Below are 56,368 nucleotides of genomic sequence, written 5' to 3'. Positions count from 1 at the left end.
GTCGAGCCCGGCTACCGCAAACCCGGGAACCACAGGACGGGCCGCAAGTGGGTGGAGCTCATGAGCCGGCTTGAAGGCCCGGTGGTGGATGAAATCAACGTGGTGTTCGCGACGGACTGGAACATGGAGACGGATGAGAACCTTGAACAGGAGCTCAGCCTCTACGAGTGGACCTCCAAGCCCGGCGAAGTAACCTGCCAGGTGGTTCCTTCCGGCCCGGGATTCACCACCGAGAACAACCTGCGCCTCTTCACGTCGCTGCTGTATTCCGCTTCCGAGCGCATCTCCATCACCAGTCCCTACTTCGTCCCGGATGATTCGCTGCTCTACGCAATCACGACGGCGGCACAGCGCGGAGTGCAGGTCGAGCTTTTCGTCTCCGAACGCGGCGACCAGTTCCTGGTAGATCACGCCCAGCGTTCCTATTACGAGGCGCTGATGGAGTCCGGGATTCGGATCTGGCAGTACCCTGCACCGCTGGTACTGCACGCCAAGCACTTCACCGTGGACAACGACGTCGCCGTCCTGGGCTCCTCCAATATGGACATGCGGTCCTTCTCGCTGAACCTGGAAGTCTCGATGATGATGTTCGGCGGTGACATCGTTGAGAATATGCGCCAGGTGGAGGACACCTACCGCAGCCTCTCGAAGGAACTGATCCTCGAGGAGTGGCGCAACCGCCCGGTATGGCAGCGCTACGTGGACAACGTGGCACGCCTCACAGCAACCCTCCAGTAGCGGCACCTATCCGGCGGGAACCTCCGAGCCCAGCGCACCCAGGACGCCCCTGGACTTGGTCCTGACTTCCTCCCATTCCGCTGCCGGGTCGGACCCGGATGTCACGGCGCCGCCGACGCCGAGGCGGACCGAAGTCCCCCCGGCTCCGTCCGGGCGCAGCTCCAGGGTGCGGATCACCACCGAAAGATCCGCGGCTCCGGTCAGCGAGAAGTAGCCAAGCACCCCGGAATAGAAACCGCGGGGCCCGGACTCCAGCCGGTCCAGGATCTCCATGGTGCTGACCTTGGGCGCGCCCGTCATGGAGCCGGCGGGAAACGCGGCGGCCACGGCTTCTGCCCAGCTGGCTCCCGGGGCCAGCCGGGCGTCGATGGTGCTCACCAGCTGGTGGACCGTGGCGTAGCTTTCCACCACGCACAGCCGTGGAACCGCCACGGTTCCGGGAACGGCCAGCCGGGAAAGGTCATTACGCATCAGATCGACGATCATGATGTTCTCCGCACGGTCCTTGGTGCTTTCCAGGAGGTCCCGGCGGAGAGCGTCGTCTTCAGCCGGGGCAGTGCCGCGCGGCCGGGTGCCTTTGATGGGTTCAGCCCGCAGGTTCCCGCCGGCACTGATCCGGAGGAAACGTTCCGGGGAAGTGCCAAGGAGCGCCAGGCCGCCGATGCGCAGCAGCGACGCGAAGGGGGCCGGGCTTCGGCGCCGCATCACGCCGTAGAGTTCCAGCTCCTGCCGGGGTGACAGAGAACCCGGCAGGGTGGCCTCGAGTGCCGTGGTCAGGCAGATTTCGTAGCTGTTGCCGTCCCGGATCTCGTCCTGGGCCAGGAGGACCTTAGCCAGGTATCCGGCACGGCTGTCACGGAAGCTGAACACCGGACTGTCGGTGCGTTCCGTGCGGGACGGGGTTCCGGCCGGGTTCCGCGCACCGTCGACGGCGTCCAGGGCCGTTCGGAGCCAGCGGGCCTCCGGGGTGCCGGGCTCCGGGATGACCGCAGCCTGGTGTTCCGGGCCGGCTGCTGCCGCGGGATCATCGAGGTCCGGATCGTGCAGGAGGAGCACATGGACCTCGGCGCGGGCATGGTCCAGTACTACCGCGCGGGCAGCGAAAATGAGTGCGGCATCAGCATCGGTTCCGGGTTCTTGGCCTGCCCGCCGGGCGGCAGCAGCAGCAGCACCTGTCTCCCGTTTCAACCCGTAGCCCAGCGCTCCCATCCAGCCGAGGGCAAACGGACAGGGATAGGTGGCAGGGACACTCACCGGCGTCCTGCCCCACTCGGAATCAAGCCAGCGGAAGAACGGCCCGGGGATGTTCATGGTCACCGGGCCCCAGGCCACCCGGGTGGTCCCGGATGCATGGACGGCATGGCGGCCCAGGGCGCCGCCGTCGTCCGCCATGATGCTGAACCGGCTGCGTTCCGGCGGGCTGCCACCGGCGCCTGCAGTACCGGCGTCGGAGCTGTCCAGCCACACCGCGTTGGGACTGTTTCCGAACAGAGTGCCGAAAAGCGCCTGCGGATCCGGTGCGCCCGGCAGCGTGTGGACGGAGACTGACGGGCCCGGCCGGGCAGTCAGGCCGAGGCCGGGGGCAGGAAGGGGAAGGGACTGCAGCGCGCGCAGGGCGTACCGGTAGAGGGGGAAATGCGAGGGGCCGCTGGAGAGGATGACTCCCGCGTCTGCGGCAGCCGGGTCTGCGGCAGCCCAGGCGGCCTCCTGCCGGGCCCAGCGGTCCCAATGCGGCGCATACGTCTCACCGTCGCGGGCCAGGGCCCGTTCCTTGCGGAGCTCTTCGGGAGCCTGCACCCACACCACGGCATCGAGGAGTGTGCGTGCGGCTCGGTGCGCCGCGCCGACGCCTTCAAAAATGATGATCTCGGCCGGTTCAGTCCGCCGCGGCCTGCCGTAGCTTCCGACGTCCCAGTCCCAGGCCCGCCAGGTTGCCTCCCGTCCAACGGCAAGCGGGGCCAGGACTTCGCGGCGGTAGTAGTCCATGCCCCGCTGCAGCCCGTCCCAGCCCGGATACACGTCTTCCAAATGGAACACGGCCACGGAGCGGTGAACACGCAGCGCGGCAGCCAGTTCCAGCGCAAGGCTGGTCTTCCCTGCCCCGGAGAAGCCGTCGATGCCGATCAGCAGCGGTCGCCCGGCGGCGGCGGTCATCTGCTGCGGTCCGCCAGGGCCGCGCGAACGTACTCCACCACACCGGGAACGGCAGCCTGGATCAGTTCGTAGGAAGCGTCGAAATCGGTCATGTCCCCGTACCAGGGGTCGGTTATCCCCTGCGCACTCGCCGAAAGATTCGCCGCAGCCGGATCAAAGCTGCGAAGCATGCGGATTCCGTCCTGGTTGCCTGATGGTGCCTCGGCCTGCAGGTGGGCCAGATGCCCGTGGTCGAGGGCCAGGATAAGGTCCCGGGAGCCGTACCACTCCGCCTCGAAGGGCCGGGCCCGGAAACTGTCCAGGGCAGGCTCCGGATATCCGTGTTTCCGCAGTTCGGCGGCAGTTCGGGGGTCCATGGGACGCCCTGCTTCCCATCCCGTCACACCGGCGGAGTCCACCTCGGCCCGAGTTCCAAGGCCGGCTTCGGCCAGGGCGCGTTCAAGGCAGAACTGGGCCATGGGCGAGCGGCAGATATTGCCGGTGCACACCGTGATGATTCGGTACATGCTTCCAGCCTACCCAGCGCCGGATGCCGTCCGTTCCCGGTGCACATCTGTCCTTGGCCCAGGTCTGTCCTCAGCGCAGCCCGTCAGGCCCGGGCCAGCAACTCCCCGTTGGGCATCAGGAACCAGCCGTCCGGAGACTCCGCCCAGCGCTTCCAGCCCCCGGCGATCCTGGCCAGGTCATCCGTGGTGGCAAGGCCGCGTTCCAGGGCCTGTTCGGCGTAGGCGGAATGGAGCACCCGGTCAGCCCAGGCGGCTGCGTGCCAGCGGCGGCGCTCGTCGGTTGCGTACAGCCAGTTCGACGACGACGGCTCCAGCTCGGTGAACCCGGCCTCCAAGGCCCAGGCGACCAGCCGGCGGCCCGCATCCGGCTCCGCCCGGTTTCCGCGGGCAATCAGCTGGTACGTCTCCATCCACTCCTGGAGTTCGGGAACGTCCGGATACCAGCTCATGGCGCGGTAGTCGGCGTCGCGCACTGCCACCAGACCGCCGGGACGGGTGACGCGGCGCATTTCATGCAGGGCCGCCACCGGGTCCGTGAGGTGCTGGAGTACCTGGTGGGCGTGAACCACGTCGAACGTGTCGTCCGGGAAATCGAGGTCGTAGACATTTCCCGGTCGGAACTCCACGTTGTCCGCGCCGCGCTCGGCTGCCAGCGTCCGGGCACGGACCAGCACGTCCTCGGACCGGTCCAGTCCGGTGACCAGGCCGGGTGCCGCGAGTGCTGCGAGGTCCAGGGTGATGCTGCCGGGTCCGCAGCCAACGTCGAGGACCCGCAGCCCGGGCCGCAGGTGCGGGAGCAGGTAGGCAGCCGAATCGGCGGCACTGCGGGCGGCGTGCGCGCTCACTACGCTTCGGTGGTGTCCGTGCGAGTACGTGTCCTGGGGCATAGCAGGACGATACGCGGACCCGGCCCCGAATCCCCGCAGTGCAGGCGCTGAAGGTCATGCTGTGTCATATCGGGCGGAATCGTCTGCCCGGCCCGGCCGATTCAGGCAACCCCTTGTGCGCCCCGCGGCGGCGGTGCCTTCATAGAACAGGGGGGCGCAGGAAAGGAACCCGGATGAAGGCCGTTGTCCTCTACGACTCTGCCTACGGCAACACACGCCGCATAGCCGAAGCGATCGCCGGTTCCCTCCAGGAGGTGGACGGAGAAGCAACGCAGGTCCCTGGCTTCCGTCCGGAAACCCTCAGGGCGGGTGACCTGCTGGTGGTGGGAAGCCCGATCAACGGCTGGCGGCCCACCCCTGTCATCACGGCCGCACTGGAAGCGCTGGAAAGGGACCAGCTCCGGGGAATTCGGGCCGCTGCCTTCGATACCCGGGTCCGCCTGTTCATCCACGGTGACGCTGCGGGGAAACTCACTGAAGGGCTTCGCCGCCGCGGGGCGGAGATAGTGGCTGCGCCGCAGCCCTTCTACGTGAAGGGCATGGAAGGTCCGCTCCTGGCCGGGGAGATCGAGAAGGCCCAGTTCTGGGGGCGTTCGCTGCTCCACGCCGTCGGCCGCTGAGCGGGACAGATCCGTCAACCAAGGGTTGAGTGGATATGACTCAACTTTGTTGACAAAAAACTGCCCGCGAGTAAAGTTGAGTGCAGAACGCTCAATATGCGCTACGGGTGGCGCAACGGGAAGCGTCCGGCTTGATTCCTGCCGGACGCTTCCAGCAGCGGCCATCGATTTCCAAGGAAAGAGGGAGCAAATATGTCACGTGCAGTAGGTATCGACCTCGGAACCACCAACTCCGTTGTCTCCGTCCTTGAAGGCGGCGAGCCCACCGTCATCGCCAACGCCGAAGGCGGCCGGACCACCCCGTCGGTCGTTGCTTTCGCGAAGTCCGGTGAAGTCCTGGTCGGCGAGATCGCCAAGCGGCAGGCCGTCAACAACATTGACCGCACCATTTCCTCGGTGAAGCGCCACATGGGCACTGACTGGAGCGTGGACATCGACGGCAAGAAGTACACGGCCCAGGAAATCTCGGCCCGCATCCTGCAGAAGCTCAAGGCCGACGCCGAGGCGTACCTGGGCGAAAAGGTCACCGACGCCGTCGTGACCGTCCCTGCATACTTCAACGACGCCGAGCGCCAAGCCACCAAGGAAGCCGGCGAGATTGCCGGACTGAACGTCCTGCGCATCGTCAACGAGCCCACCGCGGCAGCACTCGCCTACGGCCTGGACAAGGGCAAGGAAGACGAACTCATCCTGGTCTTCGACCTCGGCGGCGGCACCTTCGACGTCTCCCTGCTGGAAGTCGGCAAGGACGAGGATGAGTTCTCCACCATCCAGGTCCGCGCCACCGCCGGCGACAACCGCCTCGGCGGCGACGACTGGGACCAGCGGATTGTCGATTACCTGCTGAGCCAGGCCAAGGCCAAGGGTGCAGACCTGTCCAAGGACAAGATTGCCCTGCAGCGTCTGAAGGAAGCGGCGGAGCAGGCCAAGAAGGAACTCTCCTCGGCGACCTCCACCAACATCTCCCTGCAGTACCTCTCCGTGACCCCCGAAGGTCCCGTCCACCTGGATGAGCACCTTTCGCGGGCCAAGTTCCAGGACCTGACCAAGGACCTGCTGGACCGCACCAAGAAGCCGTTCCACGACGTCATTTCCGAAGCCGGCATCAAGGTCTCGGACATCGACCACATCATCCTGGTTGGCGGCTCCACCCGTATGCCTGCCGTCTCCGAGCTGGTCAAGGAACTGGCCGGCGGCCAGGAGCCGAACAAGGGCGTGAACCCGGATGAAGTCGTGGCCGTTGGCGCAGCCCTGCAGGCCGGCGTCCTGAAGGGCGAGCGCAAGGACGTGCTGCTGATCGACGTCACCCCGCTTTCCCTGGGCATTGAGACCAAGGGCGGCGTGATGACCAAGCTGATCGAGCGCAACACGGCCATCCCCACCAAGCGCAGCGAAACCTTTACCACGGCTGATGACAACCAGCCCTCGGTGGCTATCCAGGTCTTCCAGGGCGAGCGCGAGTTCACCCGGGACAACAAGCCGCTGGGCACCTTCGAGCTGACCGGCATCGCTCCGGCACCGCGCGGCGTGCCGCAGGTCGAGGTCACCTTCGACATCGACGCCAACGGCATTGTCCACGTCTCCGCAAAGGACAAGGGCACCGGCGCTGAACAGTCCATGACCATCACCGGCGGTTCTTCCCTTTCCAAGGAAGACATCGACCGCATGGTCCGCGAAGCCGAAGAGCACGCTGCCGAGGACAAGAAGCGCCGCGAGGCCGCCGATGTCCGCAACTCCGCCGAGCAGCTGGCCTACTCGGTGGACAAGCTCCTCACCGACAATGACGACAAGCTGCCCGAGGACGTCAAGTCCGAGGTCAAGGGCGACGTCGATGCGCTGAAGAAGGCGCTGGAAGGCACTGACAACGACGACGAGGTGAAGGCCGCGTTCGAGAAGCTGCAGGCCTCGCAGACCAAGCTCGGCGAAGCGATCTACTCCCAGGCCCAGGCAGCCGGCGATTCGGGTGCCGGCGCCGGTGCTGACGGCGGCTCCGCGGCAGGTGAGGGTGCGGGCGGTTCGGCTGCAGGCGATGAGGACATCGTGGATGCCGAAGTCGTCGATGACGAAGAAAAGAAGTAGCCATGGCTGCTGAGGACGCTAACGGAAACCAGACCCCGGGCAATGAGCCTGAGGACAACCTGGACCCCCAGTCACAGCAGGCAGGGTCCTCCGGGGAGGGCGCCCAGCCCGCCCCGGAGGGCGGCGCTGAAGGCGACGCACTGTCCCAGGCCGAGGAAATCCTGAACACGGCCGGAGCCGAGGCGCCCGCCGCCGCGGGATCCCCGGAAGCCGCGGAACTGCGCAACGACCTGCTGCGCCTGCAGGCCGAGTACGTGAACTACCGCCGCCGCGTGGAACGGGACCGGGATGTGGCCCGCGAGATGGCAGTGGTCGGAATGCTCAATTCCATCCTGCCGGTCCTGGATGACATCGAGGCTGCCCGCAAGCACGGCGACCTGGAAGAGGGGCCTTTCGCCTCGATCTCCGTCAAGCTGGAAAACACGCTCAAGGGCTACGGCCTGAGCCGGATCGACGAGACCGGAGTGGAGTTCGACCCGAACATCCACGAAGCACTGATCCAGCAGCAAAGCCCGGACGTCACCTTCGACACCGTCACGCAGATCCTGCGCACCGGCTACAGGGCTAACGAGCGGGTGCTGCGTGCGGCACAGGTGATTGTCTCCGTTCCGGAGCAGTAGCACTCTACGCCAGGGGCCGCCGCGAGGCGGTCCCTGGCGGCTCCGTACCGGAGCAGGCCTAAGCGTTGTTTATGCAAGACACAGGAAGGGGACACCAATTGGCTAGCCAGGATTGGGTCGACAAGGATTTCTACAAGATTCTGGGTGTTCCCAAGGACGCTTCCGACGCCGACATCAAGAAGTCGTACCGGAAGCTCGCCCGCAAGTACCACCCGGACCAGAACCAGAATGATCCGTCCGCGGAGAAGATGTTCAAGGACGTGTCCGAGGCATATTCGGTGCTTTCCGACGCCGAGGAACGCCAGCAGTATGACGCCATCCGCGCCATGGGCGGCGGCGCCCGGTTCTCCGCCGGCGGCGGAGGCGGTCCCGCAGGCGGCGCCGGCGCCGGATTTGAGGACATCTTCGGCGGACTGTTCAACCAGTCCTCCGGGCGTTCACGCCGCACCACGTACAGCACCGGCGGAAGCAACATCCCGCCGGAGTTTGCCGACCTGTTTGGCGGCGGCGGTTTTGGCGGCGGAGGCTTCGGCTCAGCGCCGCCCCAAAAGGGTGCGGACCGCACGGCCAGCACCACCATCTCCTTTGCCGGTTCCATCAACGGAACCGTCATTGGACTGCGGGAACCCAGCGGCGAAGTGGTCGAAGTCCGTGTTCCCGCCGGGGTCAAGGACGGCCAGCGCATCCGGGTGCGGGGCAAGGGGATGCCGGGAGCGGCCGGCAACGGGGACCTCATGGTCACCGTTCACGTCACCCCGCATGACTTCTTTGTGCGGGACGGAAACAACATCCGCATCCACGTTCCCATCACCTTCCCGGAAGCGGCCCTCGGTGCCACCATCGAGGTGCCCACGCTGACCGCGGACAAGGTCAAGCTCAAGGTTCCGGCCGGCACTCCGTCCGGGCGCACGCTGCGGGTCAAGGGCCGCGGCGTCCACACGTCCAAGGGCAACGGCGACCTTCTGGTGACAGTCGACGTCGCGGTTCCCTCGCATCTGAACAAGGACGCCAAAGCGGCGGTGGAAGCTTTCGCGGAGGCGACCAGGGGAGAGGATCCGCGGGCAGGGCTCGCAGCCAAGGCACGCCTTTAGCGCGGCAGCAGCCTATGCGCCGGGCGCGCAGTTACTATAACGGGAACACCCAGGAAACGAAGGAGAGGGCAGTGGGCATCGACGTCAACGCGCCGATCTTCGTGATCTCGGTCGCCGCAGAACTGGCGGACATGCACCCGCAGACGCTCCGCCAGTACGACCGGCTGGGCATTGTCAGCCCCAGCCGTGCACCCGGCCGGTCCCGCCGGTACTCGCAGCGGGACATTGAGATGCTGCGGGAGGTCCAGCGCCTGTCCCAGGAGGGCGTCTCGCTCGAGGGCATCAAACGGATCATGCAGCTGCAGCAGCAGGTGAACGGACTCCGCCAGCGTGTGGACCAGCTCTCGGCAGAGCTGGACCAGGTGCAGCAGCGCAGCTCTGACATGGGACGGGTCTTCGCCGCCGGCTTGGCCGGAGACGTCGTTACGCTTTCCCGCGGCCAGCGCCCGCCCGCCTCCAAAGCGGCCTCGCGCACCGGACTGGCGGCACTGGTTGCCCGCAGCCGCCGGGTCATGGCACTGCCGGCAGGCAAGGGCGCGGCCGTTGAAACCGAGCTCGGCTACACTGCCGACCGCGGGGACTTTTTCCGCGCAAACTAGCCGCGCTCAGCGGAAGCGCCGGCCCTGGTCCCGCCGATTGGCCCACACCGCGGCCGCGCCCAGCAGGACGGTCCATGCAAGGAAGCAGATGACCGATGCCGGTGCCAGCTCCGCTCCGGAGAAAACCGACACGGAGATGTCCCGGGCGGCCCGCGACGGCAGGAACAACGAGAGGCTGTTCAGCCCGGGAGAGAAAATCGCCGGCGGCAGCATCATTCCTCCCGCGAAGGCCAGCGGGAAGAACACCACCTGGGTGAGGGCGATCGCCACCTTTGATGTGCACAGATAGCCGATCAGCAGTCCCAGGAACAGGAACGGCAGGCCGCACAGCAGCCACACCAGCACGGACGCCGGGATCCGCCACCAGGAAAGGGTCCCGTCCGTATACAGCTGCAGCCCGGCGGTGGTGGTGGCACCGACGGCCAGGACCGGGATCAGCGCGAAGAACGCGAACATCATGGCGGTCACGGCGCGAGCCACCGTGGCGGGGAAAGCCCCGGCCGGCAGGGTGCGGACATAGCTGCTCCACGGGTTGGCCCGTTCTTCGGCCACGCCGATTCCGTAGTTGAACAGGAACGCACTCATCACGCCGAAGACCGCCAGCTGCGCGATGGACATCAGCGATGCCTGCGGATCGGACGTCACGGCCGTCTGCGGCAGGACAAAGAAAACCAGCGCGAGGGTGGGGAAAACCGTGGAGGACAGCACCGCCACCGGAATCCGCAGCTGTTCGAGTACCTGCGCCCGGGTGTGGATCCGGATCAGCGCGAACAGCGGCTTAGTGGCGGGGAGTTCAGAGTGCGCGTGAACTGCTGGGGCGGCGCTCATCCGGCTGCCTTCCTGTCCATGGCGGGGCCCTGCGGAGCCCTGCCGTCTCCGGCGGGGGAGTGGGTAAGGGAAATGAATGCTTCTTCCAGGCTCGCGGCGTGGACCTCGAGCCCGCGGAAATCCACCTGATCCCGCACCAGCGTCCGAACCGTTGCATCGGCGTCGTGCGTGAGGATGGTGGTGGCGCCCGATGGCGACAGGTTGACTGAAACGGTATCCGGCAGGGACTCGAAGAACGACGGCGGCAGGGCAGTGTGGAAGGAGACCCGGCTGGCGCTGACCCGGCTTCGGATTTCGTCCACCTGGCCGTCTGCCACTACGGCACCGCTGTTGATGACCACCACCCGGCTGGCCAGGGTCTGGATCTCGTCCAGGTAATGGCTGGTGATCAGCAGTGTTCCCCCTGCGGCACGGTAATCGGCGAGCCGTTCCCAGAGGTTCTCCCTGGCTTCGACGTCCAGGCCGGTGGTGGGCTCGTCCAGGATCACCAGCCGCGGCCGTCCCACCAGGGCAAGGGCCACCAGCAGGCGGCGCTGCTGTCCGCCGGAGAGGCCGCCGCACTGCTTGCCCGCTGCCGGGCCCAGGCCAAACCCGTCCAGCAGCTCGGCGGTGGGTACCGGGTTGGCATAGTGCGAGCCGACGAAGTCCACCGTTTCCCGTACCCGCAGCGTCGCGGGCACCGAGGTGGCCTGCGGCGTGATGCCCAGCTGCTGGCGGGCCCGCGGATTCCGCGGGTTCCGGCCAAAGAGCTCGACGCGGCCGGAATCCGGCTGGCGGAGCCCGCTGAGCAGGTTCAGCAGTGTGGACTTGCCAGCGCCGTTGGGGCCCAGCAGGCCAACCGTCTCACCGGCGGTGACGGTGAAGTCGACACCGTCCAGGGCAGGGACCGGGCCGTAGCTTTTGCGGACGCCGTAGGCACCCGAGAGGACTTCACCGGGTGGGAAGGGGGGAACGGTCATGGCGGGTTACTCCTGGCAGCGGGGAGGCGGGGCGGTCAGGCCAGGCCTGAGAGCAGATCGTGGAGGTTCTTGCGGTAGCGGGCGTAGGCGGCTTTCCCCTCGGGGGTGATGCCCACGTAGGTGGCGGGCGTGCGGCCTTCGATCGTTTTGGTTACTTCCACGTAGCCGGCGGCCTCAAGCTTCCGCAGATGGGTCGAAAGGTTGCCTGCCGTCATCTCCAGCATCTTCTGCAGCTTGGTGAAGGCAATCTGGTTGTTCTCACCAACTTCATTCAGCGTGGTGAGGGCTCGCAGGCGGGACTCGGCGTGGATGACGGGATCGAGCTCAGGCACCGGTCCGGCCGTTCCGCTGCCGGCGCGTGCGCACGTACTCGACGGCGGATCCGGCCAGCAGGCCGGTTGCACCCAGGAACAGGAACACTGCCAGGAAGAATTCCGGACCTGAAACCAGTGCCGCAATGGCCACGAGCAGCAGCCAGATGCCCAGCAGGGACTGGGCCTTGTCATTGAAGATGATTCCGCCGGTGATGTACAGCAGGCCGACAACCAGGACGGCAATGGAGTTGACCAGCAGGCCGCGAAGCCAGAAATCTTCCATCGCCCTGCCGATCACGGCGCTCATGGCTGCCATGACGGTGAAGCCCAGCGTCCAGGCCAGGCCGTACATGCCGCCCTGGAAGGCGGACTGTCCGCGGACGCCGCGGCTGCTGCGGGCAAACAGGACGATGGTAGCGACGGTTGCTGCCGCGAGAGCCGTTCCCAGGATGCCAAGGGCTGCGGAGGGGGCCAGGTCAAGGCGCCCCTGCTGGGTTCCCCAAAGCGACCCGTACCCGACGATCCAGGTGATGCCCCAGATCAGGTAGACCAGCGCGGTGTTGCCGCCCAGGTTTCGGCGGGCGGAACGCTCTGCGTCCTGGACGACCCGAAGTGCTGAGTGCAGGTCCAGTGGCAGCTCTTCCGCCGCCGCGGGGTCCGTGTGTGCGCCGGACAGTTTCGGCGCGGCCGATGGGTACGCACCCGTTTCGTTTTTGCTCATGCAAAGTAGTTTGCACTACAAACCTCTTGCGTGCAAGCGGTGCCCGTGCGGGTCTGTCCTGGGTGCTTGGCTGCCTGCAAACCTGGCTGCCGGGAACGCAGCGGTGCGGCGACGCGGAGTGCTGCGTGGCTGTGCGGGGCGCTGTGAACAGCTAAGCGAGCCTCGAACGGACGATGTCGCTGACGGCCTTGCCGTCGAACCGGCCGGCAACCTTGGCAGTAACGGGCTTCATGACCTGCCCCATCGAGCGCATGTTCAGCTCGGTGCCGCCGGCCCTGAGCTCGGCTATGACGCCGTCCGCAATAGCTGTGACCTCTTCCCTGCTCAGCGCCTCTGGCAGGTAGGCCTCGATCACCTCTGCCTCGGCGACCTCCGCGTCAGCCCGGTCCTGCTGGCCGGCATCAGCGTAGATGCGGGCAGTGTCACGGCGCTTGGCAGCTTCCTTCTGCAGCAGTGGGATGATCTCCTGGTCCGTGAGGTCCACAGGGGTCTTCCCGGATTTCTCGCGGGTGCCGATTTCGCCCAGGACGTTGCGGACCGTCGTCAGTTCCAGCTTCCGGCCGGCCTTCATGTGGGCCGTTACATCGGCCTGGAGCTGTTCCTTCAGGGTCATCGTCTGTTCCTTTGCGTTAGTTCCAGGGCCGGTTACTCAGCGACCGCCCGGAGGAAGATAGCGCCCGGTGCGGCACCACCGGGTGCGGCGGCTAAATGCGGCGGTAGGTCAGGTCGAAAATGAGCCGGCCGGCCTGGTGTGCCTTGTTCTCGAAGCTGGTAAGGATCCTGCCCTCAAATCGCGGTGCCCACCCGCCGTGCGTGTCGACGTCGTCGGACGCCTCCTTGCCTTCCAGTCCCTGGCAGCGGACCTGGGTCAGCGGACTTTCGGCGCCGGAACGCTCTCCGGGATGCAGGCTTTCGAACCGTGCGGAGGCATCCAGGACCTCGCGCATCTGGACAGCGTAGTCGGACCAGTCGGTGGCGAGCCGCCACAGCCCGCCGGGCACCAGTGCCCGGGCGGCGAGTTCGGCGAAGGTGTCCTTGACCATGCGCCGCTTGTGGTGCCGGGTCTTGTGCCAGGGGTCGGGGAAGAAGACCCAGAGCTCGTCAACGGAGCCGGCCGGCAGCATGGTCGTGAGGACCTCGGGTGCGTTGGCCTGCACCACGCGCACGTTTGTCAGGCTCTTCTGCCCGATGCGCTGCAGCGTCTGGGCAAGGCCGGGGAGGTACACCTCGACGGCCAGGAAGTTCTTGTCCGGATTCTGTTCCGCCGCGTGCGTAATGGCTTCGCCGAGGCCGGAGCCGATTTCGACGACGAGGGGAGCCTTGCGCCCAAAGGCCGCATCGGCGTCGAACACGTAATCCGGATCCACCGAAGTATCCGAGTGCACACGCGGAACGTCGATGACGAAGTCGTCCGAGAGGTCGTCCCAGGCCTGCTGACGCCGTCCCTGCAGGCGGGAGCCCCTGCGGACAAAGGACACCGGGGCCCGGAAATGCGCGGCATCGGGGCTCTCGGGCCCGTCGGCTGCGTCGGAAACGGGCAGGGCTGGGTCAGTAGTCATCGGTGCTAATGCTACCCGCGCCAGGAGAGAGCCAGCCTGCACGGTAAGCACCCCTAATTAGGTTACTGGCACCGATCCGGTAAACTGGGGGAAGTTGTTGCGACTGCCGCGCCTAAAAACCGCGTGTGTAAGCAGCGCAACCTGCGTCGATGAACGCTTTCTTTTGTCCCGCCCGTTAGCTACGGGGCGGTGGACACTGTCTGACTTTTCTTCGGCGAACCCACTGCGCCAGATGGCACGGGGGGCCACTTACCGAAAGTTGCCTGTCTCTTTATGACTACTTTTGCTGCCCTTGGCGTACCCAAGGCACTTGTTTCTGTTCTTTCTGCCCAGGGAATCGCTGAGCCGTTCCCCATCCAGGTGCAGACCCTGCCGGACACCCTCAAGGGCCGGGACGTACTGGGCCGCGGACGCACCGGTTCCGGCAAGACCCTTGCCTTCTCGCTTCCCCTCGTCGCCCGCCTGGCCGAGGGCGAAGCCGCCTACCGCCGCCGGCCGAACCGCCCGCTGGCACTGGTGCTGGCGCCGACCCGTGAACTGGCAACCCAGATCAACAATGTCATTGAGCCCCTGGCCGGCGAGCTGGGCCTGAACACCACCGTGATCTACGGCGGCGTTTCCCAGCAGCGCCAGGAAAAGGCGCTGGCCGCCGGCGTCGATATTGTCATTGCCTGCCCCGGCCGCCTCGAGGACCTGATGAAGCAGAAAATCATCAGCCTTGAATCAGTTGAAATCACCGTGCTGGACGAGGCCGACCACATGGCGGACCTTGGCTTCCTTCCGGTAGTGCAGCGCCTGCTGGACCGCACCCCGGAAAAGGGTCAGCGCCTGCTGTTCTCCGCCACTCTGGACAACGGCGTGGACAAGCTGGTCCGCCGCTACCTCTCCAACCCGCTCACGCACTCCGTGGACGAGCCGCAGGCAGCAGTCAGCACCATGGAGCACCACGTGCTGCTGGTCCAGGACCAGACCGCCAAGAAGCTCCTGGTCAAGGAACTTGCCTCCGGGCACGGCCGCCGCATCATGTTTATGCGTACCAAGCACCACGCCCGCAAGATGGCCAAATTCCTGACGGACAGCGGCATCCCCGCGGTTGACCTCCACGGCAACCTCTCGCAGAACGCCCGTGACCGGAACCTCGCCGAGTTCGCCTCCGGCGACGTCCGCGTCCTGGTTGCCACCGACGTCGCCGCCCGCGGCGTCCACGTGAACGACGTCGAGCTGGTTGTCCACATCGATCCGCCCACGGAGCACAAGGCATACCTGCACCGCTCCGGCCGCACCGCGCGTGCGGGCTCAGACGGAACCGTGGTCACGGTGACCCTGCCTGAGCAGAAGGGTGAGGTGTCCAAGCTGATGAAGGCTGCCGGCGTCGACGTCTCGATCGAGAAGGTCTCCCACAACTCCCTATCCATCGCCAAGCTCATCGGTGAGCGCGCAGCCGTGGTGGAGCCGCACGTCCGTGCCGCCCAGCTGGCGGCCAAGTCTCCGCAGCAGGGCGCAGGACGCTCCACCGGTGCGAACGCCCAGCGCAAGCGCGCAGCCCGTTCGGGTTCCGGCGCCGGAACCCGGGCCGGCGGTCGCGGCGGTGCAGGCGGCCGCGGCCGCGTCTCCGCGGAGCGAACTGCTTCCGCAGACGCTCCCCGCGCCCAGCGCAGCCCCGAAGGCCGCCGCGGTTCGGCAGCCGCAGCCACTTCGCAGGGCCGCAACCGACGCCCCGCCACCGGCCAGCGCGCCGGAGACGTGGCAGCAGCCGGCACGCACCGTTCCGGCAGCTCCCGTTCGGCTGCGCCGGCATCCAGCGGCCGCCCGGCCCGCTCCGCCGGCCCTCGGCGGGCCACGGCTCCGGCCTCGAACGAACGCCGCGGACGCTAACTTCAGCGCATAAGCATAGGCCCTGTCCCCGTTTTGGGGCAGGGCCTATGCTTTTGGGCCTTGTCGACCGTGGTCAGGGAATGGGCAGGCTTCCGGGCGGTGGTGCGCCGGGGCCGGCGGGAGTCCAGGAAGTAACCGTCAGGAAGCCGGGTTCCGTAAGGTCGAAGTCCACTGCCAGGCTCTGGCGGAGGGTACCGGAGTAGGGGGCGACCAGCAGCGTGCCCACCCTGCTCATCCCGGCCCCGGCCGTAGCGCGCCAGCCGATGCCCGCTTCGGCGAACTGGCCTGGCTCAATGATGAACGGGTCCTGGTGGCCAGTATCCGTGGTCATCATGGACCCTCCGTGGACAGCCGTGATGTCCATGACCCATCCGTCGGTCCGGTTGAAATCCAGGTCGGGATACGCGTGCACAACACAGCTGCGGCTGCCGGTCACTTCCAGCGTGATGCGGGCACCCCTGCTTCCCAGTGCCGCGTCGAAGCCGTCTATGCCCATCCGGACTTCGTCTCCTGTGCACCACGCGGGGTCGGGCTCTTCAAACGCGTGGCCGAATTCCGGGGCCCCGATCACCACGGGCTCCGGGTCCTGCACGGGTTGCGGCCCCGGCGGCGCGGCGGCCTCCGGCACATACTCCCGCTCCTCGAGCGGGCCGGGAGGCTGCCACGACGGAAGGAAGGCCAACGCTGCCGTGCCTGCCAGCACTGCAGCGGCCAGGGGGACGAAGAACCGGCCTCCGATGCGAAGCGCGGAGCCGGACACGGCGGGCACAGTACTTGGATTCGCGTGGCGGGCTGCGGCCAACGCAGGCAGCCATCCCCACAGGAAACCCCAGTAGATCCCGGCCGTCACGGGTGGAACCAGGGAGCCGACGAGGAATTCGGGCTGCTCCGGCGGCCAGCCGACCAGAAGGCCACGCAGACCCAGGGAGCCTGAACCGGCTGCAGAAGCGAGGATAATGCACAGCCACGAGGCCTGAAGCGGGGAAAGCCACGGCACCGTTCTGCGCCGGGCCAGCCGCCGCAGCAGCATCACGGTCAGTGCGGACACCAGGACGGCCCCCGCGAGGGCAGCCACCCAATGGTCTCCCGGCGGCGGACCGGATAGTCCGGCACCAGGACTGAGCTCGACAGTCCGCGGAAAGACAACCCAGGTGAGTTCCGGTGCCTGTGGGAGGGCGGCCAGAACGGAAGCTAGTGTCCCGGATGCCACCCATAGGGCTCCTGCCAGCGCGGCGGCCAGGAGCCGGGTTTGCCGGGCCCGGTCGTCTTCTGCCTCCGAATGCCGGGAGCCGGGTTCATCCGCGGATGGTTCGCCGGTTTCTCCGCCCCCAAGGTTCGCCATTTGCCGAAGTGTACACCGGCCTATCGAAGGCCCAGCCCGTGCTCGTTCAGGGCCGCCTCAATGAGGTCCAGCGCCTTGGGGCCAACGCCGTGCAGCTGCGCCAGTTCCTCCCGGGGCATGCCGGCCAGCTGCCGCAGCGCCGTGAACCCCGCTGCTCCCAGGCCCCGGGAGGCAGGTGCGCCGATCCTCGGCAGCTCATTCAGCGACGTCGGTGATGTGCTCATGCCTCGATGCTAGGCACCGGGGGGGGCCGGGAGCCCAGACCCACCGGGCTTCACTGCCCGGCTGGGGGACGTTCAGCCCACCGGATAGAAACTGACGACGGCGGCAAAACCGCGGCCGAACACTTGGGGCTGATCCGGGCCGCCGGCTACCGTGTCCAGCAGTCCGAGGTCCTCGGTGGCTTCTCCGCCGTCCAGTGCTGCTTTCGCCGACCCCTGCAGCAGGACCAGGAACTGGTCCGGTCCAAGGGACGGAGAATTCTTTTTGGACAGTTCCACCACCATCACGGCGGCGCCGTAGCTGTCCCTCCTCGCGAGGGTGTTCAGCACCGTGACCTCACCCGTGGGCAAGGACGCCTGCACGGGAACGTCGCCGGGGTAGCGCAGGGGCCGTAGCCGCTCCATGGCGTGCTCAGTGCCGTCGACGTCCAGGACCAGCAGCTCGCCCTCCACCGGAACCGTGATCCGGTCAACGCCCGGGAACACGGTGAACGGCCCGGACTTCTCGACGGTTGCAGCGGACAGGCGCCACCCGGGGCTGCCTGACGGATCTGCCGGGCCGGAGGCCAGGTCCTTGGCGCGGCCGGAATTCGACCCCCAGGAGCGGGAAGGAAGGGATGCGAACCGCACCAGGGAACCAGTCATGCCTACTCGATGAGCGCCTGGCGGCGTCGGGCTTCAAGAATGTGCCGCCGTGCGGCGTTGGTGATCTGGAAACGGCGGCCCGTGGTCTCGGCCGGGACAATCCGAATGAAGTTGTTCTTTTCGCCGGCCTGCCACGGGAAGAGCTCAAGGTCTGCGGAGTCCAGGACATCTTCGATGGATTCGAGGCGGGATGCCGTTCCCTTGGCAACGACGCTCCATGCGTAGCCGAGGCGGTCGTCGTAGCCGTCAATTTCGAACGCAACGGCGGACCCGTCCAGAGCTGCGGCGAGCTTGGTGCCTTCAGCGGTCCGGAACACCAGGGTTCCATGGTCCACGGCGAAGTTGATGGGGAAGATATCGGGGTGTCCTTCGACCACCACGGCCAGCCGCCCCACGGACGCTTGGCGGATATAGTCCCAGCATTCCCTGGATCCGAGCTCGACGGGTGCACCTGCATCATTGGTTGGCGGCATGTCACCAGTCTAGGCGCAAGCGCAGCACAGCAGGAGCAGGCGCCCGTGACTCCGCGGAGCAAATGGAGAACAATGGGTCCATGAAGGCAATCCTGAACGTCATTTGGCTCCTGTTCGGCGGTATTTGGCTGGCCCTGGGCTATGTTCTGGCCGGAATCGTCTGCTGCCTGCTGATCGTGACCATCCCGTTTGGCATAGCGTCCTTCCGGATCGCCTCCTACGCCCTCTGGCCGTTTGGCCGCACCGTGGTGGACAGCGGCCGGGGAACGGGCGCGCTGGCTACTGTGGGAAACGTCATTTGGGTGGTCTTTGCCGGCATTTGGATCGCCTTCGGTCACGTGGCTACGGCAATCCCCATGTTCCTGAGCATCATCGGCATTCCGCTGGGCATCGCCAACCTGAAGATGATCCCCATTTCACTCGTGCCACTGGGCAAGCGGATTGTGCCAACGTCCGGTTCCGGACTGGTGCCCTACGACCGCAGCGCTTCCTACGGCACGTATCCGGGCCCGTACTACCGCTAGCCTGACGACCCGTCCAGGAACGAAGCGGCCAGAGCTGCCGCGTCCGCGCTGCTGCCCTGGACGAACACCGCTACGGCAATGTCACCCTGGATGGCCGTTACCCAGCCATGGCCGGGCTTTCCTCCTCCGGTTCCGGCGGTTCCCGCTGCCGCCAGGACGGGTTCACCGGATACTGACTGCAGGGCTCCAAACGTTTCTCCGGCGCTGTCCCCGGCCACGTTTGCGCGCAGCGTCCTGCGCAGCGATGCGGCTTCTTCCGGGCTGAGGGCAGGCGGCCCGTCACCGCTGGCCGACGGCGACGGGCCGCCTCCGCCTCCGCCGCGTGCCTCAGTGTTGAGGACCAGGACCGGTGAAACCCGTTCGCCCCTGGCAACGGTTGCCGCAGCAACTGCTGCGGCGAGTGGTGATGCCAGCACCTGGTCTCCGGCGCCTGCGGCTTCGGCCTGCTGAGTTCCATCGGAGCCTTCCGTCACTGCTCCATAGAAGGCCTCTGTTCCAAGTCCGGAGGCGACGCCCAGGCCCAGGGCTTCCGCGGCAGCACCGAGCGCCGCATCATCGGCGGCATCCGAGCCTCCGGCACGCAGCCGGGCCAGGGCATCGGCGGGCTCGAAGCCGGTGTCAAGCGAAAACTCGGCCCGGAGAGCCGTCTGCGTCCCGTCCGTCCCGGGACCGCCGCCGGCGGCCAGGAGATTGCCGGTAGAAGGCTGGAGTGCCACGAGCGAGGCGCCGGGGGAATCAGCCAGCACGGCGTCAGCGCGGGACTGGATCCCCAGGTCGAGGGTGGTCTCCAGTGCTTCGCCGGGTTCCGAGGGAGCTTCAAAGAGCGGAGCTGACGCGGTGTTGTCCGCGTTCAGGATGCGAACAGTTACGGCGTCTGAACCACGCAGCAGGGAATCGTATTCGCGCTGGAGCCCCGAGATTCCGGCCAGGTCCCCGGGCGCAAGCGGGCCGTCAGCGGCCATCTCCTCGGTTGCCGGTCCCACACTTCCCAGCAGTTCAGCCGCGAAACCGGGACTTGGGGCAAGCACCTGCCTCTCCGGCAGGGCCGCAGCGCCCGGAATGGTGGCGATGTCGGTTTCGAACGCCGGTGATACCTTGTCCTGCCGCACGGTGACGGCCTCGATGAACGCGTCCGGGGCGGCTGCCTGCACCTTCTCGGCAAGCGCGTCCGCGTCCAGCCCCAGATAGAGCGAAAGGTAAAAGACGGAGGATGCGTACTCGTGTGCGCCCAGCACTGACTTATCCAGGCCCACGCGCCACACGGGCCAGTGCCGCATCAGCACGGAGCCGCCGGCTCCAAGTATGTCCGCGCGCGGCGGCGGGCTGGCCTTGCGGACCAGCCGCTGTCCGGGGAGCAGATCCGGATGCACGGTGGTGGACCGGAAACGGGTCTGCCACCTGCTGCCCGGGCCGCGTTCCAGCGTCACCGTGGTCTCGTAGCTGAAATCATCCGGCGATGCGTTGACGTCCCAGACATACTTCAGCGTGGCTACGGCCTCGTTGGAGGAGACCTCGTCGATCCCGGCGACCGTTACGGAAGGGGTGATGTTCATGCCGGAGACTTCGTACTCAAGCATCCCGTTCACCGCCTCGACGGTGGACCCTGCAAACTCGTTTCCGGTGACGTCCAGACGGGACAGGCCCTCCGCCAGCGCGGCGGCGGACTGCTCCGGACCCGGGCGTTCTTCAGGAGAACATCCGGCCAGTGCGGGGCCCAGGAGTGAGAAAGCTGCAACGGCAGCCAGCAGGCGGTTCTTCCCCATTCCGGAAGATTAACTGCCCGCCTCCAAAAACGGCACAGGATTAAGCGAAAACCGGTGTCCGCGCGGCCTATTGGCTGTTTCCGGCCAGTCCGTCCAGGAACGCCTTCATGACAGGTCCGCCGGAAGTAGACCCAAGCTCGCCTTCCTCGATAAACAGGGCCACGGCAAGGTCGCCCTGGAGCGCCACCACCCAGGCGTGGGTCCGCGGCGGAACATCGGAACCGAACTCGGCCGTTCCGGTCTTGGCGAGCACCGGTTCTCCCGGCACGGACCCCAGGAGCTGCACACCGCCGTCGGTCACCACCGCCCGCATCATCTCCCGCAGTGCCGCAGCTTCCGCTTCCGTCAGCGGAGTTCCGGCCGGGGCGGACGGTGAGGCCGGCGCGGACTGCTCTGTTTCGGTGCCCGGGTCCTCCACCAGGACGGGGGAGATCCGGCTGCCCTTGCCGATGGAGGCTGCGGCTGTGGCCAGCGTGAACGGGGATACCAGTACCTGTCCCTGGCCAATCATCGAGGCGGCGTGCGCCGTGCCTTCCGCGCTGTCAGGAACTGACCCGTTGTAGGTCCCCGTGCCGATGGAAGATTCGACGCCGATGCCCAGGCTGCGGGCAGCCTCCGAGAGGGACGCCTGCGAAACGTCGCCGCGGGCGTTGATGAACGCCGTATTGCAGGATTGTGCAAAGGCCTGAGTCAGGGGGATTTCGCCCAGGAACTGGGCAGGATAGGTGCTGGCGTTGTTGAACTTGCGACCGTCCACGTTCAACTCGGCCGGGCAGTCCACCGTGGTTTGGGCCGTGGCCCCGGTGCGGAGCATGGCCAGGGTAGTAACCAGCTTGAACGTGGATCCCGGGGCGTACTGTCCCAGGAGGGCAGTCTGCTGCCCCTGGCTGCCGGGGCCGTTGGCCACGGCGAGGACGTTACCGGTGGAGGGCTGGACGGCAACCAGTGCGGAGGCGGACGGTTCGTCTTCCAGCACGGATTCCGCCAGGGTCTGAACTTTCGGATCCAGCGTCGTGCGAAGCTCGCCGCTGCTTCCCGCGTCCTTGAAGAGGGGAGCGGAGCGTACGTCGTCGGCAGTCGCGGTTGCGACGGTCACCGAATCCGTGCCGCGCAGCAGCTCGTCGTATTCACGCTGGAGCCCTGACAGGCCGGTGATGTCTCCGGCGGTGAGTGCGCCGTCGGAGTTTTCGATGAGCTCCGCGGTGGCCTCCCCGGCCGAACCCAGCAGGGCACGGGCGAAGGTGCGGGTGGGGGCGAGGGACAGGGTGGAGCTCAGGGCAGCGGCACCCGGTATTGCCGCGACTTCGGCCTGGAAGACGGCAGGAGGGCTCACCGAGTCCTGGCGGAGCGTAATCGCTTCCACGAAGGCCTGCGGGCCGGCGGCGAGGACCTGCTCGGTGAACGGTGCCGGGTCCATTTCCAGGAACGTAGCCAGTGCGGCGGCGGAAGATTCGAGTTCCGCCTCCGAGATCCGGGTCTTGTCGATCCCGACCCGCCACACGGGCCGCTCGGTGACCAGCACCTCGCCGCCTGCGCCGAGGATGTTTCCGCGCGGAGCCGGGGACACCTCCAGCACCAGGTGGTCTTCCGGTGCCAGGTCGGGATGGACTGCGGTGGATGTGAGCCGGACCTGCCACTCGTCGTCGTTCCCGCGCTGCAGTGCGACGGTGGTGTCATAGCGGTAGTCATTGTCCGAGGCATTGACGTCCCAGACATAGGACAGGGTGGCAACCACGGCACCGTCATCGGTTTCCTCTACCGAGGACACACTGACCGAAGGCTTCAGCGGGGCCATTCCGGAGGTCCAGTCCGCGAGCCGGGTGTTGGCTTCCTCGGCCGTGGATTCGGCAAAGACGCTGTCCGAGACGTCCAGTTCAGCCAGGCCTTCAGCGAGGATATTCGCTGCTTCCTCCGGGGAGGGGCCTTCCTCCGGTGAGCAGGCCGTAAGGGCAAGCCCCAGAACGGCGGCGGACAGGACGGGCGCAAGCCAGCGGTTTTTCCCCATCCGCATAGAGTACCGGCGCCGCCAAAAAAGCGGACACAGGCGCTGGGCGCCCGTGTCCGCTTTTTGGTGCGCGGACCGCTAGCCGGCGGAGGCGCCGGCAGCCGCGGCACCAACAGATCCGCTGCGGGCCTCGCGGACCAGTTCGGCGCAGCGCTCGCCAATCATCATGGTGGTGATGTTCGGGTTTACCGTGGTCAGCTCCGGCATGACCGAGGCGTCCGCGACGCGCAGGCCGGTGACGCCCTTGACCCGCAGCTGCGGGTCAAGCGGCGACGATGCGTCGTCGGGCGCTCCCATCCGGACGGTGCCGGCCGGGTGGTAGACGGTGTTGTGGGTCTTCTTGATGTACTCGGTGATTTCCTCGTCCGTCTGCACGTCCGGTCCGGGGTAGAGTTCCCGGCCGGCCCACTCCGCCATGGCCGGGGAGGCCACGATCTCCCGGGCCTTCTTGATCCCGTAGACCATCACCCGCATGTCATGCGGATCGGTGAAGTACCGCGGATCCACCATGGGCTTGTCACGGAAGTCCCGGCTGCGCAGGCGCACCGTGCCGCGGGAGCGGGCGTGGGTGACGTTCGGGGTCAGGCAGAAACCGTTCTCCGTGGTGGGGTAGCCCTGGCGCAGCGTGTGCATGTCGAAGGGTACCGAACCGTAGTGGAACATCAGGTCCGGACGGTCCAGGCCTTCCTCGGTGGGCGTGAAGATGCCGATTTCCCACCACTGTGTTGAGGACTCGGGCATGGGCTGCCTGGCTTCCCACTGGATGACGCCCTCAGGGTGGTCCTGCAGGTTTTCGCCGACACCGGCGGAGTCCACGCGCACATCGATGCCATGCTCGGCCAGGTGCGCAGCTGGGCCGATGCCGGAAAGCATGAGCAGCTTGGGGGAATCGATGGCGCCGGCGGAGAGGATGACCTCCGTGCGGGCGTTGAGGGCGTGGGTGCGGGCAAACTGCCCGTCCACCACGTCGACGCCGGTGCAGCGGTTGTTTTCGTCGAACTTCAGCTCGCGGGCGCGCAGGTCCGTCAGCAGCGTGAAGTTGGGCCGGTCCATGACCGGGTGGACGTAGGAGACCGACGACGACGAACGGGTGCCGTCCGCGCGGCGGTTGATCTGGAAGAAGTTCGCGCCGTTGATGACGGTGTCTCCGGTATTGAACTTCACGCGGGGAATGCCGGCCCGTTCGCAGGCATCCAGCAGTGCCACGCCGCAGGGGTCGCTCGGCGGAATGTTCATCAGGTGCACCGGGCCGCTGTCCCCGTGGTGCGGAGCGTCCGGCCCGGCGTCCTCGTTCTTTTCCAGCTGCTTGAACAGGCGGAAAGCCATGTTCGAGTTCCAGCCTTCGGCGCCGAACCTGGTTTCCCACTCGTCAATGTCCTCGCGGGGTGCCCAGAAGGCGATGCAGGAGTTGTGGCTGGAGCAGCCGCCCATGACCTTGGCACGGGCGTGGCGCATGAAGGAGTTGCCGTTCTCCTGGGGCTCGATCGGGTAGTCCCAGTCGTACCCGGATTCGAGCAGTTCCATCCAGCGGTCCAGCTGCAGGATCTCCTCCAGTCCGCGGTCATCCGGGCCGGCCTCTACCAGGGCGACCTCGACGGACGGGTCCTCGCTGAGCCGGGAGGCGACTGCCGCCCCGGCGGATCCTCCGCCGATGACGATGTAGTCGAATTCGGTGTTCTGCAGATCAGTCATGGAACCTAGTTGACCTTTCCGTGATCGGTGAACCAGCCGGTCACCTGGGGATTGATGTTCTGGTAGATATGCTTTGCTTCCTGGTACTCACCGAGGCCGGTGGGGCCGAGCTCCCGCCCGACGCCGGAGATGCCGAAGCCGCCCCATTCGGCCTGCGGCAGGTAGGGATGGAAGTCGTTGATCCAGATGGTGCCGTGGCGCAGGCGGCGGGCAACCCGCTGGGTCCTGCCGGCGTCGGCTGACCAGACCGCACCGGCCAGGCCGTAGGAGGTGTCATTGGCGAGTTCAACGGCCTCGTCTTCGCCGTTGAAGGTCTCCACCGTGACCACTGGGCCAAAGGCCTCATCCAGGAGAGCGGAGCTGCCGCGCTGGACGTTGTCCAGGATGGTGGGAGCGTAGTAGTAGCCCTTTTCAAGCTCACCGGTTCCCCAGGTGCCGCCGCAGCGGATTCGGGCGCCTTCTTCTTCGGCCTTTTTCACGTAGGCGGTGACCTTGTTCCGGTGCGCCTCGGAAATCAGCGGACCGGTTTCCGCGTTTTCATCGAACGGACCGCCCATGCGGATCTGCTCGGCGCGGCGGACCAGCTCGGCGATGAAGCGTTCGGCAATGGGCTCTTCGACGATCAGGCGGGCACCGGCGGAGCACACCTGTCCCGAGTGGACGAAGGCGGCGTTCAGGGCATTGTCCAGGGCGGCGTCGAAATCGGCGTCGGCAAAGACCACGTTGGGGTTCTTGCCGCCGAGTTCGAGCGCAACCTTCTTGACCGTTCCCGCCGCCGCGGCGGCAATGGTCTTGCCGGTGGCAACGCCGCCGGTGAAGGAAACCAAATCGACGTCGGGCGACTCGGCCAGCGGCGCACCCGCCACGGCGCCGGCGCCGAGCACCAGGTTGGCCGTGCCGCGCGGCAGGCCCAGATCCTCAAGGACCTTCATCATCAGGATGGATGTGGACGGCGTCAGCTCCGAGGGCTTGAGCACGAAGCTGCAGCCGGCAGCCAGGGCCGGAGCGATCTTCCAGGCGGCCTGCAGCAGCGGGTAGTTCCACGGAGCGATCAGCCCGCACACGCCAACGGGCTCGTACTCGATGCGGGAGACGACGTCGGGGTTTCCAGCATCCACGATCCGGCCTGCGTTCTGGCCGGCGATCTTCCCGAAGTAGGTGAAGCACGCAGCGATATCGTCCATGTCGATTTCGCTCTCGACCAGCCGCTTCCCGGTGTCCAGCGTCTCGGCCCGGGCGAAGTCGGCCTTGCGGGCCTCGAGCTCCGCAGCGACCCGGAGCAGGAAGTTTCCGCGCTCGGGGGCGGGAACGGAAGCCCATTCGCCGCGGTCGAACGCGGACCGGGCAGCGGCAATGGCCTTTACGGCGTCCTGCGCCGTCGCCTCGGATACGACGGCGACCAGCTCGCCGTCGGCGGGGTTGCGGATTTCACGGGTGCCTCCGTCTGATGCGGGTACCCAGGCTCCGTCGATGAAAAGGGTTGCGGGCGTACTCATCGTTTCTCCTCCTCGCCGACAAAGTCGGCGTCCCAGTTGTCCTTGACAACGGGGTCTTCGGTGATTGCAGTGTTTCCCGGCGCCTCACGGTTGAGGTGCAGGAATTCGAGGTGGCGTTCGTAGTGGTCCAGGACGTCGGTAATGAGCTGGTCCTTGGTGTAGCCCATGACGTCGTAGCCGTGGCTGCCCTCCAGTGAGAACACCTCCATGCGGAAGTACTTCGTCTCAGCGGAGGCGCTGCGCAGGGCGTAGGAGGGCGTCTCATACTCCACTGGATAGACCTGGTACTTGAAGGGGCGTTCATCGCCCAGTCCGACAGTCAGGTCCGCTGTCAGGATTCCGTTCCCCGCCTCGGTCTGGCTGAGGGAGACTTCGGCTCCCTTGGACTCGAGTTCGTCGTGGACTTCGGCCAGGGCGGGGCAGGCCACGACTTCCACGAAGCGGGCTGCCTGCCTGCGGCCGGGATAGGACATGGCCCGGGTCAGCCGCTGGCGCCAGGTGCGTCCGCCGCGCGGGTCCGGGCTGCGGCCGGCGATCATGCTCGGCAGGGATGCCCGGAAGCTTGCGGCCAGGGAATGCTCAACCCGCAGCGCCTTGTAGACACCGAGCATGATGAACAGCAGCAGGATGGAGAGCGGGAGCCCCATGATGATCGTGGCGTTCTGCAGTGTGGTCACACCGCCTACCATCAGCATGGCCAGGGTTAGCAGGCCGGTGATGACGGCCCAGAAGACGCGCATCCACTTCGGGGCATCCGAATCGGCGTCCTTCAGGTGGGAGGTGAAGTTGGCCATTACCAGGGCACCGGAGTCTGCCGAAGTTACGTAGAACAGCAGACCGGTGAAGGTGGCGATCGCCGCGGTGGCCGGCAGCCAGGGGAACTGCTCCAGCAGGCCGTAGAAGGCTCGCTCCGGCTGGTTCATTGCCACTTCGCCAAACGCGGCGTTGCCGCCCATGACCAGTTCCAGGGCGCTGTTGCCGAAGATGGAGATCCACAGCAGGATGAAGGCGAACGGCACGATCATGACACCGAGCACGAACTGGCGGATGGTGCGGCCGCGGGAGATGCGGGCGAGGAACAGGCCTACGAACGGTGCCCAGGCGATCCACCAGGCCCAGAAGAACAGCGTCCAGGCAGAGAGCCATTCATCGGGGCGGTCATAGGCCATGGTGTCGAGGGTCATCGCCGGGAAACGGCTGAGCACGTCGCCGATGTTCTGGACGATGCCGTCGAACAGGAAGCTCGTCTTGCCCGCGATGAGGATGAAGAGCATCAGGCCCAGAGCCAGGATGACGTTGAGTTCGGAGAGCCGGCGGATGCCCTTCTCCACGCCGGAGACTACTGAAACAGTTGCCATGAGCACTGACAGGGCAATGAGCGCGATCTGCACGGTGAGGTTCTCGGGCAGGCCGAACATGAAGCTCAGGCCATAGTTCAACTGGACGACGCCGATGCCCAGCGACGTGGCGATGCCGAAGATGGTACCCAGCAGGGCGGCGATGTCCACGCCATGGCCCAGCGGTCCGTCGATCTTCCTGCCGAAAATTGGATAAAGCGCTGAACGTATGCTCAGCGGGAGGTTGTGGCGGTAGGCGAAGTAGCCCAGTGCCAGGCCCATGAGCGCATAGAGCGCCCAGCCGGTGATGCCGTAGTGGAACAGCGTCCACACCAGGGCCTGGCGTGCGGCTTCTGCGGTGGAGCCGTCACCTGAGGGAGGGGCAAGGTACTGGGTAACCGGCTCGGAGACCGAGAAGAACATCAGGTCGATGCCGATGCCCGCAGCAAACAGCATGGCTCCCCAGGTGAACAGGCCGAACTGCGGCTTGGAATGATCTGGTCCGAGCTTGGTCCTGCCGATGTTGGAAAGGGCGATGACCAGGACAAAGACAACGACCATGGTCACAACGAGGAAGTAGTACCAGCCCATGTTGGTGGAGACCCAGCCAACCATGGTCCCGATGACTTTCTCGGCGGATTCGGTGGAGATCATTGCCCAGAGGGCGATGGCCGTGATTCCTACGGCTGAGCCGGTGAAGACAACCTTGTTCGTGCGGGTTTTCTCTACGGCCGCGGGCGGCGCTTCGGATTCTGCAGTCTTGGTCATAACGTCCTTCAAGGCTGTGGGAATAAAAAGTAAGGTCCCTTAGTCGTCGCTTTTAGCCTAGCAAGCGCCCTTGTGGCGGGCAGATTTGTGTGACCTGGCTCAAACACGGCCGCCGTACGGCGGTGGACAAAGCTGCCGGGTCCGCTGACGGAACCCGGCCTTCCGGCCTGTCTGTGCGGGCGCTCGCCTGCTAATCTCCAAGAAAGGGCACGCACGTGTTCCACCTCACATTGACCGGTTCCGGAAAAGCCCGGCCGGACCGCTGGATCGATCCGGAAGCCTTCTCTGGGACCGTGAAGACGGCAAGCTGAAGGAGCGGGAATGTCCGAGTTGGACGTGTTGCTATCGAAAACAGAACGGTCTTTTGGCCTCCGCCAGATCCAGGCCGGGCACGCGCGGATGCTGGTCATCGGACGGGACCTGCACCAGCCAATTGGTGAAGTCTGGAACGCACTGACTGATCCAGCCCGGATAGCTGACTATTTCGCCCAGCCGAGCGGGGAGCTTCGCCGCGGCGGCGACTATGAAGTCGCGGGCTTTTCCAAGGGGACGATTATGCGCTGCGACCCCCCGCGCATGCTGACAGTGACTTGGGTTCCGCCACACGGCAACCCAGGGGAACTGGAGATCCACCTGACTGACATCGACGGATCGACCCGCGTGGAGCTGCTCTACGCTTCGGTCCGGAGGAAGTTCGCCGTCATCGACCCGGAAGCCTTCGAATGGGCCGCAGGGCCGGGGTGGGAGTTTTTCCTGGACCGTCTCGACGCCCATATCCATGGCAGGGAGACGACACCGAACCTGGTCAGCTGGAATCAGATGGAGGCGGAGGAGCGCGATCTCTACCATGCGCGCAACGCCGAATGGGAGCGGCTCTGGGAGGAGTTCGAGCGGCAGCACGCGCCGCTCCCTGGTCCCGAATAACCGCAGATCAGAACAGTGTTGCGGTCCGTGCTCGGCCTGTGGAAAACTTTACAGGCAGGGTTGAGTGAACTACACTCAAGTTAGTTGAGTTCGGTGGGATGAAGCGAGTGGGCCAAGTGTTCCGTCAGGACCCGGACACGTGGCCCAACTAGCCCGTTCGTGCGGGACAAGGCCGAGTCCGCCAGGAGCTTGAACGGTTTACCAGAGCCCGAGAAGGAGCCCGCCGTGGAAACCAAATTCACCAACAAGAGCCAGGAAGCGCTCCAGGCAGCAGCCATGAACGCGTCCACCGCCGGAAATCCCCAGATTGAGCCCGCACACCTGCTGAAGGCGCTCATGGACCAGCGCCAGGGCGTAGCAGTAGCGCTGCTTAAGGCAGCGGGCGCCAACCCCGATGCGGTGAGCGTCGCCGCCAGCAACGCCATCCACGATCTTCCCTCAAGCTCCGGATCGTCCGTCCAGCAGCCGCAGTTCTCACGGCCGCTGCTGCAGGTGATAAACACTGCGCAGCAGGAGGCAGCCCAGCTTGGAGACGCCTACGTATCCACCGAGCACCTGCTGCTGGCGCTGTCGGTGGACAACGGACCCGCCGGCAAGGCCCTGCGGGACAACAATGCCGGCCACGACGCGCTGGCCAGCGCCCTTCCCAGCGTGCGAGGAGACCGCAAAGTGACCAATGCTGATCCGGAAAACACCCTGCAGGCGCTGGAGAAGTTCAGCACCGACCTCACCGAGATGGCCCGGGCCGGAAAACTGGATCCCGTGATAGGGCGGGACTCGGAGATTCGCCGAGTGATCCAGGTGCTGAGCCGGCGCACCAAGAACAACCCGGTCCTCATCGGCGAGCCCGGGGTGGGTAAGACGGCCGTGGTGGAAGGACTCGCCCAGCGCATTGTCGCCGGGGACGTCCCGGAGAGCCTCAGCGGCAAGACGCTGCTCTCGCTTGACCTTGGGTCCATGGTTGCCGGTGCCAAATACCGCGGCGAATTCGAGGAACGCTTCAAGGCAGTCCTTGAGGAAATCTCCAGCTCCGAGGGTCAGATCGTCACCTTTATCGACGAACTCCACACCGTCGTCGGCGCCGGTGCCGCAGAGGGCTCGATGGACGCCGGGAACATGCTCAAGCCAATGCTGGCCCGCGGGGAACTCCGCCTCATCGGCGCCACCACCCTGAACGAGTACCGGGAGAATATCGAGAAGGATGCCGCCCTGGAACGCCGCTTCCAGCAGGTCTTTGTCGGTGAACCGAGCGTCCCGGATACCATTGGCATCCTGCGCGGCCTCAAGGAGCGCTACGAAGCCCACCACAAGGTGGCAATTGCCGACTCCGCGCTCGTGGCAGCGGCCAACCTGTCCAACCGCTACATCACCGGCCGCCAGCTCCCGGACAAGGCGATTGACCTGGTCGATGAGGCGGCATCCCGGCTGCGGATGGAGATCGACTCCGCGCCGGAGGAGATCGATGAACTGCGCCGCGCCGTCGACCGCCTGACCATGGAAGAACTGGCCATCAGCGGAGAAACAGACGAAGCGTCGCTGGAACGGCTGGAAGTCCTGCGTGAAGACATGGCGAACAAGAAGGAACAGCTCGCCGCCCTCAACGCCCGCTGGGAAGCAGAAAAGGCCGGGCTGAACCGGGTGGGTGATATCAAGGCCCGCATTGATGAACTTCGGTCCCTGGCAGAGAAGGCACAGCGCGACGGCGACCTCACGGAAGCCTCCCGTATCCTGTACGGCGAGATCCCGGCGATGCAGAAGGAGCTCGACGCCGCGCAGGAAGCCGAGGAGGACAAGTACGGTGACGGAGCCCGTGAACTGATGGTCTCGGAGGAAGTCACCGCGGACGACATCGCCGAGGTGGTCTCATCCTGGACAGGTATTCCCGCGGGACGGATGCTGCAGGGTGAATCGCAGAAGCTGCTGGATATGGAATCGGTCATCGGATCGCGGCTGATCGGCCAGACCAAGGCAGTTGCTGCCGTATCGGACGCGGTGCGGCGTTCCCGCGCAGGGGTTGCCGACCCGGACCGCCCCACTGGTTCCTTCCTCTTCCTGGGCCCCACCGGCGTCGGGAAGACCGAGTTGGCCAAGGCCCTCGCGGAGTTCATCTTCGACGATGAGCGGGCCATGGTCCGGCTGGACATGAGTGAATACGCAGAGAAGCACACCGTCTCCCGCCTGGTTGGCGCCCCTCCCGGATATGTGGGATACGAAGAGGGAGGCCAGCTCACGGAAGCGGTCCGGCGGCGCCCGTACTCAGTGATCCTGCTGGATGAGGTTGAAAAGGCGCACCCGGATGTCTTCGACATCCTGCTGCAGGTCCTCGACGACGGCAGGCTCACGGACGGTCAGGGACGCACGGTGGACTTCCGCAACGTGATCCTGATCCTCACCTCAAACCTGGGTTCGCAGTTCCTGGTGGACCCCGGGCTGACGGAGGAGCAGAAGCGCGAGTCGGTGATGTCCATGGTCAACGCCAACTTCAAGCCCGAGTTCCTGAACCGCCTGGATGACGTGATCCTCTTCGATCCGCTGAACCTCGAAGAGCTTTCGGAGATTGTGGACCTGCAGGTCCGGGCGCTGGCCGCACGCCTGCGGGACCGCCGCCTTACCCTGGACGTCACCAATGCTGCCCGCGAATGGCTGGCGCTGACCGGATACGACCCGGCTTACGGCGCCCGGCCGCTCCGCCGCCTGGTGCAGCGCGAGATTGGGGACAAACTGGCCAAGGGAATCCTTGCCGGGCGGATCTCCGACGGAGACACCGTGCTGGTAGACCGTCCGGAGGCCGTGGGCGATGAACTGGCGGAACCGGGACTGACTGTCGAGGCTGCAGCAGCCGTCCGCTAATCCCGGGTTCCCTCCAGGGGCGGCAGTACTGCAGGGAGGGAGCCCCGGGGGTCTCCCTCCCTGCAGTGTTTCCTGCTGTGTTTGTTGCCTTTCCTACACGTTGTCCTGCATTACGGCTGAACGATGAGCGACTCCGTCAGCTCTTCGCCCGGTGCCACTACGAAGCAGTCCACCCGACGGTCACCGGTGTCCCAGGAACTCTGGGTGGGCACCGCGCGGTTCAATTCCAGGTCGGGGTACTTGGAAGCGGCGTCGGTGTTGTAGTTGACGGAGGAGCAGACCTCCTCGGCCCTTGCCGCCAGCGCATCGGTGCCCGGGAAGGCATCGGAGCCGGCATAGGACTGGCTGGCCACGAGCTGCGCGTTATGCGGCGTTTCGCAGGTCACCACGGTCACCTCGGAGTTCACGCTCTGGAAGTCCTTCAGGCAGGCGCCTGCCTCCAGGTCCACCGGAGACACCGATTCCTCCAGGACTCCCTCGCCCCGGTTGCTGTCAGCAATGACCGTGGCGAGCCAGATGCCCAGCAGCACCACAATGAGAATCGACCCCAATAGCACCAGGGTGCGGGTGGTCTTGCTTGGCCCCTTGGCGCGTGCAGCTGCTTCCTCGGCCTCGCGGGTCCGTCGTGCCCGGCGGGAGTCCGCGGGGACGGCACTGGCGCCGGAAGGGTTCACCGTGTGGATTACGCCGGTGTCATCAGGATCCTTTTTGCTCAGAGTCAGCGACTCGAAAGAGTCAGTGACGGGAGCTGCGACGTCGGAGCTGCCGCTCTGGACCGTTGACGTGTGGATCCGCGGGGCTGCGGCCTGGGATGCAGCACCCTCTTTGTCCTGAGTGCTGGTCCGTTCCGCTTCCGTGCCCTCGCCGGACTCCGTCAGCCCATCTTCATCCGCGTTGGCCGTTTCATCCCCGCTGGCCGTTTCATCCCCGGGAACGCCGGCGTTGTCTTCGGTGCCGCCGGCCTCCGGGCCTGCGGCATGGGCGACGCCGTCGTCAGCTGACTCTTCCGGAGTCTCAGTGCCGGTCTCGTGATCAGTCTCTTCAACGTTCGGCTTGTCATCTGCGTCGGATGCGCCCGACTGCCGACCCTCCGCTTTGTCCGGCTCAGCCGTTTCGGCGGGTTCCAGCTCGGTGAGCCCTGCTCCCGGCTCGACGGCGACTTCCGTGCCTTCGGGGGCGGGCTCGGAGATTCCCGCCTGCTTACCGGCTTCGGCAGCTTCCTCGGAGACTGCCCGCACCTCGGCGGCTGTCTCCGGCAGGGACGCTGCCTCGGCGGCATCGGTGCTGATGGACGGCGTCTCCAGCGACGGTTCGTCGAGGTGGACGTCCTCTGCGGGAATGACACTGGGCTCCAGCGGGGCAGCCTCCTGCGATTCTGCGTCAAACGCGCCGTCCCACAGCTCGGCGTCGTGCCCGCCGTCAGTGGACAGCCAGGCCGGGACATCCGTGTGGGCGGACAGGTCGGGAACAGCAGCCGGCGTCGTCCCGGCGTCCGTGCCGGCTTCCCTGGACTGGGCAGGTGCGGTACTGGCCTTGTGGCTGTCGCCGCTTGTGGCCGGGGAGTTTCCACCTGTCCCGGGAGCAGGGTTCGTCCCGGCGTCCTGGGATTCGGCCGGAGTCGATGACGGTTCGTCCGCCGGGCTTGAATTCTTCTTGGCTCCAGGGCCGGTACGGACAGCGGGGCGCTTGGCTCCGCCCTTGGAACCCAGCAGCCCCTTCGGGACGGCGGCCTGGTTGGCGGCAGCCGGGCGCTTGGCTCCGGATCCCTTTCCTCGCAGGGGTTTGCCCGGCTTGGCGGGTTTGCCGGGTTTGGCAGGTTTGGCTGAGCCGGAGCTCCGGTCCGCCGGGTTGGTGGGGACGGGGCGCCCGTTGGAGGCAGATGGCTGTGGCTTGATAACTGGAATGCTCCTTGTGGCGGGGTTGTTTCGGACCGAAGGTGCGCTCTTCGGTGCCGGCGGCTTGGCGCTGGATCCCTTGGATGCGGCGGCACGTCCGTTAGAGGCGGAGGAACGCGGGGACGCGCCGGGCAGGGCCGTTCCCTGCTGCGGTGTCCTCTTTTGATCGCTCATGGTGAACGCCGGTCCTCCCTGTCCATGGCCGCAAAGGTGTCCCGCGGCATCTGTTCCCCCCTGACTTTAGCGAATTTGCAGGTCGCGGCGCAGTACGCGCCTGTACGGGAGAAGGACTAAACTGGGAAGTTGAGTGCGTCTGCGGGTCCCGAGGGGCACAACCCAGCGGGAAAACATGTAACCTGTAGTTACGACAAATTGACCAAATATTCCGGGGCCTCGCTCTCCTGCCCGAGCGACCACCTCCGGATCGACGCAAAAAGGGGGTCACGCCATGGGGCGCGGCCGTCAAAAGGCAAAAGCAACCAAGCAGGCACGCGAGATGAAGTACTTCACTCCTGCCACGGACTACTCAGCCCTGCAGCGTGAGCTGTCAGGACCCTCGAGCCGTCCGTCGAGTCGATATCCCGAGGAACCGGCCGAGCCGGATTACTCGGCGTACGAGGATAAGTACGCAGATCAATTTGGCGATGAAGACGACGATGATGAGGGTTCCCGCCGGATCGGATAGATGCCGGCAACTCATTCTTCGGCAAATTAATTGCCCTCCTTCAGCGGATCACCATCACGGTGGATCCGCTGAATGGCGTTAAGGGCGGCGTTTTCAATCCCGGATTCCCGGCCGGCCCGGCCCCCGCGTCCCATCGAGATGACAGAAACTGCCCGTTTCAAGGCTGATACGGGCAGTTTCTGTGATTTCGATGGGGGATGGAGGGAAGGTACGCTCCCAAAACGCTAGGCGTAGCTGCCCACCAGGCGGACTGCTCCGCCATCGACGCCCTTGGCGCCCTGCACGTAGTTGGGATCGTTCGCCTCGGAATCCGTGACAGCTCCGACGGTTCCCATGGTCCAGGCCGGAACGCCGCGTTCGCCGAGGCGCTCCAGCGCCGCATCGGCACCGGCGGCGTCAACAATCGCCACCATTCCGACGCCGAGGTTCAGGGTGCGCTCCAGGTCCGGCAGCGGTACGTTGCCGAGTTCGCTGACCAGCTTGAAAATCGGCGGCAGTTCCCAGGTTGAACGGTCAACGGTGGCTTCAAGACCCTTGGGCAGGACCCGGGCCAGGTTGGCGGCGAGTCCGCCGCCGGTTACATGGCTGAAGCCGTGCACTCCGGCGGGCGCGTAGCGCGCCAGGTCCAGGCAGTCGGCTGCGTAGACACGGGTGGGCTCCAGCAGCTCTTCGCCGAGGGTGCGTCCCAGTTCCGGGATCTGGCGTTCAAGCTGCCAGCCGGCGTGGTTGATGACGCGGCGCACCAGTGAGTAGCCGTTGGAGTGGATGCCGGAGGACGCCATGCCAATAACGACGTCGCCCTCCCGCACGCGCTCCGGACCCAGCAGGTCCGCGGCTTCCACGACGCCGGTTGCGGCACCGGCGACGTCGTATTCGTCAACGCCCAGCAGGCCGGGATGCTCGGCGGTTTCGCCGCCCACCAGTGCTGTGCCGGCAACTTCGCAGGCAGCGGCGATACCGCGGACAATGTCCGCGATACGTTCCGGCACCACCTTGCCGCAGGCAATGTAGTCGGTCATGAACAGCGGCTCTGCGCCTACGACGACGATGTCGTCCACCACCATGCCAACCAGGTCGAACCCGATGGTGGAGTGGATATCCAGTGCCTGGGCGATGGCTACCTTGGTTCCGACGCCGTCGGTGGAGGTCGCCAGCAGCGGCTTCTTGTAGGTCAGCAGCCGGGAGACGTCGTACAGCCCGGCGAACCCGCCCACCCCGCCAAGGACTGAGTCGTTGTGGGTGGCCTTGACCGCCGCCTTCATCAGTTCGACGGCCCGGTCACCGGCCTCGACATCCACCCCTGCGGAGGCATAGGTGATGGCGTTTTCGCTCGCGCTCATACCGATTCTTTCTTGTCTGTTGGGGTCAGGAGGGTCTCGAATTCACTGTCCGGTCCCGGATCGCAGCCGTTGGAACCGTCCGCATCGGACGGGGTCTCCAGCAGGTTCTTGCCCAGCCGGTCTGCCGGGGGCAGTTCGATGGGGTAGCGGCCGGTGAAGCAGGCCGTGCAGAGCTTTTCGCGCGGCTGCTGGGTGGCGCCGATCATCCCGTCTGCCGAGATGTAGGCGAGGGAATCGGCGCCGATCGAGGTGCAGATTTCCTCAACCTTGGCTCCGTTGGCAATCAGCTCGGCGCGGGAAGCAAAGTCGATGCCGTAGAAGCACGGCCACTGGACGGGCGGGGAGGAGATCTTGACGTGGACTTCCTTGGCGCCGACCTCGCGGAGCATGCGCACGATCGCCCGCTGGGTGTTGCCGCGGACAATCGAGTCGTCCACGACTACCACGCGCTTTCCGCGGATGACGGATTCGAGGGCGTTGAGCTTCAGCTTGATGCCGAGCTGGCGCAGGGTCTGGCTCGGCTGGATAAAGGTGCGCCCCACGTAGGAGTTCTTGACGAACCCGTGGGCGAAGGGAATGCCGGACTGCTCTGCATAGCCCACCGCAGCGGGTGTGCCGGATTCGGGGACCGGAATGACAATGTCCGCTTCGACACCGTTTTCGCGGGCCAGCTGGCGGCCCATCTCCACCCGGGATTCGTACACCGAGCGGCCGTTGATGGAAGCATCCGGACGCGCCAGGTACACGTACTCGAAGACGCAGCCGGCCGGCGTCGGCTCCCCGAACATCTGGGAGCGGATGCCGTTCTCGTCGATGGCGATGAACTCGCCGGGCTTGATCTCCCGGATGAAGCTTGCACCGACGGTGGCAAGGGCCGAGCCCTCGGAGGCCACAACCCAGCCGCGGTTCAGCCGGCCGAGTACCAGCGGGCGGACACCGTAGGTGTCGCGGGCCGCGTACAGGGTGCCTTCGTCCATGAAAACGAAGGAGAAGGCGCCGCGCAGCTTGGGCAGCAGCTCCAGCGCGGTTTCTTCCAGGGAACGCCCGTCAGTGCCGTTCAGCAGGGCCGTCACAAGGGCGGTGTCCGAGGTGTTGCCCTGTGCGATTTCGCCCGAGCGGGGGCGTCCCTGGCGGGCCAGGATCATTTCGTAAAGTTCGGCGGAGTTGGTCAGGTTGCCGTTGTGGGCCAGTGCCACGGTGCCGGCGGCGGTCGCTCCGAGGGTGGGCTGGGCATTCGCCCAGTGCGAGGCGCCGGTGGTTGAGTACCGGCAGTGCCCAATTGCGATGTGGCCCAGGAGAGTGTTCAAGGTGGTTTCGTCGAAGACCTGGGAGACCAGTCCCATGTCCTTATAGACGCTGATCCGGCCGCCGTCGCTTGTAGCGATGCCCGCGGATTCCTGTCCGCGGTGCTGCAGCGCGTACAGACCGTAATAGGTAAGCTTCGCTACCTCTTCGCCGGGGGCCCAGACGCCGAAGACTCCGCAGGCATCCTGCGGTCCTTTCTCGCCGGGCATGAGATCGTGGGAAAGCATTCCGTCACCGCGTGCCATGGAAGTCATTCTCTCACGCCCGCCGGGTTCGAAAGGCTCAGGGACAGAGCGTTACGCGGCGGGGGAGGTGCCTGTGCTGTCGGGCTCGCCGTCCGCTGCCTCAACCACTGCATGCTCGGAGCGGCGGATGCTGATCCGGTCCAGGACAAGCGCCGCGATGGAGCCCAAAGCCACGCCCGGGAGGGCGAAGGTCACCGTGAAGAATCCCAGTACGGCTTCCCGGGTGTACTGCGGATTCTCGTCCCCGGTGTACGCCATGACCAGCGCGACAATGAAGGCAGCGACCACGCCCAGCGCCATAAAGGGGACAAAGCGGGGAGCGCGGCGGATGGTGATCTCGCGGCGTTCGGGGCTGTGCTGCTCGGAAGTCATGCCTAAATTCTACCGGCAGTAGAGATTATGCTGTCCCGCTGCCGGCAAGCCGCGGAAACAGCGGCAGGCACTCGGACAAATCCGCGCGCAGCCCTGAGGCAGAGACGTTCCCGGCAGCCACCGCACCTGCCCACGACAGCGTGCCGGTCACCAGCCCCAGCCAGGTAGCGGCGTCCGTCTCCACGACATTCGGGGGAGTGCCCCGGGTATGCCGGGGGCCGGGAATGCACTGGGTGACGCCGAAGGGCGGCACCCGCACCTCCACCGAGTTGCCCGGCACCCGCTCTGCGAGCTCCTCGAGGGCATAGCGAACCGCCGTCGCGGTAGTGTTCCGGTCCGTCGGGCCGGCCACCGCTGCGTTCAGCGCGGCCATGCCGTCCGCCGAAGAAATCCTGCGCCGAGCCATCGCTAGTCCAGCAGTGCAGTGACCGGAGCGGCCAGGCGCAGGCTGCCCACGGGTTCGCCGCCGCCGAGTACCGGGGGAACGGTCTTGGCCAGGACCTTGAAGACACCCTCCGGATCAATGGCACCGCTGGCGGCGAGCAGCGTCAGGCCCACCAGGGTGGCAGCGCGGCCGTTGCCGTCGAGCATTTTTAGGGCCACTGAAGCCCCCGTGTCGGTGCCGAGCACCAGGACGCCTTCGGCGCCGCTCTTGGCGATAATGCCCAGGTCTTCCATGACCACCGTGTTTTCCCTGCCGGCGCCATGGACGGCCCAGGGATAGTCCAGCATGGCGGTTGCTACGGTGGCCGCGCGGGCATCCCCGTGCTTGTCCGCCGGTGCCTTGGCCAGCTTGCCGATTCCACGGGCCAACCCGGTCAGCGACACTGCGGCCAGGGGAGCGCCGCAGCCGTCAACGGCCCAGTGAGCGGGCTTCTCCTCGCAGAAATCCTCAATGACCCGGGCGATTCCCTGCTGGAGCGGATGGGACGGATCCAGGTAGGTGGCAGTGTCCCAGCCGTTTTCGGTGCACGCCCACAGGAACGCTGCATGCTTTCCGGAGCAGTTGAAGGCGATGCGCTGCTTGCCCTTGCCCGAGCGGATCAGCGCGGTGCGGGCCTCTTCGTCCTGCGGCCAGTCCACCGGGCACTGCAGATCCTCTTCGGTGACTCCGGCGGCCTCAAGCATTCCACGGACGACGTCGGTGTGTTCCTTCGCGCCGATGTGGCTGGCCGCGGCCAGCGCCACCTGCGGGCCGCGCAGCGGAACGCCGGCCTGCATCGTGGCTACGGCTTGGAACGGCTTCAGGGACGAACGCGGGAACACCGGCGTGGTGATGTCGCCCAGGGCGGTGACCACCGACCCGTCACCGGACAGCACGACGGCGGAACCCACGTGGCGGGATTCAATGAAGCCGTTGCGCTCCAGGACAGCGAGTTCGACGGCATCGGAGGCAGCGAAGGTGGCAGACATACTGCCAGTGTACGGAAGTCCGGCGCCCGTCCCGCGTGCCGCCGCCGGCCGCGTCACGGAGCCATGGCGGCTTTCAGGGCGTGCATCCCAGCCAGTACTCTGAACTCTTGTGAAGGTTCTCGTTGTTGGCCCCGGCGGCCGCGAACATGCCATTGTCCGGGCCCTGCTGGCCGACCCCTACGTTTCCGAAGTCCACGCGGCTCCCGGGAATGCAGGAATCGCGCAGGTAGTGCCAGTCCATTTCATTAACGCCAGCGATCCGGAAGCCGTAACGGCTCTCGCGCGTGAACTGGAATCCGACCTCGTCGTCGTGGGCCCGGAAGCGCCGCTGGCAGCAGGTGTTTCAGATGCCCTCGTGGAAGCCGGCATTCCGGTCTTCGGTCCCTCCAAGGCGGCAGCGCAGCTGGAAGCCTCGAAGGCTTTCGCCAAACAGGTCATGGCTGAAGCCAACGTACCCACCGCGATGGCCCGGGTCGCCGCGACAGCGGACGAAGCCGCCGACGCACTGGACACCTTCGGGGCCCCCTACGTGGTCAAGGACGACGGCTTGGCAGCCGGCAAGGGAGTGGTAGTCACCTCCAGCCGGGACGAAGCACTTGCCCACGCGCTCGCCTGCTTCGATGCCGGTGGAACAGTGGTCATCGAAGAGTTCCTGGACGGCCCGGAGGTCTCCCTCTTTGTTCTCTCCGACGGACGGCATGTGGTGCCGCTGGCACCGGCCCAGGACTTCAAGCGCATCTTCGACAACGACGAGGGCCCCAACACCGGCGGTATGGGTGCCTACTCCCCGCTGGAGTGGGCACCGGCAAACCTGGTGGATGACGTCATTGCCCGCGTGGCCCAGCCCACCGTGGATGAGATGGCCTCGCGCGGCACCCCCTTCGTCGGCGTGCTGTACTGCGGCCTGGCCCTGACCTCCCGCGGACTGCGCGTCATCGAGTTCAACGCCCGTTTTGGCGATCCGGAAACCCAGGCTGTGCTGGCCCGGCTGAAGACTCCGCTCGGCGGCCTGCTCCTGGCTGCCGCCAAGGGTGAACTGGATGCCATGGAGCAGCTGAAGTGGGACGCGCGCACGGCAGTCGCCGTCGTCGTCGCGTCCGAAAACTACCCGGACACTCCGCGCACCGGGGATCCGATCCTGGGGCTGGTGGAAGCCGAGGCGATCGGGGGCGTGCACATCCTGCATGCCGGCACTGCCGTCGAGGCCGATGAGATTGTGAGCGCCGGCGGGCGGGTCCTTGCCGTCGTTGCGCTGGGGGAGAACCTGTCGCAGGCGAGGGAACTCGCTTACCAGGGAGTGGACGCCATTGAGCTTGAGGGTTCCCAGCACCGGAGCGACATTGCCCTGAAGGCCGAGCGGGGCGACATCCTGGTTCCGGCCGGCAGCGCCGGCGCCGGCAGCGAAGAGGATCTGGCATGAGCACCGCCCCGCAGCTCAATGGCTGGAACCACATCTACTCCGGCAAAGTACGGGACCTGTACGTACCCGCCGGCCCGGACGCCGCGCAGGACCGGGTGCTGGTTGTGGCCAGCGACCGGATCAGCGCCTATGACCACGTCCTCTCCAGTGTCATCCCGGACAAGGGCCGGATCCTGACACAGCTGAGCCTGTGGTGGTTCGACCAGCTGGGCAACGTCCCCAACCATGTTATTTCCGCGGAAGAGGGTGTGCCGGCAGAAGTCGCCGGCCGGGCCATGATCTGCAGGAAGCTTGAAATGTACCCCGTGGAAGCCATTGCCCGCGGCTACCTCACCGGCTCCGGACTGGCTGAGTACCGGCAGTCGCAGACCGTGTGCGACGTCCCGCTGCCCGCGGGGCTGGTGGACGGCTCGCGGATCGAACCGGCCATCTTTACTCCCTCTGCCAAAGCGGAGGTAGGCGAGCACGATGAGAACATCAACTACGACGCCGTTGTGGCCGCAGTGGGTGCCGGCACGGCAGCGCAGATCCGGGACCTGACCCTGGAGATCTACACCACCGCTGAGGCCATTGCGCGGGACCGCGGAATTCTCCTGGCTGACACCAAGGTGGAGTTCGGCCTGGATCCGGCCACCGGCCTGGTCACCCTGGGCGATGAGGTGCTGACCCCGGACTCATCGCGCTTCTGGGACGCGTCCCTGTACGAACCCGGCAAGGCACAGCCCTCCTTCGACAAGCAGTACGTCCGGGACTGGCTGACCTCGGCCGAGTCCGGCTGGGACAAGGCAGCGGATACCCCGCCGCCGGCCCTGCCCGAGAACGTCGTCGAACGCACCCGCGCCCGGTATGTCGAGGCGTACGAGCGGCTGACCGGAAAGAGCTTCGCCTAAACTCAGCTGTTCACTGCAGGCCCCGGGTTTCCCCGGGGCCTGCAGTGTTTCCCGAGGTGTTTCCCGGGCCGTTTTACGGGTGGGTGGTGTGCACTAGCGCGAGAATGTCAGGTGCGTGACGCCGTCGTCGGCTGCTTCCGAACTGGCCTCATAGCCGTCTTCCAGGCCACGGAGGCCCTCCCACAGGTTGACGCCGCGGCCCAGCAGGATCGGCGTGATGCCCACGTGGATCCGGTCCACCAGCCCTGCTTCGAGGAACGCCTTAACGACCGTTGGTCCGCCGCCGATCCGCACATCCCGGCCGCCGGCGGCGTCCAGGGCCCGGTCCAGGGCTTCCTGCGGCGCGGCGGCAAGGAACTCGAACCGGGTGCCGTCGGGCAGGTCGATGGGAGCCCGGGCGGAGTGGGTGAGGACGAAGACCGGGTAATCGAACGGAGTCTCGTCGCCCCACCAGCCCCTCCACCCGGGGTCATCCGGGAAGTTGTGCAGGCCGAACATCCCGGCTCCCATAATTTCGGCTCCGATGCCCTCGAAGTAGGCGGCGGCATATTTGTCATCAACACCCGTGGTTCCCGTTCCGGGCTGGTGCAGCACCCGTTCCTGAAAGGTGCGGGTGGCTGTGTAGGGTCCAACCAGCCGGCCCCAGTCTTTCCCGAAGGGGTTCTCCGGAGTCTGGTCCGTGGTGGTGGCATAGCCGTCAAGGGAGATGTTCAGGTCAACGCGGACAGCCATGGGATCTCCTGGTGCCTTGGTGGGAGATGCTCCAGAGCATACGCGCCGGCACAGCAAAAAGGACCCACCGAAAACGATGGGTCCTTTCCTGTTTTGGTCGGGGTGACAGGATTTGAACCTGCGACCTCGTCGTCCCGAACGACGCGCGCTACCAAGCTGCGCCACACCCCGTAACCACTGCTTATCCGAAGGTTTCCCTCCCGGCCAAGCAACTTTACAAGTGTACTCGACAACCTGCGGGAGCGCGAAATCAGCGCCGCAGCGGCCTGCGGGTTACACGAGCGAGTCCTGCCATGCGGCATTGAGCGCCGCAAAGCGTCCGTTTCCGCTGGTGAGCCCGGAGGGCGTGCCGTCCTCCACCACAACGCCGGCGTCCATGACCAGTACCCGGTCCGCTATTTCGACCGTGGACAGCCGGTGGGCGATGATCAGCGCGGTGCGGTTGCCCAGCAGGGTCTTCAGCCCCTGCTGCACCAGCCGCTCGCTGGGCACATCCAGGGACGATGTTGCCTCATCGAGGATCAGCACCGCGGGGTCCGCGAGGAACGCGCGGGCAAAGCTGATGAGCTGGCGCTGACCGGCGGAGACCCTGCCGCCGCGCTTGTTCACGTCGGTCTCGTATCCCTCGGGCAGGGACTCAACAAAGTCGTGGGCGCCTACAGCCCGGGCTGCCGCTTCGATCTCTTCCCGTGATGCCCCGGGCTTGCCCAGAGCGATGTTCTCCGCCACCGAGCCGCTGAACAGGAACGCCTCCTGCGTCACCATGACGACGGCGCGGCGCAGGTCCCTCTGCGTGAGGTTCCGCAGATCCACCCCGTCCAGCAGCACCGCGCCGTCCGACGGGTCATAGAACCGGGCGATCAGCTTGGCCAGGGTGGATTTGCCGGCGCCGGTCTGGCCCACCAGGGCCACGGTCTGCCCGGCGGGGATGTGCAGGTCCAGGCGGGGCAGGACCAGCGGGCCGTCCCCGTAACGGAACTCCACGCCGTCGAATTTTATGTCTCCTGCAGCGTCCCGCAGTGTCACCGGCTGCCGGGGCGGACGCACGGTCGGGACTTCTTCCAGCAGACCGGATACCTTTTCAAGGGCCGCGGAAGCGGACTGGAACGAGTTGTAGAACATGGCCATCTGGTCCACCGGCTGGAAGAACCGCTTGGCGTAGAGCAGCAGGGCCAGCAGCGCACCGACTTCAAGCCCGCCATCGAGCACGCGGTAGCCGCCCGCCAGCAGCACCACAGCCACGGTCGCGTTGCCGATGAAGATCAGGCCGGGCTGGAACACGCCGTTGAGGTTGATGGAGCGCAGGGTGGCCCGGCGGTAGTCCTCAGCGAGCTCGTCGTTCTTCTCGGCGTTGACGGTCTCCCGGCGGAACGCCTTCACGGCGCGGATGCCGGTCATCGTTTCAACGAAGTGCACGATCAGCTTCGCCGAGGTCACCCGGGAAGCACGGTACGCAAGCTGGGAACGCTTCTGGTACCAGCGGGTCAGCAGGAACATCGGCACGAACGCCACGCAGAGCAGCACGCCGGTGCGCCAATCCAGGGCGAAAATGCTGACGGCCACGAAGACCATGTACATGGCACCCGAGGCCAGGGAGCTGATACCCGAGTCCAGCAGTTCGCGCAGTGCCTCCAGATCCGAGGTCTGGCGGGAGATGATCCGGCCCGAGGTGTAGCGCTCGTGGAACTCCAGGCTGAGCCGCTGCGTGTGCCGGAAAACCCTCAGCCGCAGGTCCAGCAGCATCGCCTGGCTTAGCTGTGCAGTGGACCGGACGTAGCCTGCCGTCAGCCCGGCTGCCAGGACCGCGGCGAGCAGGTAGGTGCCGCCGGCCGCCAGCAGCGGCAGGGAACTGCCGTCCTGCAGGGCAGGCAGGGCATGGTCAATGCCAAAGGCGATGATCGCAGGCCCGGCGACGCGGGCGGCTTGGGAGAACACCACTAGTGCGATGGTGAAGATGAACCGGCCGCGGTTGGGACGGACAAGGGAGGCGAGGAGGGACAGCGAACGACGCCGGACGGCCCGGTTCTGCTCCCGGTCCAGGTCCAGGTTGTCTTCTCCGGACGTGCCGACGGCGTTGCCTGCCTGTGCCTGGTCCGGGAGTGGCGCCCCGGCGCGGCGGATGCTGAACCGGCTCACCGGAGAACCTCGCTTTCATCTTCGAGTCCGCTGTCCAGGTCCTGCGGCGAGGCCGGCAGGCTGGCGATCACGTGGCGGTAGTGCTCATTCTCTGCCAGCAGCTCGGCGTGGGTTCCGACTGCGGCAATCCTGCCGTCCTGCATCAGGGCTACCCGGTCCGCCAGGGAAACTGTGGAGGGGCGGTGGGCGACGACCAGGGTAGTGGTTTCTGCCAGGACCTCGCGGAGCCGGTGCTCCACCAGTTCCTCGGTGCGCACGTCCAGCGCGGAGAGCGGATCATCCAGAACCAGCACAGTGGGCCGGGCAGCAATGGCACGGGCCAGGGCCACTCGCTGGCGCTGACCGCCGGAAAGACTGAGCCCTTCCTCCCCGATCAGGGTGTCCACGCCGTCGGGCAGCGAATAGACGAACTGGGCCTGCGCCACGTCAAGGGCTTCGCGCAGGAGGTCTTCGGCTTCGGCGTCGCTGCCGGCGTCCGCGCCGAGAAGCACATTGTCCCGGACCGAGCTGGAGAACAGGGTGGTCTCCTCGAAGGCAACCGAAACGATGCGGCGCAGTTCCCGCAGCGGGTAGTCCCGCACATCCACGCCGTCGATCCGGATGCGCCCGGCCGTGGCGTCGTACAGCCGGGGGACCAGCTGCAGCAGCGTGGACTTTCCGCTGCCGGTGATTCCGACGAGCGCCATAGTCTCGCCGGCACGCAGGTCCAGGCTCACGCCGTCGAGCACGTCCCGGCGTTCCGGTGCGGCATCCGGGTAGGCGAAGTGCACATCCTCGAACGAAAGCCGGCCGCGGACTTCCGTCGGCTGCACCGGACGCTCCGGATCGGTGATGGTGCGTTTGGCGTCCATAACCTCAAAGTGCCGGTCGATCGCGGTGGCCGCAGTCAGCGTCATGGACAGCAGCGGACCCATGGATTCCACCGGCCCGGCCACAACAGCGGCGGTCGCGAAGAACGCCACCAGCGCGCCGATGCTGATCTGGCCGTCATTGACCAGCAGGATACCCAGAACCAGCGAGACCGCCAGCGCGGCCTCGGGCAGCAGGGTTACTACCAGGGAGAACTTGGCCAGCGAATTGGCCTTATAGACCTCGGTCTGGCGCAGGCCCTCGGCCTGCTCCTCGAACGCGTCCAGTGCCTCGGAACTGCGGCCGAAGGCCTTCAGCACACGGATGCCGTGCACCGATTCCTCGACTGTGGTGGCCAGGTCGCCGGCCTGGTCCTGGCTTTGCCGCGACACCCGGCCGTAGAAGCGGCGGAACTTGAAGCCGTAAACGATGATGGGCACGGCAGCGAGGAGGAACACGATCGCAAGCTGCCAGGCGGTGAAGAACATGATGGTCACGCCGATTATCACCGTCAGCGCCGTGACGATCAGCATCAGCGCGCCGAATGCCATCCAGCGCCGGATCAGGTTCAGGTCGCTCATGGCGCGGGAGAGCAGCTGCCCGGAGCCCCAGCGGTCGTGGAACGCTACGGACAGATCCTGCAGATGGCGGTAAAAGGACGTCCGCAGGCTGGTTTCAACGAGTGTGGACGGTGCGACGGCGAACTGCCGCCGCAGCGCCATGAACACCGCTTCCAGCGTGCCCAGCAGCAGCACGATTCCGGTGGCCCACCACAGCGCAGTGACCGCGCCGCCGGGGGACAGATAGGAATTCACCAGGACACGCAGTACCTGCGGGATGGCCAGCGCAACGACGCTGGCCCCAACTGCGCAGAGGAAGCCGAGGAACAGGCGCGGAAGGATCGGCTTGATGTGCGGGTACAGGCGCCCCAGGGATTGCCACAATGATGTCTGCGGGGGCATGAATCCTCTTCGAGGTCGAGAGGTCCGCGCCGAGCGGTGCGGGCCGGATACCGCTCAATCCTAGGCCACGGCACCCCCGCCGCACGACGCCGCCGTCCCGAATCGGCCTTCCCCATCGAGATGGCAGAAAGTGCACGAAAGACGGGGTCTAACGCGCAGTTTCTGTCATCTCGTTAGGGGTTCGCGGGGAGTGAGGGTCAGCAGCACGGCTTCCGGGCGGCAGGCGAACCGCACCGGTGCGAACCGGGACGTACCGATGCCCGCCGAGACATTCAGCGGCACCGTGCGCCCGTTATGTTCCCAGTCCGTCAGGCCCTTGGCCCGCCAGGTGGGGAGGTCGCAGTTGCTCACAAGGGCACCGTATCCCGGAATGCAGACCTGCCCGCCGTGGGTGTGTCCCGCCAGGATCAGCTGGGCGCCGCCGTCGGTGAAGTAGTCAAGCACCCGCTGGTACGGGGCATGTGCGACGCCGACGCGCAGGTGCCGGGCAGAGTCCGACGTCGAACTCCCGGCGGGGAATCCGGCGTACCGGTCCCGTTTGAGGTGCGGATCGTCGACGCCGGAGAAGTCCAGGCGCAGTCCGTTCAGGACCACTGACTGGTTTCTGTTGGTCAGGTCGATCCAGCCGGCGTTGCCGAAGGCCGTGAACATGTCTGCCCAGGGCAGTTTGGCAGGGTCCTTCCGCAGCTTGGACGGTGAGGTGAAGTACGTGAACGGGTTCTTGGGCACCGGCGCGTAATAGTCATTGGAGCCGGGAACGAATACGCCGGGGAACCGCATCAGGGGTTTGAGCGCTTCCAGCAGCGGGGGCACCGCCTGCTGATGGCTCAGGTTGTCCCCGGTATTGACCACGAAGTCCGGTTCAAGGTCCGCGAGGGACTGCAGCCAGCGGGTCTTGCGCTCCTGGCCGGGAACATAGTGGATGTCCGAGAGGTGAAGGACCCGCATCGGTTTACTGCCCGCAGGCAGCACTGCCACCGACTCGGTGCGGATGCCGAAGAGGTTCCGTTCAATGAGGGCACCGTAGGCGAGGGCCGCGGCGCCGGCAGCCGCGAGGCTGCCGGCGGTCCACGCGGCGGATCGAAGGACCGGGGTAACCGGGTTATTGGTCGCCAAGGTCAGTCGTCGTCGTTCTGGTTGCCGTTGCCGTTGTTGCCGTTGTTGCCGTTGTTGTTCTGGTTGCCCGAGTTGTTGCCGCTGTCCCGGTTGGGGCCGGGAGAATTGGGTGCGGGCCGCGGGGCAGGAGCCTGGCCAACAATGTTGGCCGGCGGTGCGGGGAACGGATCGGCGCCGTACTGGCCCGGAACCCGCTGGATGAAGTTCTTCCACGACGGGCCGGCAATGAGTGAGCCGTCGATTTCCGGGTAGGTCCGGCCGCCAATCAGCTTCTCGGACATGGTGGTGTTGTTGGCTTTCCAGTTACCGATCCAGGAGGCCGTGGAGAGTCCGGTGCTGTAGCCCATGAACCAGGTCTGGGAACGGTAGTCATTGGTACCGGTCTTGCCGGCTGTGGGCACGCCTACCTGCAGGTTGATGCCGGAGCCGTTGGTCATCACGCGCTGGGTGGCCACGTTGACGCCCTGGGCTACTTCCTTGCGCATGACCTGTTCACAGCTCTGCTCCGGGACCGGGTATTCAGTCCCGTCGCTGCTCTTTACCGACACCAGTGCGCGGGGCTCGCAGGTGAGCCCGTCGGCGGCGAAGGTCGCGAAGCCGGTCGCCATGGACAGCGGCGAGGCGTCGCCGCCGCCGCCGAAGGTCGACGGCGGGTTCACGGCCAGCATCTCGCGTTCACCGGAGGCGCTCTTGCCGTTGTGCACACCCGAGGCGAAGGCCATCTGCTGGAACTTGCACAGGTCCAGCTCATTGGCCTCAGCCAGCGTGATGGTGTTGAGGGACTGGGCCAGGCCCTCCAGCACGGTTGTGTTGCGGTAGTTCGTGTCTCCGTAGTTGATCGGAGTCCACGGATCCAGGATGGCGTAACGGCCGCCGGGCAGGCAGCTGGCGTTCCAGGTGTGGCCGGCAGGATAGGTCCGCTTGTTGCCGTTCAGCTGGGCGTTCAGCGTCTTTCCCGCGTCCAGCCACGCAGCAACGGTGAACGGTTTGTACGTAGAACCGGGCTGGAACCCGCCGAGGCCGTTCAGGATCTTGTTCGGATCACCGTCCTGGTAGGCGTCCACGTTGAAGTTCTGCACGGAGTTTCCGGGTGCCAGTTCAGGGGTGTACCGGGTGTTCTGCGCCATCACCAGGATTTTGCCGGTGCCGGGCTCGACGCTGACCATCGAGTGGCCGATCTCCGCATCGGTTGTATCCGGGTTGGCGGTCTCGTTGATCGCTGCCTGCGCTGCGTTCTGCAGGGTGGGGTTCAGTGTGGTGGTGATGCTGAGCCCGCCGCGGTAGAGCAGCTTGTTGCGGTCCTCGGGCGTGGCCCCGTAGCGGTCGTCGTTGAGCACCAGCTGCTTGACGTAGTCACAGAAGTAGGGTGCCTGTTCGGCGCCGACGCAGCCGTTGAGGACCGGTGTCAGGTTCAGTTCCAGGCCGGTGGCAACCGCGGCGTCGTGCTCTTCCTGGGTGATCCTGCCCTTGTCCAACATGGCGTCCAGCACGAGGTTGCGCCGGGCGAGGGAACGCTCCGGGTTCAGTTCCGGGCTGTAGAAAGTGGGTCCGTTGACGACGCCGGCCAGCAGTGCGGCCTGCGCAATGCTCAGGTCCTTGGCATCGACGTTGAAGAAGTACTTGGAGGCTGCCTGCACGCCGAAGGTTGTTCCGCTGAAGGGAACAATGTTGAAGTAGCCCTCCAGGATCTCGTCCTTGCTGAGTTCCTTCTCCACGGCAATGGCCAGCTTGATTTCGCGCAGCTTGTCACCGACGGTCTTCTGCCCGCTGAAGACCACCTCCCCGCCTTCCTGGAGGTTGGTATCAATGATCACGTTGTTCACGTACTGCTGCGTGATGGTGGAAGCGCCGCGGGTCCGGTCCGAGGTGACATTGGAGACGACGGCACTGAAGATGCCCTGCAGGTCGACGCCGCCGTGTTCGTAATAGCGGTCGTCCTCGATGGCCAGCATCGCGTCGATCATGTGGGGGGAAACTTCGTCCAGCGTGATCGGCTGGCGGTTCTCCTCGTACAGGGTGGCGATCAGAGATCCGTCGTTCGCGTAAATCCGGGACGGTTCAGCCAGGGCCCCGCGCTTGAGCTCGGAGGGCAGCTGATCAAAGAACTGGATGGATCCGGAGGCCGCCGTCCCGGCGGCAGCAGCGGCCGGCACCAGCAGCCCGGCGGCAAGGACGCCGCATAAAGTGCTCACTCCAAAGAAGGCCACAATCTTGCCCAGAGTGGTAGCCGTGTCAAAAAAAGGAGATTTGCGAGCTGCCATGCGGATCAGTCTACAAGCACGCGCTAGTCTTTGGATCATGAGCAAATGGGAATACTTCATTACACCGCTGCCTTTGCACACCCCCGGCGCCGTGCTGAACATGCACGGTGAAGAAGGGTGGGAGCTGGTGCAGATCACCCCGGCCCCCAACGGCACCGGTTCAGTGGCCTACATGAAGCGGGAGAAGGCCTGATGGGTACTGCCCCGGAGGCGGTTTCCGCCGTCGAGCAGCGCCTGGCCGAACTCGGCCTGGAGCTGCCCCCGGTCGCCGCACCGGTGGCAGCCTATGTTCCCGCCGTCGTCAGCGGGAACCATGTATACACCTCCGGCCAGCTGCCCTTCGTTGACGGTGTGCTGCCGGCCGCGGGCAAGGTTGGCGCGGACGTGGGTGCCGAGGACGCGAAGACGTACGCCGCGCGCTGCGCCGTGAACGCCCTGGCCGCCATCAAGGCGCAGATCGGGGACCTGGACCGGGTCACCCGGATCGTGAAGGTTGTAGGGTTCGTGGCCTCCGACCCGTCCTTCACCGGCCAGCCCGGCGTCATCAACGGAGCATCCGAGCTCCTGGGACAGGTATTTGGTGAAGCGGGCAGCCACGCCCGCTCCGCCGTCGGCGTGGCGGTGCTGCCGCTGGACGCGCCGGTGGAAGTGGAAGTGATCGCAGAGTTTGCCTAACGTCTCTACCCGTCATTTCCAGCTGCCGCCCTGGCAACTGGACGCAGCGCAAAGCTGGTTTGAGCGCGGTGAAGGTAGCGCCCGCAAGCCGCGGGCGGCCTCGTCGGTCCTGCTGCTGCGCGACTCCCGCCAGGGAGCCGAAGTGTTCCTGCGCTACCGCCGGGGCGAATCTCCGCTGGGGAGGATAGCTTTCCCCGGCGGCAGCCTGGAAGAAGCCGACGGAGATCCCGTCGAGTGGTACGGTCCTTCTCCCGCTGAATGGGCTAAGACCCTGGGGATGGATGATGCCCAGGACGCCCGCCGGCACGTCGTAGCCGCCGCTCGGGAACTGTTCGAAGAGACCGGCGTGCTGCTGGCCGGACCTGATGGGTCCACGCTCCTGGAAAGCAACCGCGGGCCGGAGTGGATGGCTGCGCGGGTCGCCATCGCCGCCGGTGACGAGTCTTTCCCCGAACTGCTGGCCCGCCGCGGACTCGGCCTGCGCAGCGACCTGCTGCGGCCGCTCAGCCATTGGCTTACGGCGGATTTCGCGCTGCGCCGCTTCGACACCCGCTACTTTGCCGCCGTCCAGCCGCTGGGCCAGGAAACCTCCCTCCTGGAGACCAAGGGAATCTGGGGCGAATGGCGCGCGGCAGCGGTGGAAAATGAGCGCGCAGCCACCACGGCTCTCGGTGACGAAGTTGCCCAGCCGGACACGGTTGGACTGACGCTGGAGCAGCTCACGGTTCCGGCTGTGGCGCTGATGATCGAAAAGCTGGCAAAGGCGCGGGGCTGCATTGCCTACCTGGCGCATCGCCGCGCGAACGAGGTTTTCCAGCCCGAACTCGTTGAAACCGACGCCGGGTACGCCCTGCGGGTGACCGCCGTCGACGCCGCGGAAGGATCCGGGCACCGCGGGCGCTGAACCGCCGCGCAAGCCAAGAGTAAAGCGGCACCGTCCTCCGGGGCGAAGACGGTGCCGCTTTACTTGATGCCGGGAAGGGTCAGCGGGAGCGCTGGCGCAGGCGCTGGACGTCAAGAATGACGACGGCGCGTGCCTCCAGCCGCAGCCAGCCGCGCTGGACGAATTCGGCCAGCGCCTTGTTCACGGTTTCGCGGGAAGCGCCCACCAGCTGGGCCAATTCTTCCTGGGTCAGCTCGTGGGCCACCAGGATGCCGTCCGTGGCCGGGCGGCCGAAGCGGTCTGCGAGGTCCAGCAACGCCTTGGCCACGCGGCCCGGAACGTCGGAGAAGACGAGGTCCGCCAGGGACTCGTTGGTGCGGCGCAGGCGGCGGGCCAGCGCCTGCAGCAGCTGCACGGATACCTCCGGACGCGTTTCAATCAGGGCACGCAGGTTCTCGTGGCGCAGTCCGGCCAGGCGGGTCTCGGACACCGCGGTGGCCGTGGCGGTGCGGGGACTCGGGTCGAAAAGGGCCATCTCGCCGAACAGCTCACCCGGGCCGAGAATGGCCAGCAGGTTCTCGCGCCCGTCGGGGGCCGAACGCCCCAGCTTGATCTTTCCGGACACGATGAAATAGAGCTGGTCGCCCTGGTCACCTTCGCGGAAGACAGAGGCTCCGCGGGACAGATCGACCTCGGTGAGCTCGTCGGTCAAAGCAGCGAAGACGTCGTCTCCCAGTGAGGCGAACAAAGGCGCGCGGCGCAATACCTCGATATCCATGAAATCTCCTGTTAATAGTTGTCGCTTCTACTATCTTGCCGCACCGAACGGGCATGTGACAGCCGTAATAGCTCTGTTCGCCCACGGATGATAAAAAGCCTGCCTAATGTGCGCAGGATTACACGCCGATGGAATCGTTCCCGGTGGCCGCTAGACTCGGAAAGCAAAGGGGCTCTTGACCGGCAGCCGCACGCGTACGTACACCATATTGGAGCTCTTTGTGCTCGGATTCACCGTTCTGGACATCATCCTGGGCCTCTCGCTGCTTTTTTACCTGCTGGCCGGCCTGCGCAACGGCCTCGCGGTCACACTCGGCGGAATCGTCGGTTTCGTGGCCGGCGCCGTAGCCGCGTTCTTCGCCATCCCGCTGGTCTCGGGCTGGGTGCCGGATGAAAGCTGGCGGCTCGCAGCAGTGATCGCGACCGCCGTCGTGCTGGTTCTGGTAGGCCACGCGGCCGGCGCGGCGCTTGGCGGCGGCGTGCGCCGCTGGTTCAACTTCGCACCGCTGCGCGCGCTGGACCGGATCCTCGGCGGTGCCCTGAACGTTGTTGTCGCTGCCGTGGTGATGTCCATGCTGGCGTTCAGCATCGGCACGCTGGGGATGCCTTTCCTGTCCCAGCAGATCGCCTCCTCGAAGGTCCTAATGACCATCGATTCGGTGACGCCTGACGCCGTGAAGACGGTGGCGGCGCAGGTGCGTTCCATCACCCTCGATGAAGGACTGCCGCGCATTTTCGACGGCGCAGCTCCTGACACCGTTGAGCTTCCCGCCGAGGGCATCAGCTCCGAGGCCCTGACCGAGGCATCGTCCTCGGTCCTGAAGATCACCGGCACCGCGTTCCAGTGCGGTCAGAACCAGACGGGGTCAGGGTTCGTGGTGGCCAAGGACAGGGTCGTAACCAATGCCCACGTCGTGGCAGGAGTGAGCGAACCGGTGGTCCAGGTCCCCGGAGGGGGCGTGCTGCCCGGGCGGGTTGTGCACTTTGACCCGGCCCGGGACCTCGCGGTCATTGCGGTGGATAACCTGGACGCCAAGCCTCTGGCGCTGGGCACCGAACTGCCCGCGGGAACAACAGCGGGGTTTGCGGGGTATCCGGCAGGCGGGCCCTTCCGGCTTCAGGCTGCCGTCGTGCAGAACCTCGGCGATGTGTCCGTCCGCAGCATCTACGGAACATCCCCGGAGGTCCTGGAGGTCTACACCCTGGCCGCGAACGTCCAGCAGGGCAACTCCGGCGGCCCGCTGCTGGACATCGACGGACAGGTTGCCGGAGTGGTCTTCGCCAAGACCACCGGAGACCAGCCCATTGGCTACGCCCTGTCCCTCGCTGAGCTGGGCCCTATCGCGGAGGCCGCCCCGACTTACCGCAGCGCCGTTTCCCCGGGGGAGTGCATCAGCGAGTAGCGTCCCCGGCGCCGTCCAGCTTCGCAGCGATATAGTCCACGGCCATCCGGTAGCCGGCGATCCCTGCTCCGCAGATCACCACTTCCGCCACCGCGGAGACGAACGAGTGGTGACGGAACTCTTCGCGCTTGTGGATGTTGCTCAGGTGAACCTCCACCACGGGGAGCCCCACACCGGAGAGTGCGTCGCGGATCGCCACCGACGTGTGGCTGTAGGCGGCGGGGTTGATGATGATCGCATCGGCCAGGCCGGGAGCCCCGTGAATGGCGTCAATCAGGTCCCCTTCATGGTTGGACTGGATGCAGTCCGCCGTCCAGCCGTGCACCTGCGCGGCTGCGACGGCGGCTGCTTCCACGTCATCCAGGGTGTCCGTCCCGTACACCGCGGGTTCGCGCGTGCCCAGCAGGTTCAGGTTGGGGCCGTTCAGGACCAGGAGGTTGCGGGTGCGTTCGGTAGTCATGGGTTCAACTATGCCGCAACCGTCTCCGCGTCCGCCGTCTGTGACTGTGCCCGGATCCGGCGGGCGGCCGCAAGGGAGCCGGCGATCGTGATCAGGGACATCAGGGCCAGTACCGCACCGGGGTGCCACCAGGCGGCGCCGGTGGCATCGGAGAAGAGCTGGGTGACAGCCGGCGTGAAGCCTGCGGCGATGCCGGCGAAGCTGTAGGCCAGTGACATGGCTGTGTAGCCGGTCCGGGCCGGGAACAGGTCCGCCATCAGTCCGCCCAGCGCTGCCCAGGCCGCGGTCGGGGCGATGCCGCCAATCAGGATGGTCAGGATGTACAGCGGCTGGTCCGCGATGCTGATCAGGTAGTACAGCGGGAAGGAAATCAGCGCTGTAGCCGCCGCGCCCCCGGCGACTACCTTTGCCGAACCGATCCTGGTGGCCAGCCAGCCGAAAGCCGGGATGGTGGCCAGCTGGAGGACCGAGCCCACCAGGGCGGCGTTAAGCATCGTGGATTCGGACAGCCCCAGGACACCCACGCCGTAGGCCTGCGTGTAGGTGGTCATGAGGAAGTAGGAGCCGATGCCCAGCAGGGCTGCGGCCACGGCAATGACGACGGCGGCGGGCTGGGAGCGGAGCACCTCCAGGACCGGGATGCGGGCTACCTGGTTGTGCTCGGCGACGTCCTTGAAGACCGGGGTCTCATCGATGGCCAGGCGCAGGTAGAGGGCTACGGCCATGAAGGGGAACGCGAGGAGGAACGGAACCCGCCAGACGCCGGCTTCCATTGCCTCCGGGGAGACCTGGGTGAGGATCAGGAAGGTGGCCGTAACCATGATGGTGCCAACCGGGGAGCCGATCTGCGGGATGGCGGCGAAGAGGGCACGCTTGCGCGGTTCGGCGTGCTCGCTGGCAATCAGGACGGCACCGCCCCATTCTCCGCCGACAGCCAGGCCCTGCAGCAGCCGCAGGGCCACCAGCAGGATCGGAGCCCAGACACCGATTGTGGAGTAATCCGGCAGCAGGCCGATGACGCCAGTGGCCAGGCCCATGAGGACGATGGTGTAGATGAGGGACTTTTTCCGGCCCACGCGGTCTCCGATGTGGCCGAACAGCACCGCGCCCAGCGGCCGGGCGACGAAGCCCATGCCCAGCGAGAGGAACGCCAGGAGCGTGCCGGTCAGCGGATCAACATCGGGGAAGAACACCCGGTTCAGGATCAGTGCGGCGGCAGTGCCGAAAACATAGAAGTCATAGGATTCAAGTGCTGTCCCGACGAATGATGCTCCGGCGACCCTGCGGGCCATCCGGGAACGCTGCGCGGGGTTCACCGTTGTGGAGGAAATAGACACAAGTGCTGATTGTGCTAGGTGCCGGCGGCTTTGGCCAGTTGCTGAGCCGAACGTCACGATTTAGGTCGCCGGGCGCAGCCCTGCGGCGGTGAACGGCGGCAGACGCCGGCACCCCGGGCCTGCGTCAGCACTGCCCTGCCGGAAGATGCTGCTTCAGGACGGCGGTACCGGCCTGAAGCAGGGAGGCGCCCACCGTCTGGGGGTCGGCGACGTAGCCGTGGACCATCGCGCCGTCGCGCAGCATGATCAGCTGGTCCGCGGCCAACCCGGGATCGACGGCGCCGAGCCGTCCCGCGAGTTCGGCTACCAGGGCGCGGAACCAGCCCCGGTGGCGGGCGACGGCGGCCCGTACCGGATGATCAGCGGCCGGGTATTCAGCCGCGGCATTGATGAACGGGCAGCCGCGGAATCCGGGCCGGCAGGCTTCGGTGCCCATGGCCAGCGCCAGCGTCCGAAGAGCCTCGCAGGGATCCGCGGGCAGCGTCCCGGCAGCCTCTCGGACCAAGGCAGACTGCCGGTCGAGGTACGCCGCCACCAGATCGTCCTTGGTGGGGAAATGGCGGTAGAAGGTCACCTTGGTGGTAGCGGCGGCGGCAATGATCTTATCTGCGCTGACGGCGCGGATTCCACCGCGGTAAAAGGCATCCGTGGCCGCATCGAGGATGCGCTCACGGACCGGCTGGCGGCTGCCGGCGGACTGGTCTGCCATTGGAACCTCCTGTGATGCCAGTCCGTAGAACTGGCCATTAGTAGACTTACTAGTTAGTCTACTTGGAGAACGGCGGAAAATCCCGCTCTTCGCCAGCCACATGTTCCAACTCGAAGGAGAACCCGATGAGCGCCATTTACACAGCAGTTGCCACGGCCACCGGCGACGGCCGGAACGGAGAAGCCCGCACCAGTGACGGACTCCTCGAAGTCGACCTCGCCGTTCCCGCCGAGATGGGCGGCGCAGGCGGGGCCACGAACCCGGAACAGCTGTTCGCCGTCGGCTACGCCGCCTGCTTCCACTCCGCCCTGAAGCTGGTCGCCCGCCGGGCCAAGGCACAGATCAGTGACAGCGCCGTCACCTCCGAGGTCAGCATCCACCCTACGGAGGAGGGCGGCTTCCAGCTCTCGGTTGCGCTGCACGTTGAAATGTCCGGCGTTGAGCAGGCCATGGCGGACAAGCTGGTCCAGGAAGCACACCAGGTGTGCCCGTACTCCAATGCCACCCGCGGCAACATCGAGGTGGAAGTGGACGCCGTCGTCGGCTAGTCCGCTCTCCGCCCCCGAGATTACAGAAACTGCCCGTATCAAGCGCGATACGGGCAGTTTCTGTAATCTCGTGTGGCGCTACTTGCGCAGGGATTCGGCGATCTGGGACATAACGGTGTTGTCCGCCAGGGTGCTCGAGTCGCCGGGCTCGCGTCCCTCCGCCACATCCTTCAGGAGCCGGCGCATGATCTTGCCGGAACGGGTCTTCGGCAGCTCCGGAACCACCAGGATGTGCTTCGGCTTGGCAATCGGACCGATCTCCTTGCCCACGTGGTTGCGCAGCGTGGTGACGATGTCGTCGTCGTCCTTGGCGCTGCCGCGCAGGATCACGAAGGCAACCACCGCTTCGCCGGTGGTCTCATCCG

At 66.2% G+C, this 56,368-nt stretch carries 51 protein-coding genes, 1 tRNA gene and 1 pseudogene (2 of these 53 running past the window's edge); 18 read left to right on the top strand and 35 right to left on the bottom strand.

Going from position 1 to position 56,368, the window contains the following annotated elements:
- Positions 1-738, top strand: the 3' portion of a protein-coding gene (cls, locus tag ITX31_RS08635; RefSeq protein WP_416354801.1) for a cardiolipin synthase. 729 nt of this gene lie to the left of the window's left edge; 738 of the gene's 1,467 nt are visible here — the last part of the coding sequence; the start codon falls outside the window, past its left edge; its stop codon occupies positions 736-738.
- Between the two features lie 6 nt (positions 739-744).
- Here the strand turns inward: cls and ITX31_RS08630 are convergent, their stop codons facing one another.
- From ITX31_RS08630 to ITX31_RS08620, 3 genes are all read right to left on the bottom strand, one after another.
- Entirely contained in the window at positions 745-2,892 is a 2,148-nt protein-coding gene (locus ITX31_RS08630) for a chorismate-binding protein (protein ID WP_194782992.1), read from the bottom strand.
- The gene (locus ITX31_RS08625) at positions 2,889-3,398 is read right to left on the bottom strand and encodes a low molecular weight protein-tyrosine-phosphatase (protein WP_194782991.1); all 510 of its coding nucleotides are present in this window, start codon (positions 3,396-3,398) and stop codon (positions 2,889-2,891) included. The genes ITX31_RS08630 and ITX31_RS08625 overlap by 4 nt, the downstream gene beginning before the upstream one ends.
- 83 nt (positions 3,399-3,481) lie before the next feature.
- The gene (locus ITX31_RS08620) at positions 3,482-4,285 is read right to left on the bottom strand and encodes a methyltransferase domain-containing protein (protein ID WP_194782990.1); all 804 of its coding nucleotides are present in this window, start codon (positions 4,283-4,285) and stop codon (positions 3,482-3,484) included.
- A gap of 173 nt (positions 4,286-4,458) precedes the next feature.
- On the opposite strand from ITX31_RS08620, the gene ITX31_RS08615 reads away from it, so the two are divergent.
- The 5 genes and pseudogenes from ITX31_RS08615 to ITX31_RS15820 form a co-directional block, all read left to right on the top strand.
- Positions 4,459-4,905, top strand: a complete 447-nt coding sequence (locus tag ITX31_RS08615) for a flavodoxin family protein (protein ID WP_194782989.1) — start codon at positions 4,459-4,461, stop codon at positions 4,903-4,905.
- Positions 4,906-5,097: 192 nt separating this feature from the next.
- Entirely contained in the window at positions 5,098-6,984 is a 1,887-nt protein-coding gene (gene dnaK, locus ITX31_RS08610) for a molecular chaperone DnaK (protein WP_194782988.1), read from the top strand.
- A 2-nt stretch (positions 6,985-6,986) separates the two neighbouring features.
- Positions 6,987-7,604: a nucleotide exchange factor GrpE gene (locus tag ITX31_RS08605; RefSeq protein ID WP_194782987.1), complete on the top strand. Its 618-nt coding sequence runs from the start codon at positions 6,987-6,989 to the stop codon at positions 7,602-7,604.
- A gap of 98 nt (positions 7,605-7,702) precedes the next feature.
- Positions 7,703-8,695, top strand: a complete 993-nt coding sequence (locus ITX31_RS08600) for a DnaJ C-terminal domain-containing protein (RefSeq protein ID WP_194782986.1) — start codon at positions 7,703-7,705, stop codon at positions 8,693-8,695.
- Positions 8,696-8,772: 77 nt separating this feature from the next.
- Positions 8,773-9,159: pseudogene (locus tag ITX31_RS15820) on the top strand (heat shock protein transcriptional repressor HspR); the annotation flags it as partial.
- Positions 9,160-9,300: 141 nt separating this feature from the next.
- Here the strand turns inward: ITX31_RS15820 and ITX31_RS08590 are convergent.
- The 6 genes from ITX31_RS08590 to trmB all read right to left on the bottom strand — a co-directional run bounded on the left by ITX31_RS08590 (position 9,301) and on the right by trmB (position 13,675).
- Positions 9,301-10,122 (bottom strand): ABC transporter permease, encoded by an 822-nt coding sequence (locus tag ITX31_RS08590; protein WP_194782984.1) that lies wholly within the window; start codon positions 10,120-10,122, stop codon positions 9,301-9,303.
- Positions 10,119-11,081 (bottom strand): ABC transporter ATP-binding protein, encoded by a 963-nt coding sequence (locus ITX31_RS08585; RefSeq protein ID WP_194782983.1) that lies wholly within the window; start codon positions 11,079-11,081, stop codon positions 10,119-10,121. Before ITX31_RS08585 ends, ITX31_RS08590 begins: the two co-directional genes overlap by 4 nt.
- Positions 11,082-11,116: 35 nt before the next feature.
- Complete coding sequence (locus tag ITX31_RS08580) at positions 11,117-11,413, bottom strand: transcriptional regulator (RefSeq protein WP_194782982.1); 297 nt, start codon at positions 11,411-11,413, stop codon at positions 11,117-11,119.
- Positions 11,406-12,116, bottom strand: coding sequence for a hypothetical protein (locus ITX31_RS08575; protein WP_228529115.1), 711 nt, complete (start codon positions 12,114-12,116; stop codon positions 11,406-11,408). The genes ITX31_RS08580 and ITX31_RS08575 overlap by 8 nt, the downstream gene beginning before the upstream one ends.
- Positions 12,117-12,267: 151 nt before the next feature.
- Positions 12,268-12,729: a GatB/YqeY domain-containing protein gene (locus ITX31_RS08570; RefSeq protein WP_194782981.1), complete on the bottom strand. Its 462-nt coding sequence runs from the start codon at positions 12,727-12,729 to the stop codon at positions 12,268-12,270.
- A gap of 91 nt (positions 12,730-12,820) precedes the next feature.
- Positions 12,821-13,675, bottom strand: coding sequence for a tRNA (guanosine(46)-N7)-methyltransferase TrmB (gene trmB, locus ITX31_RS08565; protein ID WP_194782980.1), 855 nt, complete (start codon positions 13,673-13,675; stop codon positions 12,821-12,823).
- A 273-nt stretch (positions 13,676-13,948) separates the two neighbouring features.
- On the opposite strand from trmB, the gene ITX31_RS08560 reads away from it, so the two are divergent.
- Entirely contained in the window at positions 13,949-15,550 is a 1,602-nt protein-coding gene (locus ITX31_RS08560; protein WP_194782979.1) for a DEAD/DEAH box helicase, read from the top strand.
- A 73-nt stretch (positions 15,551-15,623) separates the two neighbouring features.
- On the opposite strand, the gene ITX31_RS08555 is transcribed toward ITX31_RS08560, so the two are convergent.
- The 4 genes from ITX31_RS08555 to ITX31_RS08540 form a co-directional block, all read right to left on the bottom strand.
- Positions 15,624-16,892, bottom strand: a complete 1,269-nt coding sequence (locus ITX31_RS08555) for a DUF4232 domain-containing protein (protein ID WP_194782978.1) — start codon at positions 16,890-16,892, stop codon at positions 15,624-15,626.
- Positions 16,893-16,912: 20 nt separating this feature from the next.
- Positions 16,913-17,116, bottom strand: coding sequence for a DNA-binding protein (locus ITX31_RS08550; RefSeq protein WP_194782977.1), 204 nt, complete (start codon positions 17,114-17,116; stop codon positions 16,913-16,915).
- A 72-nt stretch (positions 17,117-17,188) separates the two neighbouring features.
- Positions 17,189-17,758 (bottom strand): HutD family protein, encoded by a 570-nt coding sequence (locus ITX31_RS08545; RefSeq protein ID WP_194782976.1) that lies wholly within the window; start codon positions 17,756-17,758, stop codon positions 17,189-17,191.
- A gap of 2 nt (positions 17,759-17,760) precedes the next feature.
- Positions 17,761-18,231 carry a pyridoxamine 5'-phosphate oxidase family protein gene (locus ITX31_RS08540; protein WP_194782975.1) on the bottom strand — a complete coding sequence of 157 codons (471 nt, stop codon included), beginning with the start codon at positions 18,229-18,231 and terminating at the stop codon, positions 17,761-17,763.
- A gap of 80 nt (positions 18,232-18,311) precedes the next feature.
- On the opposite strand from ITX31_RS08540, the gene ITX31_RS08535 reads away from it, so the two are divergent.
- Positions 18,312-18,755, top strand: coding sequence for a YccF domain-containing protein (locus ITX31_RS08535; RefSeq protein ID WP_194782974.1), 444 nt, complete (start codon positions 18,312-18,314; stop codon positions 18,753-18,755).
- Here the strand turns inward: ITX31_RS08535 and ITX31_RS08530 are convergent.
- From ITX31_RS08530 to betT, 5 genes are all read right to left on the bottom strand, one after another.
- Positions 18,752-20,518: a hypothetical protein gene (locus ITX31_RS08530; RefSeq protein WP_194782973.1), complete on the bottom strand. Its 1,767-nt coding sequence runs from the start codon at positions 20,516-20,518 to the stop codon at positions 18,752-18,754. The two genes, ITX31_RS08535 and ITX31_RS08530, sit on opposite strands and share 4 nt — an antisense overlap.
- 67 nt (positions 20,519-20,585) lie before the next feature.
- Entirely contained in the window at positions 20,586-22,523 is a 1,938-nt protein-coding gene (locus ITX31_RS08525; RefSeq protein WP_194782972.1) for a penicillin-binding transpeptidase domain-containing protein, read from the bottom strand.
- Between the two features lie 78 nt (positions 22,524-22,601).
- Positions 22,602-24,215, bottom strand: a complete 1,614-nt coding sequence (locus ITX31_RS08520; protein ID WP_194782971.1) for a GMC family oxidoreductase — start codon at positions 24,213-24,215, stop codon at positions 22,602-22,604.
- Between the two features lie 5 nt (positions 24,216-24,220).
- A complete protein-coding gene (locus tag ITX31_RS08515; RefSeq protein ID WP_194782970.1) occupies positions 24,221-25,711 on the bottom strand; it encodes an aldehyde dehydrogenase family protein in 1,491 nt (496 codons plus the stop codon).
- Positions 25,708-27,816, bottom strand: coding sequence for a choline BCCT transporter BetT (gene betT, locus ITX31_RS08510; protein WP_194782969.1), 2,109 nt, complete (start codon positions 27,814-27,816; stop codon positions 25,708-25,710). Before betT ends, ITX31_RS08515 begins: the two co-directional genes overlap by 4 nt.
- Before the next feature lie 321 nt (positions 27,817-28,137).
- On the opposite strand from betT, the gene ITX31_RS08505 reads away from it, so the two are divergent.
- Both ITX31_RS08505 and clpB read left to right on the top strand, forming a co-directional pair.
- Entirely contained in the window at positions 28,138-28,740 is a 603-nt protein-coding gene (locus ITX31_RS08505; protein ID WP_194782968.1) for an SRPBCC domain-containing protein, read from the top strand.
- Between the two features lie 225 nt (positions 28,741-28,965).
- A complete protein-coding gene (gene clpB / locus ITX31_RS08500) occupies positions 28,966-31,590 on the top strand; it encodes an ATP-dependent chaperone ClpB (protein WP_194782967.1) in 2,625 nt (874 codons plus the stop codon).
- Between the two features lie 110 nt (positions 31,591-31,700).
- Here clpB and ITX31_RS08495 read toward each other — a convergent pair whose 3' ends face one another.
- On the bottom strand, positions 31,701-33,659 hold the full coding sequence (locus tag ITX31_RS08495; protein ID WP_194782966.1) for a septum formation family protein: 1,959 nt from the start codon (positions 33,657-33,659) through the stop codon (positions 31,701-31,703).
- Between the two features lie 274 nt (positions 33,660-33,933).
- Between ITX31_RS08495 and ITX31_RS08490 the strand changes: the two genes are divergently transcribed.
- Positions 33,934-34,170, top strand: a complete 237-nt coding sequence (locus tag ITX31_RS08490) for a DUF3073 domain-containing protein (RefSeq protein WP_091601863.1) — start codon at positions 33,934-33,936, stop codon at positions 34,168-34,170.
- A gap of 224 nt (positions 34,171-34,394) precedes the next feature.
- On the opposite strand, the gene purM is transcribed toward ITX31_RS08490, so the two are convergent.
- From purM to ITX31_RS08465, 5 genes are read right to left on the bottom strand one after another with little or no spacing between them, the layout of a single operon-like run.
- Positions 34,395-35,510 carry a phosphoribosylformylglycinamidine cyclo-ligase gene (purM, locus tag ITX31_RS08485; protein ID WP_194782965.1) on the bottom strand — a complete coding sequence of 372 codons (1,116 nt, stop codon included), beginning with the start codon at positions 35,508-35,510 and terminating at the stop codon, positions 34,395-34,397.
- Positions 35,507-37,060, bottom strand: a complete 1,554-nt coding sequence (gene purF / locus ITX31_RS08480) for an amidophosphoribosyltransferase (protein ID WP_194782964.1) — start codon at positions 37,058-37,060, stop codon at positions 35,507-35,509. The genes purM and purF overlap by 4 nt, the downstream gene beginning before the upstream one ends.
- A 51-nt stretch (positions 37,061-37,111) precedes the next feature.
- Positions 37,112-37,432: a polysulfide reductase NrfD gene (locus ITX31_RS08475; protein WP_194782963.1), complete on the bottom strand. Its 321-nt coding sequence runs from the start codon at positions 37,430-37,432 to the stop codon at positions 37,112-37,114.
- Positions 37,433-37,457: 25 nt separating this feature from the next.
- A complete protein-coding gene (locus ITX31_RS08470; protein WP_194782962.1) occupies positions 37,458-37,838 on the bottom strand; it encodes a sterol carrier family protein in 381 nt (126 codons plus the stop codon).
- 2 nt (positions 37,839-37,840) lie between these two features.
- A complete protein-coding gene (locus tag ITX31_RS08465; protein WP_194782961.1) occupies positions 37,841-38,845 on the bottom strand; it encodes an asparaginase in 1,005 nt (334 codons plus the stop codon).
- 109 nt (positions 38,846-38,954) lie between these two features.
- On the opposite strand from ITX31_RS08465, the gene purD reads away from it, so the two are divergent.
- Entirely contained in the window at positions 38,955-40,265 is a 1,311-nt protein-coding gene (gene purD, locus ITX31_RS08460; protein WP_194782960.1) for a phosphoribosylamine--glycine ligase, read from the top strand.
- Entirely contained in the window at positions 40,262-41,155 is an 894-nt protein-coding gene (locus ITX31_RS08455) for a phosphoribosylaminoimidazolesuccinocarboxamide synthase (protein WP_194782959.1), read from the top strand. Before purD ends, ITX31_RS08455 begins: the two co-directional genes overlap by 4 nt.
- 93 nt (positions 41,156-41,248) lie before the next feature.
- Here the strand turns inward: ITX31_RS08455 and ITX31_RS08450 are convergent, their stop codons facing one another.
- The 6 genes from ITX31_RS08450 to ITX31_RS08425 form a co-directional block, all read right to left on the bottom strand.
- Entirely contained in the window at positions 41,249-41,887 is a 639-nt protein-coding gene (locus ITX31_RS08450) for a dihydrofolate reductase family protein (RefSeq protein WP_194782958.1), read from the bottom strand.
- Between the two features lie 94 nt (positions 41,888-41,981).
- Positions 41,982-42,058: transfer RNA gene (locus ITX31_RS08445), tRNA-Pro, on the bottom strand.
- A gap of 102 nt (positions 42,059-42,160) precedes the next feature.
- Positions 42,161-44,008, bottom strand: coding sequence for an ABC transporter ATP-binding protein (locus ITX31_RS08440; protein WP_194783584.1), 1,848 nt, complete (start codon positions 44,006-44,008; stop codon positions 42,161-42,163).
- 11 nt (positions 44,009-44,019) lie between these two features.
- A complete protein-coding gene (locus ITX31_RS08435; RefSeq protein WP_194782957.1) occupies positions 44,020-45,834 on the bottom strand; it encodes an ABC transporter ATP-binding protein in 1,815 nt (604 codons plus the stop codon).
- Between the two features lie 165 nt (positions 45,835-45,999).
- Positions 46,000-46,950, bottom strand: a complete 951-nt coding sequence (locus ITX31_RS08430; protein WP_228529114.1) for a metallophosphoesterase — start codon at positions 46,948-46,950, stop codon at positions 46,000-46,002.
- A 2-nt stretch (positions 46,951-46,952) separates the two neighbouring features.
- The gene (locus ITX31_RS08425; protein WP_228529113.1) at positions 46,953-49,211 is read right to left on the bottom strand and encodes a transglycosylase domain-containing protein; all 2,259 of its coding nucleotides are present in this window, start codon (positions 49,209-49,211) and stop codon (positions 46,953-46,955) included.
- 37 nt (positions 49,212-49,248) lie between these two features.
- On the opposite strand from ITX31_RS08425, the gene ITX31_RS08420 reads away from it, so the two are divergent.
- The 3 genes from ITX31_RS08420 to ITX31_RS08410 are packed head-to-tail and all read left to right on the top strand — an operon-like array spanning position 49,249 to position 50,790.
- Positions 49,249-49,404 (top strand): DUF4177 domain-containing protein, encoded by a 156-nt coding sequence (locus tag ITX31_RS08420; protein WP_141653630.1) that lies wholly within the window; start codon positions 49,249-49,251, stop codon positions 49,402-49,404.
- Entirely contained in the window at positions 49,404-49,886 is a 483-nt protein-coding gene (locus ITX31_RS08415) for a RidA family protein (RefSeq protein WP_194782955.1), read from the top strand. The genes ITX31_RS08420 and ITX31_RS08415 overlap by 1 nt, the downstream gene beginning before the upstream one ends.
- Positions 49,879-50,790: an NUDIX hydrolase gene (locus tag ITX31_RS08410; RefSeq protein ID WP_194782954.1), complete on the top strand. Its 912-nt coding sequence runs from the start codon at positions 49,879-49,881 to the stop codon at positions 50,788-50,790. The genes ITX31_RS08415 and ITX31_RS08410 overlap by 8 nt, the downstream gene beginning before the upstream one ends.
- Before the next feature lie 79 nt (positions 50,791-50,869).
- Here the strand turns inward: ITX31_RS08410 and ITX31_RS08405 are convergent, their stop codons facing one another.
- On the bottom strand, positions 50,870-51,547 hold the full coding sequence (locus ITX31_RS08405) for a Crp/Fnr family transcriptional regulator (protein WP_055239104.1): 678 nt from the start codon (positions 51,545-51,547) through the stop codon (positions 50,870-50,872).
- 220 nt (positions 51,548-51,767) lie between these two features.
- On the opposite strand from ITX31_RS08405, the gene ITX31_RS08400 reads away from it, so the two are divergent.
- A complete protein-coding gene (locus ITX31_RS08400; protein ID WP_194783582.1) occupies positions 51,768-52,949 on the top strand; it encodes a MarP family serine protease in 1,182 nt (393 codons plus the stop codon).
- On the opposite strand, the gene aroQ is transcribed toward ITX31_RS08400, so the two are convergent.
- The 3 genes from aroQ to ITX31_RS08385 form a co-directional block, all read right to left on the bottom strand.
- Positions 52,939-53,409, bottom strand: coding sequence for a type II 3-dehydroquinate dehydratase (gene aroQ / locus ITX31_RS08395; RefSeq protein WP_194782953.1), 471 nt, complete (start codon positions 53,407-53,409; stop codon positions 52,939-52,941). The two genes, ITX31_RS08400 and aroQ, sit on opposite strands and share 11 nt — an antisense overlap.
- Before the next feature lie 8 nt (positions 53,410-53,417).
- Positions 53,418-54,746, bottom strand: coding sequence for an MFS transporter (locus ITX31_RS08390; protein WP_323745621.1), 1,329 nt, complete (start codon positions 54,744-54,746; stop codon positions 53,418-53,420).
- Positions 54,747-54,870: 124 nt separating this feature from the next.
- On the bottom strand, positions 54,871-55,455 hold the full coding sequence (locus ITX31_RS08385; RefSeq protein ID WP_194782952.1) for a TetR/AcrR family transcriptional regulator: 585 nt from the start codon (positions 55,453-55,455) through the stop codon (positions 54,871-54,873).
- A gap of 125 nt (positions 55,456-55,580) precedes the next feature.
- Between ITX31_RS08385 and ITX31_RS08380 the strand changes: the two genes are divergently transcribed.
- Complete coding sequence (locus tag ITX31_RS08380; RefSeq protein WP_194782951.1) at positions 55,581-56,003, top strand: organic hydroperoxide resistance protein; 423 nt, start codon at positions 55,581-55,583, stop codon at positions 56,001-56,003.
- Positions 56,004-56,081: 78 nt separating this feature from the next.
- Here the strand turns inward: ITX31_RS08380 and acs are convergent, their stop codons facing one another.
- Positions 56,082-56,368 carry the 3' end of an acetate--CoA ligase gene (acs, locus tag ITX31_RS08375; RefSeq protein ID WP_194782950.1) on the bottom strand. Its footprint extends 1,702 nt past the window's final position, so only the last 287 of its 1,989 coding nucleotides appear in the window; its start codon lies off the right edge, out of view; its stop codon occupies positions 56,082-56,084.

The organism is Arthrobacter gandavensis, assembly GCF_015355785.1.
Classification (GTDB): Bacteria; Actinomycetota; Actinomycetes; order Actinomycetales; family Micrococcaceae; genus Arthrobacter_B; species Arthrobacter_B gandavensis_A.
This window is presented reverse-complemented; position numbering and strand designations above follow the sequence as displayed.

Coding starts and splice junctions, on each gene's coding strand:
- ITX31_RS08630 (WP_194782992.1), bottom strand. CDS start 2,892: ATGACCGCCGCCGCCGGGCGACCGCTGCTGATCGGCATCGACGGCTTC.
- ITX31_RS08405 (WP_055239104.1), bottom strand. CDS start 51,547: ATGGATATCGAGGTATTGCGCCGCGCGCCTTTGTTCGCCTCACTGGGA.
- purF (WP_194782964.1), bottom strand. CDS start 37,060: ATGGCACGCGGTGACGGAATGCTTTCCCACGATCTCATGCCCGGCGAG.
- ITX31_RS08550 (WP_194782977.1), bottom strand. CDS start 17,116: ATGAGCACATCACCGACGTCGCTGAATGAGCTGCCGAGGATCGGCGCA.
- ITX31_RS08575 (WP_228529115.1), bottom strand. CDS start 12,116: ATGAGCAAAAACGAAACGGGTGCGTACCCATCGGCCGCGCCGAAACTG.
- ITX31_RS08515 (WP_194782970.1), bottom strand. CDS start 25,711: ATGAGTACGCCCGCAACCCTTTTCATCGACGGAGCCTGGGTACCCGCA.
- ITX31_RS08470 (WP_194782962.1), bottom strand. CDS start 37,838: ATGGCTCGGCGCAGGATTTCTTCGGCGGACGGCATGGCCGCGCTGAAC.
- ITX31_RS08385 (WP_194782952.1), bottom strand. CDS start 55,455: ATGGCAGACCAGTCCGCCGGCAGCCGCCAGCCGGTCCGTGAGCGCATC.
- ITX31_RS08455 (WP_194782959.1), top strand. CDS start 40,262: ATGAGCACCGCCCCGCAGCTCAATGGCTGGAACCACATCTACTCCGGC.
- ITX31_RS08520 (WP_194782971.1), bottom strand. CDS start 24,215: ATGACTGATCTGCAGAACACCGAATTCGACTACATCGTCATCGGCGGA.
- ITX31_RS08450 (WP_194782958.1), bottom strand. CDS start 41,887: ATGGCTGTCCGCGTTGACCTGAACATCTCCCTTGACGGCTATGCCACC.
- ITX31_RS08475 (WP_194782963.1), bottom strand. CDS start 37,432: ATGACTTCCGAGCAGCACAGCCCCGAACGCCGCGAGATCACCATCCGC.
- ITX31_RS08570 (WP_194782981.1), bottom strand. CDS start 12,729: ATGACCCTGAAGGAACAGCTCCAGGCCGATGTAACGGCCCACATGAAG.
- ITX31_RS08560 (WP_194782979.1), top strand. CDS start 13,949: ATGACTACTTTTGCTGCCCTTGGCGTACCCAAGGCACTTGTTTCTGTT.
- ITX31_RS08435 (WP_194782957.1), bottom strand. CDS start 45,834: ATGCCCCCGCAGACATCATTGTGGCAATCCCTGGGGCGCCTGTACCCG.
- ITX31_RS08545 (WP_194782976.1), bottom strand. CDS start 17,758: ATGACTGGTTCCCTGGTGCGGTTCGCATCCCTTCCTTCCCGCTCCTGG.
- ITX31_RS08615 (WP_194782989.1), top strand. CDS start 4,459: ATGAAGGCCGTTGTCCTCTACGACTCTGCCTACGGCAACACACGCCGC.
- ITX31_RS08530 (WP_194782973.1), bottom strand. CDS start 20,518: ATGGGGAAGAACCGCCTGCTGGCTGCCGTTGCAGCTTTCTCACTCCTG.
- ITX31_RS08535 (WP_194782974.1), top strand. CDS start 18,312: ATGAAGGCAATCCTGAACGTCATTTGGCTCCTGTTCGGCGGTATTTGG.
- ITX31_RS08590 (WP_194782984.1), bottom strand. CDS start 10,122: ATGAGCGCCGCCCCAGCAGTTCACGCGCACTCTGAACTCCCCGCCACT.
- ITX31_RS08380 (WP_194782951.1), top strand. CDS start 55,581: ATGAGCGCCATTTACACAGCAGTTGCCACGGCCACCGGCGACGGCCGG.
- ITX31_RS08540 (WP_194782975.1), bottom strand. CDS start 18,231: ATGCCGCCAACCAATGATGCAGGTGCACCCGTCGAGCTCGGATCCAGG.
- aroQ (WP_194782953.1), bottom strand. CDS start 53,409: ATGACTACCGAACGCACCCGCAACCTCCTGGTCCTGAACGGCCCCAAC.
- ITX31_RS08505 (WP_194782968.1), top strand. CDS start 28,138: ATGTCCGAGTTGGACGTGTTGCTATCGAAAACAGAACGGTCTTTTGGC.
- ITX31_RS08490 (WP_091601863.1), top strand. CDS start 33,934: ATGGGGCGCGGCCGTCAAAAGGCAAAAGCAACCAAGCAGGCACGCGAG.
- ITX31_RS08525 (WP_194782972.1), bottom strand. CDS start 22,523: ATGGGGAAAAACCGCTGGCTTGCGCCCGTCCTGTCCGCCGCCGTTCTG.
- ITX31_RS08555 (WP_194782978.1), bottom strand. CDS start 16,892: ATGGCGAACCTTGGGGGCGGAGAAACCGGCGAACCATCCGCGGATGAA.
- ITX31_RS08425 (WP_228529113.1), bottom strand. CDS start 49,211: ATGGCAGCTCGCAAATCTCCTTTTTTTGACACGGCTACCACTCTGGGC.
- ITX31_RS08465 (WP_194782961.1), bottom strand. CDS start 38,845: ATGTCTGCCACCTTCGCTGCCTCCGATGCCGTCGAACTCGCTGTCCTG.
- ITX31_RS08420 (WP_141653630.1), top strand. CDS start 49,249: ATGAGCAAATGGGAATACTTCATTACACCGCTGCCTTTGCACACCCCC.
- ITX31_RS08415 (WP_194782955.1), top strand. CDS start 49,404: ATGGGTACTGCCCCGGAGGCGGTTTCCGCCGTCGAGCAGCGCCTGGCC.
- trmB (WP_194782980.1), bottom strand. CDS start 13,675: ATGACTACTGACCCAGCCCTGCCCGTTTCCGACGCAGCCGACGGGCCC.
- dnaK (WP_194782988.1), top strand. CDS start 5,098: ATGTCACGTGCAGTAGGTATCGACCTCGGAACCACCAACTCCGTTGTC.
- ITX31_RS08620 (WP_194782990.1), bottom strand. CDS start 4,285: ATGCCCCAGGACACGTACTCGCACGGACACCACCGAAGCGTAGTGAGC.
- ITX31_RS08495 (WP_194782966.1), bottom strand. CDS start 33,659: ATGAGCGATCAAAAGAGGACACCGCAGCAGGGAACGGCCCTGCCCGGC.
- betT (WP_194782969.1), bottom strand. CDS start 27,816: ATGACCAAGACTGCAGAATCCGAAGCGCCGCCCGCGGCCGTAGAGAAA.
- purM (WP_194782965.1), bottom strand. CDS start 35,510: ATGAGCGCGAGCGAAAACGCCATCACCTATGCCTCCGCAGGGGTGGAT.
- ITX31_RS08625 (WP_194782991.1), bottom strand. CDS start 3,398: ATGTACCGAATCATCACGGTGTGCACCGGCAATATCTGCCGCTCGCCC.
- ITX31_RS08585 (WP_194782983.1), bottom strand. CDS start 11,081: ATGACCGTTCCCCCCTTCCCACCCGGTGAAGTCCTCTCGGGTGCCTAC.
- ITX31_RS08605 (WP_194782987.1), top strand. CDS start 6,987: ATGGCTGCTGAGGACGCTAACGGAAACCAGACCCCGGGCAATGAGCCT.